This window comes from Fervidicella metallireducens AeB, from assembly GCF_000601455.1.
Classification (GTDB): Bacteria; Bacillota; Clostridia; order Clostridiales; family Caloramatoraceae; genus Fervidicella; species Fervidicella metallireducens.
Genome location: NZ_AZQP01000010.1, coordinates 1 through 57,671, shown reverse-complemented (window position 1 = coordinate 57,671; position 57,671 = coordinate 1). Strand labels below are relative to the sequence as shown.

Genomic DNA, 57,671 nt, shown 5'->3' with positions numbered 1-57,671 from the left:
CTAGGGGATATAATAACTTCTTATCTGATGTTAAAACAAGAGCAGAAACAGGAACTCTTAGAGGCTGTTGACCAGATAGACAGATTAAACAAGCTTCTTGAAATATTATCAAGGGAGATAGATATATTAAAAATAGAGAAGAAGATTGGCTCAAAGGTAAAGAGAAAAATAGATAAAATGCAAAAAGAGTATTATCTAAGAGAGCAACTTAAGGTGATACAGGAAGAATTGGGAGATAGAGATGGTATACAGGCAGAGGTAGAAGAATATAAAAAGAAAATTGACAAGGCAAAATTACCAAAGGAAGCAAAGGAAAAGGCACTTTATGAGATTTCAAGGCTTGAAAAATTAGGTGTTTCAAGTCCTGAGAGTGGTGTTATCAGAACATATTTAGATTGGGTAGTAGATTTGCCCTGGAGTAAGGAAACTAAGGACGTTGATGATATAAATAAAGTTAGTGAAGTTTTAGAAAAAGAACATTTTGGTTTAAAGGATGTAAAGGAAAGAATTCTAGAATATCTGGCTGTTAGAAAGCTAAACAAAAATATGAAGGGCCCAATACTTTGTCTTGTTGGACCTCCTGGAGTAGGAAAAACTTCAATTGCCCGTTCTATTGCTAATGCAATGGGAAGAAAATTTGTAAGAATTTCCTTAGGTGGAGTCAGGGATGAAGCAGAAATAAGAGGTCATAGAAAAACATATATTGGTGCTATACCAGGCAGAATCATCTATGGAATGAAACAGGCAACATCGAAAAATCCTGTGTTTTTAATGGATGAGATAGATAAAATGAGTTCAGATTTTAAGGGTGATCCAGCAGATGCACTTTTGGAGGTTTTAGATGCAGAACAAAACTCAACATTCAGGGATCATTATTTAGAGTTGCCATTTGATTTATCAAAGGTTTTGTTTATAACAACTGCTAATTCGGTTGATACAATTCCAAGGCCATTACTTGACAGAATGGAAATTATTGAGGTATCGGGATATACCGATGAAGAAAAAATAAACATTTGTAAAAACTACTTGATTCCAAGACAAGTCAAGGAAAATGGACTTAAGAAGGACTGTGTTTTATTCTCAGATAAATCAATAAAGGATGTAATAAACCTTTACACTAGAGAATCTGGAGTAAGAAATTTAGAGAGAAAAATAGGTTCAATTTGTAGAAAGGCTGCAATTGAAGTAGCCAAGAATCCAGAGAAAAAAATAAAAATAACCCAACAGAATCTTACAAAATATCTGGGAACACCGAGATACAAATATGAAGAAAAATCTGGAAAAGACCAAATAGGTGTGGTAATGGGTCTGGCATGGACTGCATATGGAGGAGATACACTGCCTGTTGAAGTTGCAGTAATGACAGGTACAGGTAAACTTGAACTGACAGGAAAACTAGGAGATGTAATGAAGGAATCTGCAAGGGCTGGGTACAGCTACGTAAGGGCTTGCAGTAAAATGTATGGAATAGATGAAGAATTTTATAAAAATACAGACATACATATTCATGTTCCAGAGGGTGCAGTACCTAAGGATGGACCTTCAGCAGGTGTTACTATGATAACGGCAATGGTTTCAGCTTTATCTAAAAAGCCTGTAAGAAGTGATATTGCTATGACTGGAGAAATAACATTAACAGGAAGGGTTCTTGCTATAGGTGGTGTTAAGGAGAAGGCTTTAGCAGCCTACAGAGCTGGAATTAATACTATTATACTTCCAGAGGAAAACAGAAAAGACATAGATAAGATACCAGATAATATAAGGAAAAAAATCAAATTTATTTTTGCAGAAAAAGTTGAACAGGTGTTAGAAGTAGCACTTAAGGGGGAAGTATAATGTTAATAAAAAAGGCTGAAATAGCTACAGTTGCAGTTGCACCAGCACAATATCCTAAGGATGGTTTACCAGAGATAGCTTTATGTGGAAGATCGAATGTTGGAAAATCTTCTTTGATAAACACATTGGTAAATAGAAGAGGACTGGCTAGAACCAGTTCAGTACCAGGAAAAACAAGGACAATAAATTTTTTCAACATTAACGATGCACTTTATTTAGTTGACCTTCCAGGATACGGATATGCAAAGGTATCTAAGGAAGAAAAATTAAAGTGGGGTAAAATGATTGAAGATTATTTAAATCATAGAGAGGAACTGAGATTGGTTGTTTTGCTCGTGGATATAAGGCATAATCCAACAGCTGATGATAAAATAATGTATGATTGGATGAAAAATTCTGGCTGTAAAATAGTTGTTGTTGCAACAAAGGCTGATAAATTATCAAAAAATCAGCTATATAAAAATATAGCTATGATAAAGAAGGAGCTTCAGCTAAGCCAGGATGATGTTTTCATTCCTTTTTCCTCAGAAACTAGGCAGGGAAAAGATGAACTATTGGCAGAAATAGAAAAATGCTGTTTATGATATGTATAAGTTTTAAAAATATGGTAAAATAAAGTGTAATGATTATTAATATAACTAGGAGATGAATATGGAAAATAACTTATTAGAATATCTTAAAACAGCATTGATAGTATCGATAATAGGAATACCTATTTGGTTTTCTATGAGAAAATATGCCTTCAGAAATTTAAATAAAACAATGGCATCTGTTTTATTTATAATTTATCTGACAGCCACTGTCTTTACACAAAATTTTATACCCTTTGTTGCAGTGATTATAACCCTGATTTCCATGAATAGAAACAACAGGGAAGATGTTGATTTATATAATTTTAGAAATATAAAGGGACATAAAACAAAAATAGTATTAAATGCACTGCTGTTTAATATTGTTGTAAGATATATAAATGTTGTATTTGTAAACCTGATTCAGCTGCTTGGAATTAAACCCGAGCCCCAAGAGGTGATTAAGGTATTTAATAATAGCAATTGGACTGTGGTGATTATTTTAACTTTTATTACTGTTATATTTGCTCCTGTTGTAGAGGAGTATGTGTTCAGGCATATTTTATATAAGGGATTTTCTAAAAAAATAGGAAAAATATCATCAAGTATATTGACCAGTGCACTGTTTACCTTGGTACATTTTAATTTAGCCGGTACAGTAAGTTTTTTTGCAGTAGGTATCTACAACTGTTATTTATATGAAAAATATGGATACAGGGCGGCAGTGTTAAATCATTTTATTTTCAATTTCGTTCCTACAATACTTATTATATTAGCGAAAATATATGGTGTTAACTTAACATAATGTTAAAAAACCAGGGAAGAATTTTTCTTCCCTGGTTTTTTAAGTAATTAAATAACTCTCAGCATGATTTTATGTGATGAACTTAGGTTATATTAATCCTCATCATTATTTGTGTTATTTGAAGGTTTTTTATTTTGGTTTTGAGGAATAGCATTATCTATAACGGTTTTCAGGCTATACAGATTTATTATTTCATCGATTATTCTGCATCTATTCTCTGGTAAAAAGGATTTTAGAGAATTAAGGATTTCCCTTCGTGGATCGTTATCACTAAGTACATTTCCTTCATATTGTGGTGACAGGTTTAATTGGGATAATAATGATGATATCTGATTTACATCTACACCCTTTAATAGATTTTGTATAGATTGATTATTTGTACCACCTAAGGAATTAAGAGCTTGATTTAAATTATTGTTATTAATCAGGTTAGGTATTGATGAAACATCCATATTGTTTATGGAGTTATCATTGTTATTAGAATCCATTCTATCTTTTCTTCTATGATGATGGTGACCCATTACAATACTCCTTTCATAGATTTATGTATGGGAATGGATTAACCATCCCCACATGCAGCCATTAATAACAACACGTGTAGACTACAAATGTTGGTTATTAATAGCTACATTATTACCTTCCGCATAGAAGGTTTGTTGAACCACAGCCACATCCGCAAATTAAAAGGTATAATGCGATTACAAAGAGTGTGCTGTTGTCGATAGTCTGGTTGTTAGTGTGGAAGCATCCACCTTCAACTGAACCAAGGTTACCATGATCTTTCTTTGTAAATTGAAGGATGATAAGAAGTAATACTAGTAAGTTACAAAAGCTAGCTCCACCAAAGTTTCTTGTTCTACATGACATAATATAACCCCCTTTACCACATTTGTGGTTAATATATTAATTTATGTTCAGCAAGTTGTTACTGATTCATTGTTGTTACATCTGCCGAGTAAGAAGATAAGGGCAATTATCAAAAGTACAAAGAAACCATCATTTCCAAAGAATCCTCCAAATCCGCCATATCCTCCATAGCAGCAATCGTCATAGCAGCAGTGTTTACGATGTTTATGATGTTTAGATGAACAGCAGCAATCATCATAGCAGCCACAGTTCCCAAATCCAAATCCTCCAAATCCACAGTTACCAAATCCAAAGATTATGAAGAGAATTATTAAAAATATAATCAGTTTATTTGATGAGTTACTATCGCTGCCAAATCCTCCACATCCACTTAATAATCCATTTAGATCCATACATCACTCCCTCACTTTCCTATATATTAGTCTAAAATGTCCTGTATCTAATATTAATTTATGACGGAGATGATAAAGTGGTTACAAAATAGAAGGCAGGATTTAATTTTTATTTTAAGTAGACTGTAGGAAAACTGAAAAATTGTAAAAATATTTATACTGAGTTGTACAAATTAATAATTTATGTCATAATCTATTTATACTAGTAACGGGGTGATTTTGGTGAATAAAACTAAGAAACTTATTTTTGATGCATCAATTAAGTCCTTTTCACAAAAAGGTTTCCATAAATCTACTATGGATGAGATAGCAGATATGGCTGGAGTGGCAAAGGGTACTTTGTATTATCATTTTAAAAGTAAAGAAGATATTTTTAAGTTCATAATTGATGAAGGTGTAAAGAGAATAGAAGATGAAATAAATGAAAAGACAAAGAACATGCTTGATCCAGTTAATAAATTACGTGCAGTTTGTGAAATTCAGATGCAGTTAGCAATAAATCATCTAGAATTTTTTAAAACAATGCTTAGTCAACTGTGGGGTGACGAGGAAAGACAGCATCAGCTTCGAAATGTATTATCCAGATATTTTAAACTAATTGAAGGGTTTTTGAAAGAAGCAGCTGATGATGGTTTGATAGCAGATGATAATTTGGAGATAATGGCCTTTAACTTTTTTGGAGTAATGACTTCTACAGTGGTATATAGCTTAATACATAAAGAAAAGGATATAAGCCAATTGACAGAGACACTGTTGGGGTTTGTAATGAGAGGCATCGGGAGATAAATAAAAACCCCTTTTGGGGTTTTTATTTATCTCATGTTGTTATTGTTTTTTGGTTTAAATGTTCTGCAAGCAGTTCCGTCAGCAGAGTTTACAAATCCGTCACCACAGGCATCAACCTTTACGTTTTCAGCAGTACAATAAGTATTTGAGTTGTAAGCACAATTAGTAACTGTGCATTTTAAATTATTCATCATATGATATCCCTCCTTTTATACTCATGCTTATTTTTTACAAAAGAGGGTAAAGATATACTATTAATTTAGGAATTTTAATATAAGAATAGTTATTTCAGGTTATACAGTAATGGAACTAAAATAGGAACCAATGATGATAACAATGCTCCATTTATAAAGGAAATAACAACGGTTTCTTCATCAGTAGCCTCTGCTATAAGTGGAAGAGTAGTATCCATCGAAGTTGCACCAGCAGGAGCAATGGCAGTGATTTTTGTTAATTTATCTGCAAGTAATGATATAGTTAAAACTGCAAAGAGTTCTCTAAAGACATTGGTAAGAAATGCAATAGTACCAGCTTCGGCACCGCATATGTTAGATAGTATTACACCAGACAAACTATACCAACCAAAGCCAGAAGCAATTGAAAGACTAAGGTTTGAAGGCATGTTAAATATAAAACCAGCAATTAAGCCGCCAATTAAACTGCCAAATATTATTGATAATGGAACCAAGAGAACTTTAAAGCCGGTTTTCTTTAATTTATAAAAAACTTCTTTGTTTAGACCTAAATCGATTCCTACTGAGAGTATCAGCAGATTAAGGGCAAAGGATGCAATAGAATCAAGGCTTGAAATAATATTCTCCGGCAGAATAAAATAACCAGATAAAATACCGCATATCAAAGATATCAGAATTATGTACATCATTTTTTCTCATCCCCTCCCATCAATTTAAGACTTACAATGTAAACAATAATAATACTGAAAATACTTGTAAAAACTGCAAATACAATTGATTTTAGTCCTATCTGGCTGAAATTATTGAGAATCCTTTTATTAGAACCAATTGAAGCTCCCATAGAAAATAACAGCAAAACAACCCCTATTTGTTGAAATTTGGAGTTATATTTGATATATTTCTGTGGGATGAAATTTAAAATACCAATAACAACACCCAAAAAAAGACTTACAATGATAAGCCACATAATTAATACCCCCCCTTGTCTATATTATTACATCTTATTACATTCTTTACAATAGGGGGAAATTAAAAGAGGAGAAAATGTTATTGTATAGGGGGATTTGTGTGAAGGGAATAAAGGTTTATTTTACATATAACTGTAATATAATGTGTAATTCCTGTAAATATAAATGTGGTCCACATATAAAAGGTATTATGCCAATAGAAACCTTTAAGCAGGAGGTTTTTAAGGCTTACAACCAGGGGTTCAGTGATTTTATTCAAATAGAAGGGGGAGAGCCATTCCTCCATATTGGCACTGTATTTAAGTATATGAAAAAAATAAATTCTTTAGAATGTAAAAAGTATATCACAACAAACGGATATTGGGGATATATAGACTATTATCTGGACACACTGAATGATTTAAAAAGTCTTGGCCTTAATGAAGTAATTATTGAATATGATTATTTTCATTCTATCTTCATTAACAAAGATATAATTTTAAATGCAATTGAAAAGATTAAAAAGGCTGGGCTGGAAGTTTCAATCCGTTCTGTTGTGGTTTCAAACTCTCTTAAGGAAGATTCAGATATGATAACATTTCAGCTTTTAAAGGATATAAAAAAAGAATTTGGCAGGATAAAAATTAACTTCGAATTACTTTACGATAACAAAAACAATTGGAAGGATATTGAATATAAAGAGATAAAATTTAAATAAGATTGTTTAATTTACATACTTCTTCATTAAATATAGTAAGTTTTTCTATGGAATGTAAGGAACTAATTACATTTGAATATGAAATAAGACACTGTTATAATCAATATATTGTTTTTAAATGGGATGCAGGGGGTATATTATGAAAGGGAGAATAATTAACAAAAATCATGAATATTATGACTCAGTTATTAATGTAGAATTTCTTAACAGTGAATTAATAGCAGGCAGAGTTTCTGATAATGGTGAAATTGTGGCTGCAGAATTCAATGAAGTTGAGTTTATATTTGAAGCAAGATGGGAAGAAAAACTTATAAAAAACAGGGATATACTGAATATAAGAAAACCTAAAGAAGCTTCATATTATATGTATAAAGTGCTGATACAATCTATAGAGGAACATCTAGGTGAGGAAATAGAAAGGGTATCAGTTGTATCCGATAAAAATAGTTCCTCAAGGGATGTATGGATAAAGGATATCAGAATTGTAGTGAATTCCAGGATATTATATATAAGTATGACTGGTGTTAGATATGAAAATGTATTTGATGTAAGAATTAAAGATTTGAATAAGGAAGAATTTATTGAGGAATGTACAGAAAAACTTAATGAAATGACTAATGGATTAAGCAAATATATTAAAAGGATTAATGGACTTAAGCAAACAATCCAGATGCTAAAATATGACAAAATAACAAATAATATTCAAATAACTTCTTAAAAATTTAGAGCCAAATGGCTCTTTTTTCTTTGTATAAAAAAGCCTGAAAAAGCTTAAAATAAGAGCATAAATTCAAATAATCGTCTATAAAGAACCATACAGTAAAAATACGACTAAATTTGACAGAAAATTAAGTTTCAAAAAATTTAGATTTATGATAAAATACAATTGGATTAATCAACTGAGCCATTTAGTCCTTTAGGAGTGATAAAATGAATTTTACGATAGATAGAAAGAGTGGAGTGCCAATTTATATTCAGTTGAAGAATAAAATAATGAGTGAAATCAAAAATGGAAACCTTAAGATTGGCGAAAAGATGCCAACTGAGAGGGAGCTGGCAGAAAAGCTTAATACAAGTAGAAACACAGTAAGTGCTGCGTATAACCTTTTAGAACAGGAAGGTGTATTGGTTTCATATCAGGGGAGAGGAACTTTTGTTGCTGAAGAGGCTAAATCTTGGAAACAGCATAATTTACAGGACAAGCTAATGAAAATAATAGATTTAGGCTTAGAAGAAGCTCTTGAGATGGGCTTAAGCACAAAGGAATATTTGGCACTGGTTCAACTAAGAATAAAGGAAAAGGAAGAAATAATTAAAAAAGTCAATGCAGTGTTTGTGGAATGTAATATTGAACAGGCCAGGGAATTTGCAAAGGAATTAAACAGGAATACTAACTTAAATGTAATTCCTAAGATTATATCTGACTTAGAGGAAAATAACGAAGAAACACAAAAGGCATTACAGCAGGCTCAACTGATAATCGCAACCTTTAATCACGTTAATGAAGTACGACAATTAACATCAGGCAGTGGCAAGGAAGTTTTTGGAGTTGCCATTAATCCAAGTCTTGAAACGATTGTTAAGATAGCAAGATATTCTAAATATACAAAGTTTGGATTTGTGTGTTTATCAAAGGAGTTTCATTTTAAAGTTGAAAATGCTCTAAAATCAGCTGGGATTGAGAACATACATTTCAATGTTACAACAAGCAGGAATTTAGAAGACGTTAAGGCAGTAGTTGATAATTCAGATGTAATAATAGTCTCACCAGGAAGGCGAAAGGAAGTAAAAGAATTAGCTGCTGGCAAAAAAGAGGTAATAAGCTTTGACTATACCCTTGACCAAGGTTCGGTCAAAGCTATAATAAGCAAAATAATAGAAATCAAAAAACATATTTAAATTTTCGGGGGAGGAAAAAACATGAAAAACAAACTAGTTTTAGGAGTAATAGGTGCAGACTGTCATGCAGTTGGAAACAAAATTTTATACCATGCATTTACAGAAGCAGGATTTCAGGTAGAAAACATTGGTGTTTTAAGCTCACAGGAAGACTTCATTAATGCAGCAATAGAAACAAATGCAGATGCAATTATAGTATCATCACTATACGGACATGGAGAAATTGACTGTAGAGGATTAAGAGAAAAGTGTGATGAAGCAGGTCTTAAGGGAATACTTCTATATGCAGGTGGAAATCTGGTTGTTGGTAAACAAGAATGGAGTGATGTTGAAAAGAGATTCTTAGATATGGGATTCAACAGAGCATACCCACCAGGAACATCTCCACAAACAACAATAAATGACTTAAAGAAAGACTTAGGTTGGTAATAAAGCTGGAATAAATTTTGAAGGTGATAAAAATGGATGCCATATTATTAATTGACTTTGGCAGTACCTATACAAAACTTACGGCTGTAGATATTGAAAATGAAGAGATAATAGCAACTGCAAAGGATTTAACAACAGTTGAAAGCGATATAATGATAGGTTTTAATAATGCCTATAAGAAGCTTGAAGAAAAGATGAAGGGCCTTAATGTTAATTTCGTTGATAAGCTGGCATGCTCAAGTGCAGCAGGTGGACTTAAGATGATTGCCATTGGGCTGGTGCCAGAGCTTACGGCAGAGGCAGCAAAAAGGGCAGCACTTGGGGCAGGGGCAAGAATTCTAGGTGTTTACAGCTATGAACTATCAAGGACAGAAATGAAGGAAATTCTTGATAAAAAACCAGACATTATATTATTGGCTGGTGGAACTGACGGTGGAAACAAGGATTGTATAATACACAATGCAAAACTTATTGCAGAGCATATTAAAGATATACCAGTAGTTGTTGCAGGAAATAAAAACGCAAGGGATGAAATAGAGGATATATTTAAGGCTAATGATGTTTTTTATAAGGCTACAGAAAATGTTATGCCAAGACTTAACACAATAAATGTTGAGCCAGCAAGAGAAGTAATCAGAGAAATATTCATGGCAAAAATAGTTGAAGCAAAGGGAATGAAAAATGCTGAAAACTTTATTAGCGGTATACTGATGCCTACACCTGCGGCTGTACTTAAAGCAGCACAGGCACTTGCAGATGGAAGTGATAAAGAAGAGGGTATAGGTGAGCTTGTAATAATAGATATAGGCGGAGCAACAACGGACGTTCATTCAATTGCATCAGGTGAGCCAACAAAACCAGGTGTTACCCTGAGGGGACTTCAGGAACCCTATGCAAAAAGAACCGTTGAAGGTGACCTTGGTATGAGAGTTAGTTCAGCATCTCTTTGGGAAGCAGCGGGAACCAGGAGAATAAAAAAGTTCATTCCAGATACCAAATATGATATAGAAGAGAGATGTAAATATCTGCAGCAAAACGTTAATGTAATTCCACAGACACAAGAAGAAATAGAATTTGATGAAGCCCTTGGAATGACAGCAACTGAGATTGCAATGGAAAGACATGTTGGACAAATTGAGAGTGTTTATACACCAATGGGCATTATTTATTCTCAGGTTGGAAAAGATCTTTTGAATGTTAAATATTTAATTGGAACAGGAGGGGTTCTTGTTCACAGCCCTCATCCTGAAAGAATACTAAAAGCTGGTACATTTGACACAGAAAATCCAAATTTCTTAAAGCCAATTAATCCACAGGTATTAATTGACAGAACTTATATATTATCAGCTATGGGTTTACTTGCCCAGAAATATCCAGATAAGGCAGTAAGGATAATGAAGAAGTATCTTGTGAAAGCATAATAAAAAACAGGAGGAATAACCATGGAATTAAAAAATAAAAAATGGAGCGATGAGCAGTTTTATAAAGTAAGGGAAGAAGTATTAAATCAATGGCCAACTGGAAAGGAAATAGATTTTCAAGAGGCAGCAGATTATTTAAAGAAAGTTCCAGAGCATAAGAACTTTTCATTAAAACTAAAGAAAGCAAAGGAAGAAGGAATAACTCTTGCACAACCAAGAGCGGGTGTTGCTTTAGTTGATGCTCATATCGAACTTCTTACATACCTTCAGGATGAAGGTGGAGCAGACTTACTTCCATCAACAATAGACAGTTATACAAGACAAAACAGATATAATGAATGTGAAGTTGGTATAAAGGAAAGTGAAAAGGCTGGACGTTCATTACTTAACGGTTTCCCAGGAGTTAACCATGGAGTTAAGGGATGTAGAAAGGTATTTGAAGCAGTTAACCTACCACTACAAGCAAGACACGGTACACCAGATGCAAGATTATTAACTGAAATAATTCATGCTTCAGGTTGGACATCAAACGAAGGTGGCGGTATTTCTTACAACATACCATATGCAAAGAGTGTAAGCTTAGAAAAGACAATACTTGATTGGCAATACTGTGACAGAGTAGCTGGTATATATGAAGAAATGGGAATAAAAATAAACAGAGAGCCATTCGGACCTTTAACAGGAACTTTAGTACCACCATGTATATCAAACTCAGTTGCAATAATTGAAGGACTTTTAGCTGCAGAACAAGGAGTAAAGAACATAACTCTTGGATACGGACAATGTGGTAATTTAATACAAGACGTTGCAGCTATAAGAGCACTTGTAGAACAAGCTGAGGAGTACTTCAAAGCTTATGGATACAACGATATCGAACTTACAACAGTATTCCATCAATGGATGGGTGGATTCCCTGCTGATGAATCAAAGGCATTCGGAGTTATATCATGGGGTTCAGCAACAGCTGCATTAGCAGGAGCAACAAAGGTTATTGTTAAAACTCCTCACGAAGCAGTAGGTATACCAACAAAAGAAGCAAATGCAATGGGTATTAAGGCTACAAAGCAGACATTAAACCTATTAAGAGGACAAAGACTTCCAATGTCAAAGGAATTAGAAGCAGAAATAGCTTTAATTAAAGCTGAAACTAAGTGCATACTTGATAAGGTATTTGAAGTTGGTAACGGAGACCTTGCTGTTGGTACAGTTAAAGCATTTGAACAAGGAATACTTGATATACCATTTGCTCCAAGTAAGTTTAACGCTGGTGTAATTCTTCCAGCAAGAGATAACAACGGAGCTGTTAGAATTTTAAATGCTGGTAACATACCATTTACAAAGGACATCTTAGATTTCCATAGATCACTTCTTGAAGAAAGAGGAAGATACGAAGGAAGAGACGTTGCATTCCAAATGGTTGTTGATGATATATTTGCAGTTGGTAAGGGTGTTCTTGTAGGAAGACCAGAAAACAAGTAATAAACAAAAAATAATGCTGGATTGCATAGAAAATATGCAATCCGCCAAACTAAAATAAGTATTGATAAAATAAATGATTAACAAAAGAATGGGGGATAATAAAATGAAGATTATTGACGTTATTTGTTCAGCAGGTAGAACAGGATTTTATTTCGATGACCAAAGAGCAATTAAAAAAGGTGCAGGACATGATGGATTCACATATGTTGGAGAACCTGTTACAGAAGGCTTTACTCAAATAAGACAAGCGGGAGAATCAATATCAGTACTTTTAGTATTAGAGGATGGTCAAGTGGCTCATGGAGATTGTGCTGCAGTTCAATACTCAGGAGCAGGCGGAAGAGACCCATTATTCTTAGCAGCAGACTTTATACCAGTTATTGAAAAAGAAATCGCTCCAAAACTTATAGGAAGAGAAATTACTGGATTTAGAGCATTAGCAGAAGAAATAGATTCAATGATTAGAGAAAACGGACAAAGATTACACACTGCAATCAGATACGGTGTAACTCAGGCTTTACTTGATGCAGCAGCAAAGGCTAAGAAGGTTACAATGGCAGAAATAATAAGAGAAGAATACGATACATGCGTTGAGTTCAAGAGAGTTCCAATCTTCACTCAATCAGGTGACGACAGATACGACAACGTTGACAAGATGATAATAAAGGGAGCTGACGTTCTTCCACACGCATTAATAAACCATGTTGAAACAAAACTTGGAAAGAACGGAGAAATACTTCTAGACTATGTTAAGTGGTTAAGAGAAAGAATAATGAAGCTAAGAACTAGCGAATCATATATGCCAGTTCTACACATAGACGTGTATGGAACAATAGGTTTAGCATTTGACAACGATACAGAAAAGATGGCTAACTACCTTGGAGAACTTGAAAAGGCAGCTGCACCACTTCAATTAAGAATCGAAGGACCAATGGACGTTGAAAACAGAGAAGGACAATGTGCTGCTCTTAAAGCTCTAAGATTGGCTCTAAAAGAAAAAGGAATCAATGTTCAACTAGTTGCTGACGAATGGTGCAACACTTGGGAAGATATAAAGATGTTCGTTGATGAAGGAGCAGCTGACATGATTCAAATCAAGACTCCTGACCTTGGTGGTGTTAACAACATTGCTGAATCAATACTATATTGTAAGAAACACGGTGTAGGAGCATACTGCGGTGGAACATGTAACGAAACAGATAGATCAGCTCAAGTATGTACTAACATCGCTATAGCTTGTGGTGCTGACCAATGTCTAGCAAAACCAGGTATGGGTGTTGACGAAGGATACATGATAGTTAACAATGAAATGAACAGAGTACTTGCACTTATTAATGCAAGAGCAAAAAGAGCATAATAATAAATAGAAATATTTAGTTCTGACAGTTGTAAGTCAGAGGTTGTGGGATAGATGTCAGAGTTAAGCTGCTCTGATATCTTATCTCTGACTTCTGACTTTTTAATGCATAAAAAATACTTTTCCTAAAATGGAGGTTAAAATTATGAAAGAAATACATGTATCAAAGATTACAGAAGCAGTTAAAAAGCTTTGTATAGATGCCAATTACTATTTAACAGATGATATGAGAAAAAGATTTGAAGAGGCTAAGGAAAAAGAAACATTCCCTATAGCTCAGGGAATACTTGATATACTAGTGCAAAATGCAGATATTGCTAAAAATGAAAATATGCCAATGTGTCAGGATACTGGTATGGCAGTAGTATTTGTAGAAATAGGACAGGATGTTCATATTGTAGGTGGAAGTTTAGAAGAAGCAATACATGAGGGTGTAAGACAAGGTTATACAGAAGGATATCTTAGAAAGTCAGTAGTTAATGACCCAATTGAAAGAATAAACACAAAGGATAATACTCCAGCTATAATAAATTACAATGTTGTACCAGGGGATGGGCTTAAGATTACAGTTGCTCCAAAGGGATTTGGAAGTGAAAATATGAGCCAGCTTAAAATGTTAAAACCATCTGATGGGTTAGAGGGTGTTAAGGAATTTGTTCTAAAGGTTGTTAAAGAAGCAGGACCAAATCCTTGTCCTCCAATCGTTGTTGGTGTTGGTATTGGTGGAACATTTGACAAAGCTGCATACTTAGCAAAAAAGGCCCTATTAAGATCCACTGACGAAAGAAATGCTAATCCTTTCTATGCAAACCTTGAAGCTGAATTATTAGAAGCTATAAACAATCTGGGAATCGGACCACAGGGATTTGGTGGAAGAACAACAGCTCTTGCTGTAAATATTGAAACCTTTGCAACTCATATAGCTGGTCTTCCTGTTGCAGTAAACATCAACTGCCATGCTACAAGACATGCAGAAGTGCATTTTTAAACAGATGCAGGAAGTTAGACGTTAGAGGTTAGAAGCGGATAAGATTTTTGATTTGGGAGGATTTATTATGGAAAAGAGAATAACAACTCCATTAACAGATGAAATGTTAAAGGATTTAAAGGCTGGAGACAGCGTATTGATTTCAGGATATATTTATACAGCAAGGGATGCAGCACACAAAAGACTTGTTGAACTTTTAAAGGAAGGAAAAGAACTTCCATTTGACATTAAAGATCAGGTAATTTATTATGTTGGACCAACACCTGCTAAGGAAGGACAGCCAATAGGTTCAGCAGGTCCAACTACTTCATATAGAATGGATGCCTACTCACCAGCTCTTATTGAAGTTGGTTTAAATGGAATGATAGGAAAAGGAAAAAGGGATGCAAGTGTTGTAGAAGCAATGAAAAAACATGGTGCTGTTTATTTTGCTGCCATTGGTGGAGCAGCTGCATTAACTGCTAAATGTGTAAAAAGTGCAGAACTTATTGCATATGAAGACTTAGGAGCAGAAGCAATCAGAAAACTTTATGTTGAGGATTTACCACTTGTAGTTGTTATCGACTCAGAGGGAAATAACTTCTATGAAATTGGACAAAAGGAATATCTTAACAGTACAAAATAACTAATGAAAAAAATACAAAGTAGGTGAGTTTATGAAGATACAAAAACCAGCTAAGGCAGGGACTATGGAATCAAATGATATTTATATAATGGTTCAGCCAAATGATGAAGGTGGGGTTATATTAAACCTCGAGAGTATTGTTATGACTCAATTTGGTAATCAAATTAAAACTGTCATAATGGAAACCCTTAAAGAATTAGGTGTTGAAGATGCAGTAGTTACGGCTAAAGACAGAGGTGCCCTTGATTATACAATAAGGGCTAGAATTGAGACTGCTGTTAAAAGAGGAATGTAAGGAGTGATATATATGGAAAGGCTTAGAAGAACTATGCTTTTTATGCCAGGTAACAATCCAAGCATGCTTCAAAATGCAGGGATACTTGGTGCGGACAGCGTTATTCTTGACTTAGAAGACGCAGTAAGTTTAACGGAAAAGGATTCAGCCAGAATTCTTGTTAGAAATGCAATAAAGAGCGTTAATTTCTATAATTCTGAGGTTGTAGTAAGAATAAATCCCCTAGGTACAGAATTTGGGTATGAAGACTTAGATGTAATTGGGAGGGTTAAGCCAGATGCTATAATGGTTCCAAAGGCAACAGAAGCAGATATTAAATCAGTAAGTGAAAAATTAGATAAAATTGAGGAAGAAGAAGGTTTTGAAAAGGGAAGTATAAAGCTTTTTGCTTTAATAGAGTCAGCCTACGGACTTGAAAACGTATACAGCATCCTTCAATCATCGGATAGAATTATTGGAATGCTTCTTGGTGCAGAAGATTTAACAGCAGACCTTGGAATAAAAAGAACAAGGGAAGGTGAAGAAATATTCTATGCCAGAAGCAGGGTTGCAACTGCATGTAAAGCCTGTAAGGTGGCTGCAATAGACACACCTTTTGCTGATATGGAAGATATGGAAGGATTCATAAAGGATATAACAAGGGCTAAATCACTTGGTATGACTGGAAAAGCAGCTATTAATCCTAGACAGATAGATACTATCCATGGAGTATATGCTCCTACTGAAGCTGAAATCAGATATGCACAGAGGGTAATGGAGGCTCAGGAAGAGGCTAAAAGAGAAGGTAAGGGTGTATTTTCATTAGATGGAAAGATGGTTGATGCACCAATAATAGCAAGGGCACAGACTACATTAAACACAGCAAGACTAGCAGGTTTAATATAAAACTACTCTGTAGTGTTTACAAAGGGAGTGAAGAACATGAAAAACATTTTAGGAAGAGAAATTCCTGAATTTGTTGAAGGATACGGTAAAGTTAAGCCATTTGGCGGTGCCTTCAATAATTTAGGTGAAGTTACGAAAAAAGAAGTCAGGGTAAAAAGTGCAGTGCCTGGTGAAACAAAGGTACTTTCAACAATAAGGGAAGCAATTGAAAAATGTAATCTTAAAGATGGAGCAACAATTTCATTCCATCACCATTTAAGAAACGGGGATTATGTTTTAAACATGGTTTTAGAGGAAGTTGCAAAGATGGGGTTAAAGGATATAAAGGTTGCAGCAAGTTCAATATTCCCTGTTCATGCACCAATGGTTGAGCTGATGAAAAGTGGTGTTATAACTGGAGTATATGCAAATTATATGTCTGGTCCAGTTGCTGAGGCAATATCAAAGGGATTACTTAAAAATCCAGCAGTTATGCATACTCACGGTGGAAGAGCAAGAGCAATCGAATCTGGTGATTTACACATCGATGTAGCTTTTATTGCAGCGCCAACAGCTGACACATATGGAAACATTAATGGTGTTGAAGGAAAAGCAGCATGTGGAACCTTAGGATACGCTATTCCAGATGCAATGTATGCAGATAGGGTTGTTGCTGTAACTGATAATCTAGTTCCTTATCCAGCATGCCCAATAGATATACAACAGGAATATGTAGATTACGTAGTAGCTGTTGAATCAATTGGTGATCCAAAGGGAATAGTATCAGGTACAACAAGAATAACCAAGGATCCAGTTGGACTTAAGATAGCTAAAATGACTTCACAGGTTATTGAGGCATCAGGTCTTTTAAAAGATGGTTTTTCCTTCCAAACAGGAGCGGGAGGAACTTCCCTTGCAGTTGCAGCTTATGTTAAAGAACTTATGAAGAAAAAGGGAATCCAAGGCAGTTTTGCAGCAGGTGGTGTAACTGGATATATTGTAGAGATGTTTGAAGAAGGATTGTTCAGATCCATATTTGACGTACAATGTTTTGATTTAAAGGCAATTGAATCTTATAAGAATAATAAGGCTCATCAGGGAATGTCTGCTTCAATGTATGGAAATCCACACAATAGAGGAGCAGTTGTAAATAATCTGGATGTAATGATACTTGGAGCTACTGAGATAGACGTTGATTTTAATGTAAACGTTACAACAGGTTCAAATGGTGTAATAATGGGTGGTTCAGGAGGTCACAGTGATACAGCGGCTGGAGCAAAACTTGCTATTATAGTTACACAGCTTGTTAAGGGAAGACTTCCAATAGTTGTAGATAAATGTACAACGGTTACAACTCCTGGAGAATCCATAGACGTAATTGTAACTGAAAGAGGAATTGCAGTAAACCCAAGAAGAACAGACCTGATTGAAAAATTAAAGACAACAAATTTACCTGTTATGACAATTGAGGAACTTAAAAAGATAGCAGAGGATATGACAGGAAAACCAGAAAAAATCCAACTGGATGATGAGATAGTTGCAATTGTTGAATATAGAGACGGTACAGTAATTGATGTAGTTAAGAAAGTTAAATAAATAAAAAAATAAAAAGACTGCATAGAAAACGTGACTCTAATTATGAAGTTTTCTGTGCAGTCTTATGTCCCGTATAACGATTGTATTGTATTATACTTACAATTCTGAAAAATAGTTAGTATTGAATTTTTTAATTATTTGAAATAAAATTTAAATGGGTGATTTTATGAACAATTTGTTAATAGAAAGAATAAATTTAAATAGCCCTCAGAAAAAAGAGGTTGAGGAATTTTTATTTAAATTCGATTTGTTACTTGATAAAGATGTAGAAAACACTATAGTTGCAAGGAATAATAACAGGATTGTGGGGACATGCTCCAGTTCAGGAAGTATACTTAAGTGTTTTGCAGTTGATAGTGAAATTCAGGGTGAAGGTATATCATCAAAGTTAATAACTGAAATTTCTAACATCCTCTTTGATAGAGGAATTTATGAAACATTTATATATACAAAACCGAAGAATAAGAGGATATTTGAGGGTCTAGGATATAAAAGTGTTCATGAAACATCTGAAGTCCTTCTTTTAGAAGGAGGAATGGCTAATGTTAAGTCATATGTAAACAACATGTTTGTGAAAAGCGGACTTGATAATAGAAAAAAATCTGGGATTGTAATGAATTGCAATCCATTTACAGAGGGGCACAGATATCTTATAGAAAGGGCTGCTTCAGAGAGTGAACAGGTAGTTGTGTTTATTGTGGAAGAAAATCGTTCACTATTTCCTTTTAAAACCAGGCTGGAGCTTGTAGAAAAAGGAGTTGCAGATTTAAAGAATGTTTGTGTTATACCTGGGGGAAAATATATAATATCTTCAGCAACATTTCCTTCTTATTTTTTAAGACAAGAGGATGAAAGGCTCATGGCATATACTAAGCTTGATGCAGGTATTTTTGGAAAATATATAGCACCTGCCTTTAATATTGAGAAAAGGTATGTTGGAACAGAGCCCTATTGCAGAGTTACAGGACAGTACAACTCAGCACTTATGGAAGTATTACCCCAATATGGAGTTGAAGTTAAGCTTATAGAGCGTTTCCAAAGGGAGGGAAGGGCTATAAGTGCTTCTGAAGTTAGAAATATAATAAGAAATGGAACTTTAGAGGAGTTAAAGGACCTGGTACCTGAAACCACATATGATTTCCTTATTTCAAAGGAAGCAGAGGAAATAATTGAAAAAATAAAAAGGAGCGATACACCACATTGATGGATAGAATTTTAATGGATAGAGAAAATAGATATAACACAATTTTAGAATTAATAGAGAAGTATAATCTGCCTGTTGTATGTGGAAAGCTGAACTATCCTGGTATAGAGAAAAATACAAAACATTCAGAACTTGCTTTTGATGTTTTATTGTCGCTTTTAAATTCAGAATATAGAACATTTTCAATTCATTCCAAAATGTTAAAAGGTTTTGATGGAAGCAGTGTTATCTTTGTTGTTGATATGGAGCCAAAGGTTGCAAAAGAGATTGCAATGTCTATTGAGAATGGACATGAACTTGGAAGATTATTTGACATAGATATATATACAAAGGGCGGGGAATCTTTAGGAAGAGAAAAATTAAATTTAAGTTCAAGAAAATGCCTTATCTGTAATGAAGATGCAAGGATATGCATGAGACTAAATAGACATGACATTGAAGAAATAATTAATGCAGCCAACACATTGATAGAAAGTTTTGGAGAAAAAAATGGGAATTAAGTATTGTGATGAAATCATGGAAAAAATAAATAATGGTTTTTGCATTTCCCCTGACGCTTTTAAAATTGGAGAAGCTGCTATCCTTGGTATGCTCTACGAGGTCAGTTCAAGCCCATCACCAGGGTTGATATCTCCTTATTCCAGCGGTTCACACAGTGATATGAACTTCTATACATTTTTAAACAGTACATCTTCAATTGCCCATGCAATGTATATCTGTGCTCAGATTGGCATCGATTATGAAGATGAAATATTAGAAAAGATACGAAGTGTGGGGCTCTGGGCAGAAAAGAATATGTTAAGAGCAACCGATGGAATCAATACACAAAGAGGACTTTTATTTTTAGCAGGTGTTACTGCAGCAGCTGCTGGTATGTGTATAAGGAATAGATATAGAGTTACCCGCTTTAATATATCTAAAATGGCTTCAATTATTTGTTATGGTCTAGTAGAGAGAGAACTAAAAACATTAAGCAACAGTAAAAAGTTAACTAATGGAGAAAGATTATTTTTAGAGTATGGCCTGACAGGTGTAAGGGGGGAAATAGAGAAAGGACTTCCTTCAATAATTGAGGTTGGACTACCATGTTATGAGGAGGCTATAAGTTTTGGACTTTCAACCCCTAAAGCTTTAAGCCATAGTTTAATAGGACTTATGACAGTAGTAGAAGATACTACCGTTGTGAATAGATGTGGAATTGAAGGACTCAATAAAATGAGGGAGATGGCAATTAAAGCCCTTAAACTTGGGGGAATGAAAACACTTGAGGGTGAAGGGTATATAAATAAAATGGAAGATGTATTTGTAGCACATAATATAAGCCCAGGTGGTGCTGCAGATTTGCTTGCCGTAACAGTTATGATACACGAGTTGGAGAAACATTTTAGAAAGGATGAATGAAATTGAAAAAGCTACTTGAAGCAATTGTTGAAAGAAACAGACACTGGACAAGCCAAGGGGAAGTGGCAAGCTATATCCCAGAATTAAGTAAAGCTAATAGAGATGCTTTGGGAATTTGCGTTGTTACTTTAGATGGTGAAGAATATTCTGCAGGAGATTATGAAACTAAATTTACTATGCAGAGTGTGTCAAAGATAGTAACTTTAATGTTAGCTATTTTAGACAATGGTAAAGAAAATGTATTTTCAAAGGTTGGAATGGAGCCAACATCAAGTTCATTTAACTCAATAGTAAATTTAGAAACAAAAAATCTTAACAAGCCCTTAAATCCAATGATAAACTCTGGAGCAATTGCCACTACGGCATTGATTGCAGGAGAAACACCTGAGGAAAAAGTAGAAAGAATTTTAAAGTTTACAAGAAGAATATCTGGCAACCCAGATATATATATCAATGAAGATGTGTATAGATCAGAAAAGGAAACAGGACATAGAAACAGGTCTTTGGCATATTTTATGAAGAGTACTGGGGTAATTGAAGGTAATGTTGAGGAATCACTTGATGTGTATTTTAAACAATGTTCAATGGAGGTTACAGCTAGAGATTTAGCAAGGATAGGTGCACTTCTTGCTAATGATGGAATACTTCCTTGGACTGGAGAAAAAATTATTCCAAGGGAAGTTGCAAGAATAGTAAAAACCATCATGGTTACCTGTGGTTTATATGATGCTTCAGGAAAATTTGCGGTTCATATAGGTATACCTTCAAAAAGTGGAGTTGGAGGAGGAATACTTTCAGCAGTTCCAGGAAGGATGGGAATAGGAGTGGTAGGTCCTGCCCTTGATGCAAAAGGAAATAGTATTGCAGGAGTTAAGGTTTTAGAGGATTTATCAAGGGAAATGGATTTAAGCATATTCTAATTGTTATTCATTAATGTTTTAATTAAGGGTGGGCTATAGGTGCAGTAAATCTGATGGGATTTTACGCTTTATAGCCCATAGTTTGTTAATAAAGCTATGTATTATAGAAAATTATGAATAATTCCATAAGTTTCATTTGTTTAAAAAATTGAGAAAACAGGAAAAAACAAAAATAAGAACAAGATATATCGGTATAGATAAAAATATTGAGAAATATTAACTATCTGCTGATTATGCAAAATTTTGCAAATAATGGAATATTGTAATATAATATAAATAGTGCAGGTATAGCTCAATGGCAGAGCACCGGCTTCCCAAGCCGGCTATGCGGGTTCGATTCCCGTTACCTGCTCCATTTTTTTGTCAAAAATAGATAAACAGGAAAATTAATTTACAAATGCCACTATTTTTTTACAAATGTAATAAATTTTCCTTGAAAGCTTTGTAGAAAAAAATTAAAATATATCATAGAGTGACTAATTAATAAATATCAGAATTGTAATTATATCGAGGTGGCTATGAGATTAATAAGCATGAATAAAGCAAAAAATGGGGATATTTTAGGTCAGAGCATATTAGGAGTTGACGGCTGCATTCTTCTTAGGGAAGGCGTTGCTTTAACAGATAATTATATAAAAAAACTTAAACAGTTAGGTGTTCTCTATATCTACATAAAAGATAATAATTTAGATGATATAGAGCCAGAGGATCCTAAGTTTGTAGAGGTTAAAAGTCAGGCAGTAAAGTCATTATCAAACGTAATGGCAAAACTTCAATATAGCAATACCCTTGAAATAAAAAATACAATAGCTGCAATAAAAGAAATCATCGAATATTTAATAGAAAACAAGGGAATAAATTCCACATATTTGCTGGAGTTAAAAACCTTTGACAATTACACTTATGTACACTCACTTAACACAAGTGTTCTTGCTTTATTTTATGGGGTACAGCTTTCTTTTTCAAAACCAATGCTTATGGATTTAGGGCTTGGGGCTCTTTTGCATGATATAGGTAAAACTAAGATACCTGTGGATATATTAAACAAAAAAGGCAGACTTACAGATGAAGAATTTGCAATTATGAAAAAGCACAGTGAGTATGGTTATGAGCTTATAAAAGATATGGCAGGAGTAAACCAAAGAGTAAAGGATATAATACTTGAGCACCATGAAAGAATAGATGGCGGTGGTTATCCAAGAGGGCTGAAGGGAGAAAAAATATCGAAGTACGCAAGGATAGTTTGTATTAGTGATGTTTATGATGCAATAATAAGCGACAGGGTATATAGAAAGGGATTTCCGGCAAATGAAGCTTATGAATTTATATTAGGAGGTTCCGGGACTTATTTTGATTTTGAATTAGTAAATATATTTAAGAATAATTTTTCAATTTATCCATTAGGTTCATGTGTAAAACTTTCAAATAACTTTGAAGGATTCGTAGTTAAGCACAATAAAGGATTCCCTGATAAACCTGTGGTAAGAATAATTTATGATGATAAAGGTAATGTGATAACACCAGTTGAGGTAAATTTAGTTGAAAAGCTTGATATTAGAATAGAAACGATAATAATATAAATAAAAAAATCGGCAGTATTGCCGATTTTTTAAGTTATAGAGTCCTTAATGTTTTTTATTATATCATCCATAAAATCATTAAACTGAAGATTTGAAACACCAGGGATGTACAAACCGTGCTTGTTTAATGGAATCAGGTATTTGGTACATTCAGCACTGAATATAGCCTCTGCCATGTTTGGCGTCAGCTCACCTAACATACTGTTGGGGCATACTATTCCAATAGGACCAATAATACAGTTAAGTTTGACATTTTTGCAGCAGTAGCAAATAGCACTTTCACCACTTGCACCTTCACTTGCACCAGCTTTAACCATGTTTGCAGTTGCATATGCATTAGTTCCCAAGGCTAATATTTCAACATCATTACCAAGGGTTTTTCTTATTTTTTCTATAATAAATTTTCCTAATCCTCCACCTTGTCCATCAATAACTGCTACCTTCATCTTATGCCTCCCAAAGAAAATACTTACACAAATAATAATATCACATTGTTCAAAATAAATCTAATGAATAGTAATTGAAACAGAGTATCAAATAGAAAAATTCATTGGATTATACCCTTTAAAAGTATTTGTTTTCTATATTTAGTTAAGATAAAATTTAATTATGAACTTTTATTAGGGGGAATATTATGGATTTAGAGAGATTTTTGGAATTCAGGACTAAAATTAGAGATAATGTTTCAAAAGTAATCGTTGGTAAAAATGAAATCATTGATCTTTTAACAGTTGGGTTAATAAGCGGTGGGCACATTTTGTTAGAGGATGTACCAGGTGTTGGTAAAACAATGCTTATAAAAGCTTTTTCAAAGACAATTGGATGTAGTTTCAAAAGAATTCAGTTTACACCAGATTTACTTCCATCAGATTTAACAGGAATAAACTTTTATAATCAAAAGAGTCTGGAGTTTGAGTTTAAAGAAGGACCTTTATTTTCGAATATAATCCTTGCAGATGAAATAAACAGAGCAACCCCAAGGACACAGTCAAGTCTTTTAGAAGCCATGGAGGAAAAACAGATAACAGTTGACGGAGTAACAAGAAAGTTATCAGAGCCATTTATGGTATTAGCCACACAAAATCCAGTAGAGTCATATGGAACATTTCCACTTCCTGAGGCACAGCTTGACAGATTTTTAATGCGAATTAATATGGGTTACCCAAAACGACTAGAAGAAATCGAAATAATAAATCGATATAAGGAAGAGAATCCTTTAGATACACTTGAATGTGTAATCACAAGGGGTGAGATAGAGTTTGTAAAGAATAATTATCAAAGAGTAAATATACATAATGATGTTATGAATTATTTAATGGATATTATTGAAGCAACAAGGAATGATGAAAGAATACAGCTAGGTGCAAGTCCAAGGGCAACTATTGCACTATTCAGGCATCTCAGGTTTTGGCAGCTATAAGTGGAAGGGATTATATTATACCAGAGGATATAAAGATGATGTCACCCTATATTTTAAATCATAGATTAATTTATAAAGGACTAAATAGAGGAAATGAACCTTATGACGTAATTAAAAATATAGTGAATTCTATTACAGTACCAATTGAAGAAGTATAAGAGGTGCTGCCAATGTTATATTTTATTATTTTTATGTTATTAAGTGGTATAATACTTAATGCTCTATCAGAAAAATATGCATTCAAAAACGTAACGTTTAAAAGAGAAATATCTAAAAAAATAATTGAGATAGGAGAAGAACTTGAAATAAAAATTAGTGTTTCAAATAAAAAATTACTTCCAATAACTTTTCTTCAAATCATACAAAACTTACCTCAAAATAGTAATTTAAAAGAAAAACACATAAATATTGACAACGAGAAAAGCTGGAGGGAAATTACAACATCGGTACTGCCCTATCAAAGGGTAAACCGTGTATATAAGGATTCTTATGATAAAAGGGGAGTAGTAAATCTCAGAGATGTTACTTTAAAGATAGGAGATTTATTGGGATTAAAGGTTTTTACTAAAAATATAGATTTTTTTCAACAGATAGTTGTACTTCCTAAAACCATTGATATTCAGGAAACTATTGTTCCCTATGGAGATTATTATGGGGAGATATCAGTTAAAAGATGGATAATTGATGATCCTGTTTTAATTGTAGGAATTAAGGAATATACAGGCTTTGAACCACAAAAGGACATTCACTGGCCATTATCATTAAAACATGGCTCTTTAATGGTAAAAAAGTACGACTATACAACAGATAACAAAGTCATGATAATACTTAATATTGAAACAGACAAACCATTCCATACCAACATTGATGCAGAAAAAATAGAAAAGGCTATCTCAATAGTCAGGGCTGTTGCTGAAGAATTAGAAAAAACAGGCATTCCATACGGGTTGCTTTCAAATACTTTTCTTATCTTCAATGGAGAGAGTAAAAGTATCATTAAATCAGGATGGGGTGGAAATCATTTAATTTCCTTATTAGAGGCATTAGGAAGAATGAATTATGGTATAGAATGTGGCTTCGAAGAAACACTTAAAAAGATGTTAAGTGATAGGACAAACGTTGGTACTTATATTTTGGTTACGCCAAAAGTATTAAAAGAATATATTTCAGATATTAATAAGTTAAAAAAGCAATGTGAGAGATTAGTTCTAATATCATTAGATGATACAAACCTGCAGCTTTTAGATAATGATATCTTAACCTTTGTAGAGAGAGGTGAAGATAAGTTATGGATTTAATTTTTATAAGGATAATAAATAGGTTGTCCATAGTTTTTTCCTTAATTGGCTTACTGATGGCTAATGTAAATATGTCCGTTTTTGATAGTTTTATATTGTTTTTATGGACATCTTCAATTGCTATGTTAACTTATTACTTAAAGAATAAAAATGACAAATATAAAATTATACCAATACTTATAATGTATTTGCCCATGATTAATGCAAAATCATTTATAGATGGTGCATATGTCTTTTCAATAATTACAGCAACAGTTATAACGATTGTTAAGATGGACGGGGAGATAACTTATTATGAGTATTTAGATGAATTTTCAAAGGGTAAAAGAGTTTTTATTGGCTTATTCATAGTTTCATTGCTAATGATGTCAATTGAAGTTTTTAATAAAAAAGTGGCATTATTTGCTATCATTTATTTTATAACATCAGTACTTCTTCTACGGGTTTTAAGATATAAAGAACATACAAAAGATTATAGAGGATTTAATAGAAAAAATATCATATATGCTGCCTTAGTATCATTGGTCTCCTTTATACTTTCCTTTGATAGGGTACGGGAAGCCATTTTTAAATTAATAAGTACAATTACAAAATGTGCAGCTGAAGTTTTTTGGCTGGCCTTTGGTTGGTTTTTCAAATTTATTATTTACATATTATTGAAACCTTTTGAGTATCTAAAAAATATAGTAGAGGAAGACGCAAAAAAGAAACAGTTAATTAATAATTTACTTAAAAACAATAAAGAACAAATCCATAAAAAAACAGTTATGGAAAATAATCCTGAATTTTTGCAATTAATCTATAAAACAATAATTTTTCTTGTGACTTTGTTAATTATATTATTTGTTTTAAATAGGATTTTCAATAATAGGAAGGCTAAGAAAATTAAAAATACAGATTATGAAGAAACAAGAGAATTTATTGTAGATGAAAAAAACAAAGAAAGGATTAGTTTAACTAAACTCCTTAAGAAACTGAAACCAGGAACCTATAGAGAACAAATAAGGCTAATATACAAAAAATATATACTAAAAACTAAGAAATTAGGAATAATTATAGAAAAAAACGACACAACCTTAGATATAAATGCAAAAGCAGAAGGATTATATGAAAAAAAGTTAATTGAGTATTTAAGGGAAACTTATATTAAGGTGAGATACAGCAGTTATAAACCAGATAAGGAAACAAGGGATAATTTTATATCAGTATTTAAAAAATTAAGCAAAGTCAGAGAAAAGTGATTTACCAGTTTATTAGCTTTAAATTCGATTCTTTATAAAACACAAGAGGAGGAAATTTATGGGGATATTATTCATAATAAATCCCGTTGCAGGTAAAGGGAAAGCTGAAAAAATAGTTCCTATCATACAAGAGATTTGTGAGAAATGCAATATTGATTATAAAATATTACATACAACTAAACCTAAGGAAGGTACAGAGCTGGCAAAATGGGGAACAGAAAATGGTTATGAAAGAATAATATCAGTTGGCGGTGATGGCACGTTAAATGAAGTTATGAATGGAGTTGTAGGTTCACAGTCAGCCATTGGAGTTATACCAGGAGGTTCAGGTAACGATTTTATTAAATCAATAAATAGCGAGAAAGATTTAGAAAGGATTATATTGGATAACATTTATGGAGAAATAAACCATATTGATTTAGGTAAGTGTAATGGAAGATATTTTATTAATGTAGCCAGTGGAGGGATGGATGCAGAAGTTTTAATAAATACTCATAGAGCTAAAAGAATATTTTCGGGAAGCATGGCTTATTTAGTTGGACTAATTAATACGATTTTTACTTATAGATTCAAAAGGGTAAAGGTAAAAATAGATGATCTGCTATTAGAAGATGAGCTTACATTAACGGCAGTTGCCAATGGTAGATATTATGGAGGGGGTATGCTGCCAGCGCCTATGGCAGATTTAAGGGATGGGTATTTTGATATTTGTTTTATAAAAAAGGTATCAAAAACCAAAATGCTTAGACTTTTTCCAAAGTTTATCAAGGGTGAGCATGAGAAAATTAAAGAAGTATTTTTTTATAAGGGGAAACATGTGGAATTGTCCTCTGATGAAGAGATTGCAGTAAATATTGACGGAGAATTAGAACTATCAAAAAGAATAGAATTTGAAATTATACCCAAGGCTTTAAGTGTAATTACAAAGATAAAATAAAACTGGCAGCCATATCATAAGTTATAAGTGATATGGCTGCCAGTTTTTGAATAAGATTTAATAGATAATTTTTTTAGGAGGACTGTTGTGGAAAAAATTTTAGTGCTGGCTTTTATGACAGAGACATTATGGGAAACATTAAAAATGATAAAATCCTCAAAGGGGATAAATATTGACAGAATCGGTGCTATGATTTTAGGAATTCTTATAGCCATTGCAGCAAATATGGATATATTTAAGCTAATCGAAATACCCCTTGGAATTAGCTATTTAGGAAGTATTTTAACAGGACTTTTAATAAGTCGAGGCGCAAATTTCTTACATGATATTTTAGGAAATATAAGTAGTATGTATCAAGCACGAAAATAAAAGCTGGCAGCTATATCATAAGTTATAAGTGATATAGCTGCCAGTTTTAATGAAAAACGGATTAAATCTAAGATAGAATAATGCTATTTTATTAATTTAACAGGATACGGTTTATATTAGAAAAAAATAGAATAAATTGAATTTGTGGAAATTATTAGTCGGTATTAAAATTAGTTTATTGTAAAATCAAAGTTAAGGGGGGATGAGATTTTGGATAAGGAAATGCAGGAAATTTTGAAGAACATTATACACATAGATAAAAGTGCAGTTAATTTACGGAGAAATCTAGAAGAACAGATAGAGGAGAAAAAAAACAACATCAATAAAGAGATTGAGGATTTAAGAAAAGAAATAATTGAAGAACAGGTTATAAGGGCAAAAGAGAATGAAGCTAAAGAAATAGAAAGGGTAAAAATGGAATCCCAAAGGCTCATTAGTGATGCAGAGAAATCTTGTTCTCAAATGGAAGCAAGCTTTAATTTGAATAAAAAAAGGCTGGCAGAAGAAATATTTAAAAATATAGTTCACAGCTAACTTATTTAAGCAGGTGATAATATGGATCAAAATACCATGTATGCTGCAGTAAACACTAAAATCGCATCTATGTTTGGCAAACTTTTAGATGATGAGGATTATAGGAATTTACTTTCCCTGAAGAACTCACAGGAAATTGCCCAATATCTAAAGGTAAATACTTATTATGGTGAGTTTTTAAAAGATAAAGATCCCTTGAAAATGCACAGAGGTGATATTGAAAGACTTTTAAAGGAATCACTGGTTGTTTATATGGATAAGTTGATTAATTATTTTCATGGAGAATATAGAAGCTTTTTAAAGAGCTTTTATATGAAATATGAAATATATGACTTAAAAAGGGTAGCTAGAATTATTCATATAGATAAGGACTTTGACAATATAAAGGAAAGTCTTGTTTTTGCCGGCAAATATAAATATATAGATATAGATAGAATAATTAAGGCAAAGAGTATAATGGAGCTTATTCAGGCATTGGAGGGAACCTATTATTATCCTTATCTAAAAAATCTAATTGATGGGAATACAAAGGAAAACCTTTATAGACTGGAAATGACTCTAGATAAAATATACTTCATCGTGCTAGGGGAAAAACTCAAAAAACTAAATAAAAAGGATCAAAGAGTTTTTATTAATTTGTATGGAAACTATATCGATATGCTCAACATCCAGTGGATTTACAGGGGTAAAGAATACTATAGCTTATCATCAGAAGAAATATTTAATTATACCGTTGATAGAGGAAACAGATTTAACTATAAAAGTATAAAGGAGTTCTGTTATGCAAAGGATGTAGGAGAATTTATTGAGAAGATTAGAAATACATCCTATGGTTTTATGTTTAAAGAGAATAAAAATGAAGACATTTTCATGGAAAGAAGAATGAATAGGTTTATGTATTTTAAATTAAAGGGAGCTAAGCAGAAACTGAATTTAGATATATCAATGCTGCTGGCATACCTGGAGCTTAAGGAGTTTGAAATAAGGGACATAATCACTATAACAGAAGGTGTAAGGTATAAATTGGATGGTGAAGAAATAAAAAAATATTTAATAAAAGCCATATAGATTGAGGTGATTTTATGGCAGTTGAAAAGATGGAAATGATAAATATTATCGGTCATATGAGTGATATAGATGAGATATCAAAGAAAATTATCTTATCATCATCAATTCACATGGTAAATTCCATGAGTGAAATTGAGCAAAGTCACTTTCCAATACTTCAGGCTAAGGACGATGTAGGTGCATTAGTGGATTTTAATTACATTAAGCAATATGCAAGTGAAAAAAATTTAGGAGAGATTGAAAAGAAGATTGAGGCTCTGTTGGAAATTTTTGAGGTAAGAAAAAGGTTTAATAGGACATATTTAAAGGAGAATTATGACTTTAAAAGGGATATAGCGGATATAGAATGGTTATATAGCACGGTAAAGGATACCCATACAAGGTTAAAGGACTTAAAGGAGGAGGAAATCCAAATTACAGAATTAGAGAAATACATCTCATATCTTAAAGATTTAGATATGGACTTAGAGGATATTTTCAGCATGAAATATATATATGTAAAGCTTGGAAAGATAACGAAATACAACATGGATAAGTTAAAGAAAAACTATGAAAACATTCCTGCTGTTGTTTTAAAACTTTTCAGTGATAATGACACTGTCGTAGTGATGATGCTGGTTCCACATAATGTGGAAATAGAAGTTGATAGGGTATTAAAATCATTAAACTTTGATGAATTTAACTTAAAAATTAAGCTTAAGGGTACTCCAGTTCAGTGTATTGAAAAATTAAGCATTAGAAAAAGACAGATAAAAAGCGAGATGGATTATCTTAAGACTAAGCTTTTAGACCTAAAGAGTGAAAATTTGGATAAAATTGAGCGATATTATTCTCGTCTGGTTATGGAATACAAAATAGAAGAACTTAAGAGCTATATGGCTGTAACAAAAGAATTCTTCTATATGACAGGATGGGTTCCTAAATACAGGAAGAAAACCCTTAGTGAATGTTTTAAACACTTTGATGAAAGGATTATCGTAATATATAAAGAGATAAATGAAATCAGGGAAGGAATTTCTCCCCCAACATGCCTTAGAAATGGTTATTTGTTAAGGCCTTTTGAATCTGTAGTTAAGATGTATGGAATTCCTTCATATGGTGAAATTGACCCAACTTCCTTTGTTGGCATTAGTTATATGCTTCTCTTTGGAGCAATGTTTGGGGATGTTGGTCAGGGACTTGTTTTATTTCTTTTAGGTGAACTTTTGAGTAAAAAGAAAAGCAGACCTAATCTTGGTGGAGTAGTTGCAAGACTTGGATTAAGTTCAACTTTCTTTGGTTTTATATACGGAAGTATATTCGGATTTGAGGATATATTAAAAACCTATATAGTTCGTCCAATGGTGAGTATAAATCTTATGCTTATTTCTGCGGTAGCACTTGGTACCATATTTTTGACAATCGGGTTTATATATAATCTCGTTAACAGTTATAGAAACAGGGATATAGAAAATGGTATTTTCAGCAGAAATGGACTTTCAGGTTTAGTTTTTTATTGGACACTTATTTATCTGGTTCTAGCAAAGGTAAAAGGTTGGACACCTATAATACCTGTTGGAGGATTAGTGTTAATTCTTATATTCCTTTTAGGTTTAATGCTTTTTAAAGAACCAATAACAAACATTATAAGGGGAGTAAGACCTCTTTATAATGAAACAAAAACAGACTATTATATCGAAGGAGGATTTGGAGTATTAGAAACCCTTCTTAGTATGTTCAGCAACACTGTATCATTTATAAGAGTTGGGGCATTTGCCATTAACCATGTTGGTTTATTTATTGCCTTTGAAACACTTTCAGAAATGATGACAAGCAGTGTGGGAAGCGCTCTTGTTTTAATAATCGGCAATATAATAATTATAGGTCTTGAGGGTTTAATAGTTTTTATACAAGGACTTAGGCTTGAATATTATGAACTTTTCAGTAAATACTTCAGTGGAATAGGATATGATTATGAACCATTAAAATTATAATTGGGGGGATAAAAATGTATATATTTTTAATTTTAGCGATTACAATTGTTGTTTTAACAGTAACTCAAGGAATAATTAAGTTTTACAAAGGGGAAATTTGTGAAAAAGGCAGGATAAAAAAGGTATTAAGAATTAATATGTATTCATTTATACCTGTACTTACAGGACTAATAATAACTCTTATACCACAGGCAGCCCATGCAGCAGTTACAGGCAGTGAATCAGGTTCAGGTCTTGGATTTATTGCAGCTGGATTAAGTACAGGATTGGCAGCCATTGGTGCAGGATACGCAGTTGGTGCAGTGGGATCATCGGCACTTGGAGCAGTATCAGAGGATCCTAAGATATTAGGTAAAACTTTGATATTTGTTGGTCTTGCTGAGGGTATTGCCATTTACGGCCTTATAATCTCAATTATGATACTTGGAAGACTTTAGGGTGAATTTAAATGAGAATTTATTTAATAAGTGATAACAGGGATACCCTTGTGGGAATGAGAATAGCAGGAATAAAAGGAACTCTTGCTGAAAGTGCAGATGAAGCAGAAAAGCTTATTGATAACCTGCTTAAGGATAAGGAAATTGGGATTATTCTTATAACTGAAAGACTAGGGAGGGAAATAAAAAATAAAATAAGCCATATAAAGGAAAAAATGGTTTACCCTCTTATTATTGAAGTTCCAGACAGACATGGCAGTATCAAAGATGAAGATTATATAACTGGATATGTTAAGGATTCCATAGGTATCAAGTTTTGAGGTGATTTTATGATAACCATTGATGAGAAATTAAATCTTTTTACAAAAATAGTTTATGATCTTGTTGAAAAGGAAAATAGGATAACTATAGAAAAATATAATAAAGAATTTGGAAGTTTAATAGAAGAGAAAAGACAGGAATTTACAAGGGAAGCCCAGGAAATCTTAAGTAAAAGGAAAAAGAATTTGGAAAAAGAAAAACTTCAAATAGTTTCAAAGGCAAGGATACAACAAAAGAAAATTCTTTTAGAAAAAAGAAAAGAGCTGCTAGAAAAAATGATTATTGAAGTTGAAGATATTGCAAGGGAATTTGTAAAAAGCCAGAAATATAAAGACATGTTCATCAAAGAATTAAAAAGTGCATTCAATGAGGTATGTGGCAGTGATGAGTTTATAATTTGCCTCACAGAAAAGGATGCAAAAGATTTTGAAAGAGAGATAAGTGACATTTTCAGTGGTAAAAAGGTAAGTGTCCTCAGGGATAATGATATAATAGGAGGATTTGTTTTAACTGACAGAGATAAAAACATAAAGTTTGATTTATCTTTTTTAAGCAGGATTTCAAATTCCAGGAATTTAATTGGCGAAAAATTATTAGACTTATTACATTAGGTGGTGGTTATATGGCTGAGGGGGTTGTAAAGTATATTAATGGTCCTGTTATAAGAGCTGATAAAATGGACAAATTTAAAATGAGGGAAATGGTAACCGTCGGTCCAAAAAGATTAATAGGAGAAGTCATTTCATTGGATGGTCAGATTGGAACAATTCAAATATATGAAGAAACAACAGGATTAAAGGTTGGAGATAAGGTTGAATCCACAGGGATGCCCTTATCTGTTAAATTAGGACCAGGGATTGTTGGAAATATTTTTGATGGTATACAAAGACCTTTAAATTACATCTTCAATAAATCAGGTGGCTATATCAGTGAGGGTATAGGATTAGCTTCCATTGATCTGAATAAGGAATGGGAGGTTGAAATTATTATAAAAAATGGTGATGAGGTAGAATCAGGTATGTTTTTTGGCAAGGTTAAAGAGACACCACTTGTCAACCATTATTTGATGGTTCCAAATGGAATCAGAGGAAAGGTTATAGATTTAAAGCCAAGGGGCATGTATAACATGGAAGAGACGCTCTTAAAGATAGATGACGGAAAGGAAATTCATGAAATAAAAATGTATCAGGAATGGCCAGTTAGAAGCCCAAGACCTGTTAATAAGAGAATGCCAATTGAAAAACCACTAGTCACAGGACAGAGGGTTGTAGACACATTCTTTCCAATAGCAAAGGGAGGTACTGCAGCAATCCCAGGAGGATTTGGTACTGGAAAGACAATGACACAGCATCAGCTTGCAAAGTGGAGTGATGCAGATATAATCGTATATATTGGTTGTGGTGAGCGAGGAAATGAAATGACAGAGGTACTTGAGGACTTTCCAAAACTTGTTGACCCCAAATCAAATCTTCCATTAATGAACAGGACTATATTAATTGCCAATACGTCAAATATGCCTGTTGCAGCAAGGGAAGCTTCCATTTACACAGGCATTACAATAGCAGAATATTTCAGAGATATGGGATATCATGTTGCAGTAATGGCGGATTCAACGTCGAGATGGGCTGAAGCGCTTCGTGAAATTTCTGGAAGGCTTGAGGAAATGCCTGCAGAGGAGGGATATCCTGCATATCTTCCTTCAAGACTTGCAGAGTTTTATGAAAGGGCAGGATATGTAGATACACTGAGTAAAAAAGAGGGTTCAGTTACCATAATAGGTGCTGTATCTCCCGCTGGAGGAGATTTTTCAGAGCCTGTAACACAAAATACAAAACGTTTTGTAAGTGCTTTTCTTGGTCTTGATAAGAAATTAGCCTATGCAAGACATTATCCAGCTATTAATTGGTTATCAAGTTACAGTGGTTATCTTGCAACATTAGATGGCTGGTATAGAGAAAATGTTGATGAGGATATGATGAAACTAAGGGGAGAGATGTTGAAAATTCTTCAGGAGGAAAGTAAGCTTCTGGAAATTGTCAAACTTGTAGGTGAAGACGTTTTGCCGGATGAACAAAGATTAATTCTTGAAATAGCTAAAGTTATAAAGATTGGATATCTTCAGCAGAATGCTTACCACAAGGAAGATACTTATGTTCCATTAGATAAGCAGAATAGAATGCTTAAAGTCATCAATGAATTATATATAAATTCAAGGGAAGCAGTAAAATTAGGAGTACCTATTTCCAAGCTTCGTGGAAGCGAGGTTTTTAAAGACGTTATAAAGATGAAATACAGTATACCCAATGAATATAAAGATGAATTTAAGGACTTGGAAGAAAAAATTAATGACTATTTTATTAGTCTGAAAAAGGCTTATGAAGGGTGATAACTATGATTAAGGAATATTTGGAACTCCAGAAAATAGAGGGACCTTTGATTGTATTATCAGGAGTTGAAAATGCATCCTATGATGAAATTGTAGAGATAAAATGTGGAGAGCAGATAAAACATGGAAAGGTTGTACAGATTTATGAAGATAAAGCTGTTGTGCAGGTTTTTGAAAATACAGCAGGCTTGTCAGTAAAAGATATATCTGTTAAATTTACAGGTAAGCCTTTGGAGATAAGCTTATCTAAAGAAATAATGGGAAGGGTATTTAATGGTATTGGAGAACCAATTGATGATGGTGGAGATATTTACAGTAAAATAAAGCGTGATGTAAATGGAAGACCAATTAATCCAGTAGCAAGAAAATATCCAAGGGATTATATTCAAACTGGTATATCGGCAATCGATTTTTTAACAACATTGATAAGGGGGCAGAAACTTCCTGTTTTCTCAGGAAATGGACTTCCTCACAATAATTTAGCTGCCCAGATAGTTAAACAGGCAAAGATTTCAAGTAGTCAAAACAGTGACTTTGCAATTGTTTTTGCGGCTATGGGTGTCAAGCATGATGATGCCCACTACTTCTTAAGGATATTTGAAGAGTCAGGTGTACTTGACAGGGTAGTAATGTTTTTAAATCTTGCAGATGACCCAGTTGTGGAAAGGATTATTACCCCAAGGTGTGCCTTAACTGCAGCAGAATATCTTGCCTTTGAGGAAAATATGCATATTCTGGTTGTTATGACGGATATGACAAGTTATTGTGAAGCTTTAAGGGAAATTTCATCAGCAAGGGAGGAAGTCCCAGGAAGAAAGGGATATCCGGGATATCTGTATTCGGATTTAGCAAGCCTTTATGAAAGGGCAGGGATGATGGAGGGAGCCAGTGGTTCAATAACCCAGATACCAATATTGACTATGCCAAATGATGATATTACCCATCCTATACCTGATTTAACAGGTTATATAACAGAAGGACAGATTGTACTGAATAGGGACATTTATCAAAGAAACATATATCCACCTATAAATATTTTACCTTCATTATCAAGGCTCATGAAGGACGGTATAGGAGAAGGATATACAAGAGAAGACCACCCGGATATTGCAAACCAAATGTTTTCCTGCTATTCAAAGGTACAGGAGGTTATTGCCCTTGCACAGGTTATTGGGGAGGATGAGCTTTCAGATATCGATAAAAAATATTTGGAATTTGGAAGGGAGTTTGAGTATAGATTTTTAAATCAAGGTTTTGATGAAAACAGGGATATAGAGGAAACACTAAATTTAGCCTGGGAGGTTTTATCCATCCTTCCTCAGGGAGAATTAGACAGAATTGCCCCAGAAATGTTGAAAAAATATTACAGGGGGTGATTAAATGGATATAAACATAGCCCCTACTAAGGCAAATTTAATGGCTGCAAAGGCTACCCTGGAATTTTCCCAAAGAGGATATGAACTTTTAGATAAAAAAAGAAACGTATTGATAAGGGAAATGATGGGGCTCTTAGATAGAGCTAAGGAAATACAGAATAAGATTAACACAACTTTTAAAGAAGCCTATGAGGCTCTTATGATGGCAAACATGACCATGGGGATTGCAAGTGTTGAAGATATTGCATGGTCTCTTCCGGAAAATGGACATTTTGATATTCTATATAAAAGCGTTATGGGGGTTGAAATACCTAAGATAAAATATAAAAAATATGAAGCAGTTCCCAGTTATAGTTTTTATCAGACAAATGCCTCGATGGATGTGGCATTTAAAAGATTTTGGGAGATTAAATTCTTAATTATAGAATTAGCCGAGGTTGAGAATTCAGTATATAAACTTGCAGTTGAAATCAAAAAAACACAGAAAAGGGCAAATGCAATGCAGAATATACAGATACCAAAGTATAGCGAAATGGTAAAATATATTCAAGATTCACTGGAAGAAAAGGATAGGGAAGATTTTTTCAGACTTAAAGTTGTAAAGAAAAAACGTATAAAGAAAAAAATGGTGAAGGCATAATTTGTTCACGGCAACACGCTGATGAATATAGTAAATTAACCCATAAGTCTATAATCAATATATTGATTTAGATTTATGGGTTTTTTGTAAATAAAACATTTATAAGGTTTAAGATGTAAATAAATGAGAATAATATATAAAAATATATAGATTCAATAAAAGGGGTTGTCCTTATGAGTAATTCTCCTGATAAGGAAATAATGGGAATAGAAAAGTTGAGTGAGTTAGATGCAGATATTGTTTACTATAACGGCCTTCAGTGTTTTGTAAAATTCAATATAGAAGGTTATGAAATAAGTTATGGATATAATATAAATGCTAAAAATAAATTTTATCTGCAGAGGATAAAACCCTACCCCATGCCTGCAGGGGTTTTTGATGATGTAAACGATGTTATAAACGTTATTAAGATTGATATTGATTTATTTAAAAATGCAGTTAAAAGCGGTAAATTGGAGAAGTTTATCAACATCAGTACGGAGATTTTAAATGTAGTAAGAAATTTTGAAGATTTATTTTTGTACTACAATGTAAGTCCAGAAATCTTTAACGAGTTGAATCAGATAATTGGAATTTTAAAGGAAAAAATTTTAACTGGTGCAAGAGAAAGCAAAAGAGTATATACAGAGAATGAGCCCAAAACGATATAAAGGATGGTCTTCCATCCTTTATATACTTTCAGGCAATATAATTCATGACTTTTTTATATATCTTTTAAAAGTATTATTGTAATCAGTCCAATCATCATTTTTAACGTCTCTTTGGATAGCCAGATAGAATCCATTAAGTTCAGCACTTGTTTTATCAGCATTATGAATAACCAATGCTTCTAAGGTCATGGGAAGAACAGGAGAACCTGTTTCCAATGAACCATGGTGGGATAGTATACAGTGCTGAAGTTCAAGTTTAACGTCTTCAGGGAATTTATTAATTTGTGAAGTATATTTTTCTATTATCTGTGTCCCGATATTTATATGTCCTAATAGTCTTCCAAGGGTTGTGTATTTATTTTCTGGGAAATTTGATAACTCAACAATTTTTCCTATATCATGAAGTAAAGCACCTGCAACTGCCATATCGTAATCGATATAGTTATAAATTTTACAAAGCTGTATAACGGTTTCAGCAACTTCTATGGTGTGCTGTGCCAGTCCACCAGTATATGCGTGATGTATTTCTACACCGGCAGCTTTTTTATAAAAAGCTTCTTTGATATCTGGTGAGGAAAATATATTATTTAGCAATTGATTAAGATATTCATTTTTTATTGTTCCTATTATTTCCGCAAGCCTCTTAGCTAACTTATCCTCTTCAAGGCTGCAGGAAGGAGTGATTTTTTCAAGCAAATCACTTGATGGGTTTGAAATGTGAAGGATTTTATCAATGTGAATCTGTAAATTACCTTTAAATTCTCTGACAACACCCCAGATGTTAACAACAGACCCTGGTATGATTTCTTCTGATACACCTATATTACTATTCCAAATCTTTGCATCATAGTTTTTAATACCGTAACTTATTTGAAGGCTATAATACTCTTTACCATTTTGATTGATTTTTTTTGAAATCTGTCTTACAATGACTGGTTGATTCTCTATTCTATCGTTTGTTTTTAAGTTTAGCATAAAATCACCTCATAAAAATAATACCATACTATATTATACATAAATTAGGAATTTAATGCACGTTGATTTAGACATATTTCCCCTTGAAAAAATTACGAAAGGTAGTATAATATATTTTGAAGATTATCTGGGTGTGGCGCAGTTGGTAGCGTACTAGAATGGGGTTCTAGGGGCCGCGAGTTCAAGTCTCGCCACTCAGACCATAAAAGGGGCTGTCACATTAGCATTTGAAAACCGCTAATGTAACAGCCTTATTTTACGATTTTTAAATAATCTTTTATATCAAATACATCTTCCTCAGTTTTATGAAGTTTATGTTTGACAAACTTTACGTCTTTTGAAAGTGCAGCAAAACTATTTTTACTTTCAGTACGGAATTCAGTAAGATCAGCAGTCTGATTGTAAACAGCAGTAACCTTTTCTTTAATTTCTGTTATATCTGATTGAATAAGAGCCTGAGAATTTTCAACAGCAGCATGTCTTTTATCTAGATTATCAACGGTAGTTGAGAGATTATCAACAGTACTCATAATATTATTAACATTATTGGTTAATTGAGTTAGCATTTGTAATATTTTTTCTTCATTGTTCAAGATATAAACTCTCCTTTTAAAATTAGAACTGTATCTATGATCAAACACCTTATAAAGTTTATATATATAATATAAAAGAAAATTTAATTAAGTTCAAGAAAAATAAACAAACGTATAGAATTATATTCAAATAATGAAATAATACTAATGTAAAAATTATAAAGGCTTATATTAGTGTTTTTTTATTGTATATTGATCTGACTTTTGGCAGATACTTATGTTGGGGTGATTTATGTGGAAGAAAAAAGTTTCAACAGATATATGAATGGTAGAGATTTGACTCAGGATAAAAACACAGAGGTAGTTAATCCGGATTTTGTAAATCCAATATCCATACTGCCAGAAGACAAATTCATACAGATGAACTATGAAGAATCATCGAGGGTTACTTTTCCTAAAGAATTAGAAAGATATTCTGCAATTGGAGGAATTGGACCTGCACTGATGACTATGGGAAAAAGAATTGACTTTGACGAGAATTTTAAAAAATTATAAGTAATTTAGCTGATATAAAACAGATTAGAGCAGGGAGGTATGAAAATGACAGAGAATAAAAGGCATAAAGCTGCCAACAGGGAAAATAAACGTAATGACATGAATAGACCAAAGGATATAAAAAATAATAAACAAACGCCAAAAAGGTATGAAGATTTTGAGGGAAACAAAATAGAATAAAAAATTAAATACAATATTCTGTAAATTCACAAGATTATACTTCCAATTGTTCAGTATTTATATTATAATTAAATTAATCTCCGCTATGGGTGGAAAGACGTTCCATGTTTATATGGGCGTTTTTCTTTTTTTTGTGTAATTTTCGGGATAGAAGTGAATTATAAAATATTGTTGGTGGGAAAATAACCATATAAATTAATTATTATTGAAAAGATTAAAGTTAGATAGTATAATATACCCATATAGTATAAGGAGGGAAAGACATGGAAATTAAGATCACAGAAAGTGCTGTTGAATTTCTAAAGCAAAAACTTTCTGAAGAAAATGAGAAGTCTGGAGTCAGAATTTATATTGCAGGAATTGGCTGAGGCGGCCCAAGTTTTGGATTGTCTCTGGATGAGGCAAAGGATACAGATAACGTTTATGAGGTTGAAGGTTTAAAGATTTTATTTGATAAAGAGCTTTCAGCATATACCAAGGGATTCCAGATAGATTATAGAAGCTCTATCTTTGGAAAGAGACTGGTAGTAGATCCATTATATAGTAGAGGATGTTCTTGTTAAATTAAAAATTTACATGACTAAAGCTATTAAAAGAAAATTTTATTTAAAATCCTAAGTAATTTAAATCCGTAATCTAATGGTTAACTGTAATCTACAGGAATTTAGCTTCATTAGGTTTACGGATTTTTCTATATCACCTATTTTTGCAATTTTCACCTGCAAATGATGTATGGCAAAATCAGAAATGAGTGGGAATACTAAATAAAGGTTGACTACAAAGGATATTATATATAATAATAAGTTGATGAACCTTTAACAAAATTTGAAGGTAGGTGTAAAAATGAAGGAAATAGTTATAACCTCTAATGAAGCAGGACAAAGATTTGATAAATTTTTAAGGAAATACCTTAAAGATATGCCTTAAGTGGAATATATAAGGCGATTAGAAAAAAAGAAATAACTGTAAATTCTAAAAAAGCAAGTGAAAAGTATGTATTAAACGAAGGGGATATAGTTAAATTTAACATAAAAATTGATGATGTCACAAAGACGAAGGATTTGGATTTTTTGAATATTGAATATAATTTTCAGATAGCATATGAAGATGAAAATATCCTTGTAGTGGAAAAAGCCTCTGATGTGTTAGTGCACCCAGATGAAGGTAAAGAATATACATTAACAGATCAGGTTATGGCATATTTGTATGATAAACTTGAGTATGATCCCAATAATGAAAAGACCTTTGCTCCATCTCCATGTAACAGACTTGATAGAAATACGGAAGGTCTTGTGATATTTGCAAAAAATTATGAAAGCCTTAGAGCAGTTAATCAGTGTATAAGAGAAGGAAATTTAGAAAAGTATTATACCACTATAGTAAAGGGAAGAATTCAGGACGGTACATACAGGGCATATATATATAAGGACCATAGAACAAATAAAGTAAGGGTTTTTGAAAACAAGGTAAGGGATAGCAAGGAAATAATCACAAGGGTAATAAATAATGAAAGTATAGGAATCTTTTCACATATAGACATAGAGCTGATAACCGGAAGAAGCCATCAAATAAGGGCACACCTTGCTGAAATGGGTAATCCTATATTAGGTGATCCAAAATATGGAGATAAAAAGGCTAACAGTTTTTTTGTCAATAAATATGGGCTGGAAAATCAGCTTCTAGTTGCATATAAGCTTGTGTTTAAAAAATGTCCAGAAAAAATAAAATATCTGGAAAATAAAACAATTACAATGCCCCTGCCTTCTCAGTTTAAAAAAATAAAAAAGGATTTATTTAAAATATAAAAGAATCGGACCAGTCTCCGATTCTTTTATTTTAACTAAACTAAATACATTATTAGAGCTATTACAATACCTGAGTATATTAAATCCATTAAACAATAGCCCATGATATCCCTTGCACCTAGTTTTGCAAGACCAAGGATAGGAAGTGCCCAGAATGGCTGTATCATGTTTGTCCAAGCGTCTCCCCAGGCTAAAGCCATAGCAGCTTTACCAAGTGGAACTCCCAATTTTTGAGCTGCATCCATAACTATAGGACCCTGAGCTGCCCATTGACCTCCTCCAGAAGGAATGAATAGATTTACAAGTCCTGCACTTAAAAATGTGTAAACTGGAAATGATCTGATAGAAGAAACATTAACGAACCAGTTTGCAATATTTGCAGCAAGTCCAGAATCAACCATTATTCCCATTATACCTCCATAGAATGGAAATTGAAGTGCTATACCACCGGCACCTTTAATGGAATTTTCAATGGCTTTTACGTAATTTAATGGAGTTTTATGTAACAAAATACCAGTGAATAAAAAAATCATATTTATTGAATCAAGGGATAAGCTTCCGCCATTTATAAAATATTTAATAATATAGGCGAAGCCTAAAATGGATATAATTAATGACATAAACATGCTATTTTCTAACTTCTGTGCAGCTGTTGGAATTTTAATAATTTGGGTTTCTGCTGAAGCTGCTAATTCGCCATCTTCCTCTGGTATAAATTCAATAACGTCCTCTTTTTTGGGCATCATAAACATGTTTATAAGAGGTAGTGTAAGTATTAAAATTATTGAAATAGTTAAGTTAGTAGATGAGAAAAGCGTTTGACTTACAGGTATTGCAGGAAAAGTTACTCCCTTTAAGCCTCCGTTTGCCTCAACAACCTTTAATGGAATTGAACCTGATAAACCACCGTGCCAAACAAGGAAACCTGAATATGCACTGGCAATTAATAGTCTGTAATCGAGACCTCTTACTTGTCTAGCTAATTCCTTTGCTAATAGTGCTCCTATAACGAGACCAAATCCCCAATTTAACCAGCAGCATATAGCTGAAACAAATGTAACAAGTAAAATAGCTTGGACTGGAGTTTTTGCAATTGAAGCGATTTTTTTAAGTAGATTTTTGAAAATACTTGCCTGAGCCAATGCATGTCCAGTTATTAAAACAAGTATCATTTGCATTGAAAAGCTTAGCAGTCCCCAAAAACCTTTTCCCCAGAATCCAACAAGATCTAATGGAGCTTTTCCGGTATTAATAAGGGCAAGAAGGAAAACTATAATTGTTAAAAAAATAGCAAATATGAATGCGTCAGGAAGATACTTTTCCACAAGATTAACGCATCCTCTGGTTAATTTTTTAAACATATTAACACCCCCAATTTAATTTTATCAGATAATTACAAATATACAAATAATTGATTTAAAAGGAAAAATAAGATTTATAAAGAAAATAGAAAAAATCTACAAATAAAGATTGTATTTAAGAAAATTATGGATTTTTCAGTAATATAATATACAAAGAAATTTCGGAGTTGATGATATGCAAAATAAGGAATTCTATAAAAAGATAGGTTCTTTAATTGTGATAATTTTGGTAGGTGTAATGGGGGTTAACTATTGGTATAATATTGGTTTATCCTATTATGAAAAAGAAACTATTAGTAGCATGAAGATTAATGCTGATGTAAAAAACATAACTTCAATAGAGTATCAGGAAATCAGAGAGAGCTATGGATATGGAGATGGTAAAGAGGTGATAAAGAAAAACATAGTTTATGCATACCCAGATAAACTGAGAATTGAAAGTGTTGGGGAATACAAGTTAACGGAAATTTATAACAACGATAGATTTTTCAGCTATGATGAAAGTAAAAAGCGTATTGTGATTAAGGAATGTTTTCCGCCAGATAAACCATACATAACAGAAATTGAAAGTAAGATGTCTAAAATACTGAATAGTGGTGAATATGAGTTCTTTGGGTATGAGGAGAAGGACAATAAAAGAATTGAAGTAATAGGCATTAAAACCAAAATGGATGGACATAACTATATGCATAAATTATGGATAACAGATGTAGAAGAACTTGTTTTACCACTAAAGGAAGAATATTTTATCGATAATACCGTTGTATCCAAAACAACCTATGTTTACTACAAGATAAATAAACCAATAAATCCAGCTATGTTCAGCATTTCTTCTCTTCCAGATGCAGAAATAGTTTATGATGGAGTTATCACGAAATTTGTGGATAGTTATAAAGAGGCACAGAAATATCTTAAATTTAAGCTGATATTGACCGATAAGATTCCTGATGGATTTATACCATCAGAAATAGCTGTAATCCCTCCAGTATCAAATCCATATTTTTATTGCATTTATTTTAAAAACGGATATAGAATATATTTAACTGAAAAAATAGTGGATGATAAAATAATAGGAAATGGTTACCTTGGAAAGGTACCATGTCAGGTTAATAAATTTAAAGAAAAAATAACTTTAAGATGGTATCAAAATGGAGTTTTTATAACATTACAAGGTGATGAAGCTGTATTAAAGGATGTCATCTATTTTGCAGAGCAGCTTTCAGGAGGAAAATTTACTGACTAAAGTCTATAATACTGTTGAGAAGGAGAAGAAGAATGCAAAACAAAATAACACACAAGATAAAGAAAGAACAGGCAGGAGTAAAGGTTGTAAACTTTTTGAAGTTTGAACTTAACATGTCAACAAGGTTGACACGCAAGCTAGTATTAGGTGGATATGTTACAGTTAATGGGAAAAAAGCAAAGAACTCCACAGAGCTACAGGAAGGGGATGTAATTGATATAATTTTAGAAACTCAGGATTCCCAGGATATAGAACCTGAGGATATTCCAGTTGAGATAGTATATGAGGATATGGATTTACTAATTGTTAACAAACCCCCTTTTATGGTTGTACATCCCACTAAGGGACATCCAAATGGCACACTTGCAAATGCAGTTATGCATTACTTTAGAAAAACCAGCCAAAACTGTATTGTAAGACTTATAAACAGGCTAGATAGAGATACATCAGGGCTTGTTGTAATCGCTAAAAGTCAATTTGCTCATCAAGCTATGGCTAAAAAATTAGATTCAAATTCTATTGAAAAATATTATATTGCTGTTGTAGAAGGAATGATGACAGGCAGTGGTACCATAGATTTACCTATTGATAGACCATCACCAGATTCAATAAAAAGAGAGGTAATGGATAACGGACAGAAGGCAGTGACACATTATCAGGTACTTTCTTCATCAGAGGAAATGTCTAAGGTATTAATACGCCTTGAAACTGGAAGAACACACCAGATAAGGGTGCATCTAAGTCATATTGGACATCCAATAATAGGAGATACTCTTTACGGTGCAGCCAGTGATAAAATAGGCAGACAGGCACTTCATGCTTACAAATTAAAATTTAAAGACCTCAGGGATGAAAGAGAAATAGAGGTTGTAGCTGATATACCTGAAGATATAAAAAATTTGATGGAAAATATCGATAAATAGTAGAAAAAAATTCATTAATATATGTTGTGAATATTAAAAATTATTCATATAATAAGTGTATAAGGGAGGTGCAGGTTAGCTCGTTGAGAAAAAGTGGCCAAGGCCGCTAGCGCTTGCACTTCTTTTGTTTTTTTATGTTGGTTAATGATATTAAAATAAGAACTTTTGAAGTCACTTTATGTAGTGGTTTCAAAAGTTCTTTTTTAATAAGTTCATCAGAAATAGAAAATTGATATACATTATATACTACTTTTTTCTTTTGATAGTTTATAAAGTGGGAAATATAAAAAGGCAAACAATAAATAAGATAAAATAATTATTATACCAGTGTTGAAAACATTTATTAATAAATATTTGTTAATTAAATATACTACAACAGAAGAAAGAGCTGGAAGTAATATGGCTGAAAACAATTGAAGCTTAACATTACAGTTTTTAAAAATGATTGTATAGTTTAAAAAAATACCAACAATACTGCTTATCACAAAATTGATAGCATACCCGTATATGCTAACTTTTGGTATGCCTAGCAAAATATACAGCAGTACCAAATCACAGGAGGAAATGATTATGGAATTTATCAAAAGTCGGGTTTGCTTTCCAAGTCCATTAAGTAAAGCAAAAGAAATCAGTTCTATATATACCAGTGGAATTCCTGGAGATAACATCTTAATTAAATCGCCTACTGTAGAGTCCCTAAAGAAAAGCTGACCGACTTCATGGGGGATTGCTAATAGCAGGGCACTGGTAGAAAAACCCGCAATTGCTGCTGTACGTACAGCTATATTTATTCTATGATTAATTATATAGCTTTTTTTAAATGATACTGCCTCTGATATAGAAGGAATAAGTATTACATTTAGAGAATTAACAATGATTGCTGGGAAAAAAACAATATTCAGAGCCATTCCTTGAAGCTTACCAAATAAAGAAAGAGCATTTTCATATGATATTCCTGAGGAGCTTAGTCTTCTTGGTATCATAACAGCTATTACAGTACTGAAAATAGTTGTTAAAATTCCATTTAAAGCAAGGGGTAAAGCAAGTTTTAAAACATTAAATACAAGTTGAACGCCATTATCTGATTTCCCTGAACCAGGGTTTCTCTTTACATAGCTTCTATAACAGAAATAAAATAATATACAGCTTAAAAACTCACCGCAGCTTAGAGATAGGACAGCAGAGGCTGCGGATAGCCCTAAATTCATATCCGATATTACCCTCACTAATAAGTACATTACAGTAATCCTGCATATCTTTTCAGCTATATCTATAATGGCAGGTTCAGTTACCTTTTGTAAACCATAATATACTCCCTTGTATACTGATGAAATAGAAACTATTATAAGGGCAGGACAAAATGCTAAGATGCTATATAATGTTCTCTCATCAGCTATTATATTAAAAGCTATAAATTTTGAAATCAAAATTAATACAGCTGTAAATAAAATTGACCAGATAAATTCAAAGATACAGGTTACGAATACAGTTTTGTATAGCTCGTTGAATTTTCCAAGTGCTTTTTTTTCAGCAGCTATTTTGGATACAGATATAGTAATTCCGCCGCTGGTAATAAAAAGACACATATTGTATAAAGGCATTACTAACTGATATATTCCTACTCCTTTAGGTCCAATCTCTCTGGATAAAATTATTGAGAAAACAAAGGTTAAAATACCTGTAATTATGTTGGAAATGGTTAAGAGCACAGTTTTTTCAAAAAATGCGGAGCGTTTCATAAATCACCCTGTAAAATTTGTTCTTATAATTAATATGGGTTTACAAACAATACTATGCAAAAAAAATTCTCTCAAAGAAAAACAGCAACCGAAATTTCGGCTGCTGTTAATGCAACAAATCTGAATTTTTCCAATTTACAGTTTTACTCAGTGAGCAATAGCCTGTACGAATTAGATATTCACGTACCTTGTGATAATAATCTACCCTTGCACTTGATATTTTATTTTCCTGTAGCAACTTAATATCATTGCAGGAAAGTTTTATTATCGCATAGCCGTAAATATCAGTGGCTTTTTGAATATCAAATTCAAAGAGGAGTGTGTTATCATTTATCTGATAATCAGTGTATGTCTTAGTTTTGGTAGTTCCATTGCTAAACAGATGTGTGACCTCAAGAGAGGCATCCTTTACAATCCAGCCATCTGGTAAAGATACGTTTATTATATCTTCAAGGGTCCAAAAAGGATCTGTATTCCAATTAAACTCAACATAAAGCCTGATCTCAGGCACATTTTTAATTTCATCGATTTCAATTGCTGTTATATTTAAAAGCAGTTCTTCATCCTTTAACGTACCCATTTTGCTTAAATCTTTAATTAAGGTATCTTTAGCAGATGTCTTTACCGTATCAGCTGACCTGTTGTTTTTGTTTTGTGAATAACAGGGTAGCTTTGGATATGCAAAGAAAAATATCAGAAGCAATGGAATGATTTTCTTAATACTCATATAAAGACCCTCGCTTTATCTTTATATTTTTCATTCCACTGTTATTATGACATAAAATACAGAAAATTACAATAATTACATGGAATAATTACATAAAATATATAATAAAATTTTTGAAATAATTAACAGTTAAAAAAATAATATTGTTTTATTTCTTATATTTTATAATGTTATTGTAATTATATATATTTTCTAATAAAATACAATTATATATATTTTAGCGGAGTATTGAGTAGGGTAATTAAATAAGCTGGATTATTGTAGTGTAAGCTGCGTAAAATAAAATTCTATAAAGGGAGTGATATCATGCCATACTCAACAGAAGTAGATAGAAAATGGCAAAAGAAGTGGGAAGAAACGAAATTATATAAATTTAACCCACAAAATATCGATAAAAAACTTTATTGTCTAGAAATGTTTTCATATCCATCAGGAGCTAAGCTGCATTTAGGACATTGGTATAATTATGGTCTAAGTGATACTTGGGCAAGAATGAAAAGAATGCAGGGATTTGAGATATTCCAGCCTATGGGATTTGATGCCTTTGGACTTCCAGCAGAGAACTATGCAATTAAAACTGGAGTTCATCCACAGGATTCTACATATCAAAATATTGAAACCATGGAGAGACAACTTAGAGAAATGGGAGCCATGTTTGAGTGGGATCATGAAGTTATAACATGTTCACCAGAATACTATAAATGGACTCAGTGGATTTTTCTTGAGCTATACAAATCAGGACTGGCATATAGGAAGGAGGCTCCAGTAAACTGGTGCCCAAGCTGCCAGACAGTTCTTGCAAATGAACAGGTTGTAGATGGCGCATGTGAAAGATGTGGAACTGAAGTAACTAAGAAAAACCTTACTCAATGGTTCTTTAAAATAACAGAATATGCTCAGGAACTTTTAGATAAATTAGAGGAATTAGATTGGCCGGAAAAAACTAAAAAAATACAGACAAATTGGATTGGAAGAAGCGAAGGAGCAGAAATAGAGTTTAAAATTGAGAATAAAGATTTAAGCTTCAGGGTATTTACAACCCGTGCCGACACATTACTTGGTGTGACATATGTAGTACTGGCACCAGAAAATGAATTGGTTGATAAGATAACTACTGATGAAAATAGAAAGGCAGTAGAAGAATATAAGGAGTTTGCAAAAAAACAAACAGAGATAGATAGACTTTCAACAACAAGAGAAAAAACAGGCGTCTTTACCGGAGCATATGCTATACATCCAATAACAGGTGAAAAGGTTCCAGTATGGATTGCAGACTATGTACTTGCAACATATGGAACAGGATGTGTAATGGCTGTTCCAGCACATGATGAAAGGGATTTTGAATTTGCAACTAAATATAATCTTCCAATAAAAAGAGTTATAAAGGGAGAGGAAGGACAAGTAGATGAACTTCCATACACAGAGTATGGAATTCTTGTAAACAGTGGAGAATTCGATGGAATGTCTTCAGCTGATGCAAGGGTTAACATAGTAAAGAAACTGGAAGGTGAAAGTAAGGGAGAACTGAAAGTTAATTACAGATTAAGGGATTGGCTTGTATCAAGACAAAGATATTGGGGAGCACCAATACCAGTTATTCATTGTGAACATTGTGGAATAGTTCCTGTTCCTGAAAAGGATCTTCCTGTGTTACTTCCATATGATGTTGAATTTTCACCAGATGGAGAATCACCACTTAAAAAACATGAAGGCTTCATGAATACAACGTGTCCAAAATGTGGAGCTAAGGCATTAAGGGATCCAGATACATTGGATACATTTGTATGTTCATCATGGTATTATTTAAGATATCCAGATAATAAAAACAATGAAAAAGCATTTGATACAGAATGGATAAACAAGATGCTTCCTGTTGATAAATATATAGGTGGACCAGAACATGCTGCAATGCATCTTCTATATGCAAGATTTATAACAAAGGCACTTAGAGATGCAGGACATTTGAGTTTTGATGAACCATTTAAATCCTTAGTTCATCAAGGAATAATCCTAGGTCCTGATGGAAATAGAATGAGTAAATCAAAGGGAAATATAGTATCACCAGATGAATATATTGCAGAATATGGCTCAGACGTGTTTAGATTATATCTTGCCTTTGGATTTGCCTATACAGAGGGTGGTCCATGGAGTGATGATGGTATAAAGGCAATAGATAGATTTGTTGGTAGAGTAGAAAGAATAGTGGATAGGGTGATAGAATTAAGAAAAGAAAGTTCCACTGATGAGATAAGAAAAGATGAAAAGGAATTGAATTATGCACGTCACTATGCTATAAAGGCAGTAAGTGAAGATACAGAAAAATTCCAATTTAATACATCAGTATCAAGAATGATGGAATTAGTAAATGCCCTATATAAATATGATCAGGAAACGGAGCTTAAGAATGTTAAATACATGGAAGGCATAATTGCTGATCTTTTAAGGCTTCTAGCACCATTTGCGCCACATCTTTCTGAGGAATTATGGGAAAGACTTGGCTATAGCTACTCAATATTTAATGAAAGCTGGCCAGCTTTTGATGAGGCAGCTTTAGTTAAGGATATAGTTGAAATGGCAGTTCAGATTAATGGTAAAGTAAGAGGTAAGGTTGAAGTACCATCAACAGCAGATGAAAAAGAGATAGAAAAGATTGCACTTGAAGATAAAAAAGTAAAAGAATATATAAATGGCAAGGAGATAAAAAAGGTTATAGTTATTAAGGGAAGAATAATAAATATTGTTGTTAAATAATCAGATGTTTTTTAAAGGTATCACATTTAAATAGTGATGCCTTTTGTTTATTTTAAGCAATAAAATGAAATATATGGAAATAAAATGGAGGCTGGTATATAATAAATATATAATATTAAAGAAAGGGGAAACAGTATTTTGAATAATGTTTTTAATAACTTTAAGTGGGGATTTTTAATGATAATGTTAGATTTTAGAATAGCTGGTTTTGACCTGCTGCCGGATTTTATAGGCTATATCATATTTTTTAATTCTTTAGGTTATCTAGTATCTCAAAGTGAATTCTTCGATAAGGCAAAAAATTTATCAATCGCAATGATAGTATTTTCCCTATTTACATTTTATCAAAAGACCAATAATATGGGGAATAATTATAATTTTGGTAACCCTGTAATATTTGTAATTGGATTAATAGCCTTAATTGTAGATTTGATTTTAGTGTACAATATTTTCCAGGGAATAAACCAAATGGCTTCAGTTCAAAACAAAGATTATTTGATTAATGAATCAGATGAATGTTGGAGGTATTATTTAATATTATGTTTCCTGCCCCTTATTGCTATAATTTTAATGTTTATACCAGTAGTTTTAGTTTTATTTTTAATATGCCTGATTGCTTTTGCTATTTATGTGATTTATAAAATATTTAAGTTTATGGGTAAATGTTCAGAAGAATTATCTATGTATTAAAAGTCCTGAAAATCAGGACTTTTTTCTTTATTGTTGATTTGAAATGAAAAATAATTTCATATTGACATCATAATTTAAAAGGGTATATACTGTATATATAGTATATATACAGTATATACTATATATACAGTATATAGGCAGAGGAGATTTATATGAGGATAATAATTTCTAACTTATCACAGGAACCAATATATGAACAGATAGTCAAGCAAATAAAAAATTCAATTTTAAAGGGGGAAATTACTGAGGGAGATTCGTTACCTTCAATACGAAGTCTGGCCCAGGAGCTACAGATTAGTGTTATAACTACTAAGAGAGCTTACGAAGAACTTGAGAGAGAAGGGTTTATAGTAACAGTTCCAGGTAAAGGCTCATATGTTTCCGGTCAAAATAATGGCCTAATAAAGGAAAAAAGGATAAAGATGATTGAAGACAAACTTTCTGAAGTAGTTTTAGAGAGTAAGGTTATTGGGCTAAGTCTTTCTGAATTAGAAGAAATGTTAAAACTGATTTATGAGGAGGTATAAAAAATGGATAACATCATGGAAATTAAGAATTTGTGTAAAAGTTATAGGGAATTTAAACTGAAAAATGTAAACTTCACCCTTGAAAAAGGCTATATAATGGGCTTTATTGGCCCCAATGGTGCGGGAAAAAGTACAACAATTAAGCTTATTATGAATCTAGTAAAAAAGGACGCAGGTGAAATAAAAATATTTGGAATGGATAATTTAAAGTATGAAAAACAGGTTAAAGAAAAAATAGGTTTCGTATATGATGAAAACTATTATTATGAAGAATTGACGGTTAATGAAATGAAAAGGATAATAGCCCCTTTTTACAAAAATTGGGATAACAAAACCTTCGAAAGATATATGAATCTATTTGATTTAAATCCTAAGAAAAAAATAAAAGAGCTTTCAAAGGGAATGAAAATGAAGTTCTCTTTAGCTGTTGCATTATCACATAAGGCAGAACTTATTATAATGGATGAGCCAACATCAGGCTTGGATCCAGTTTTCAGGAGTGAAATACTTGAAATACTTCAGTCTGTTATGCAAGATGAAAAAATGGGTGTATTTTTCTCAACTCATATAACAACAGATTTAGAAAAAATAGCAGATTATATAACCTTTATAAATAATGGAGAAATAATCTTTTCCAAGCCAAAGGACGAAATAATAGAAACATATGCCATTGTAAAGGGAGGAAGAGAGCTTTTAGATAGAGACACGAGAAAAGAGTTTTTAGGAATAAGGGAGAATAGCTATGGTTTTGAAGCTCTTACGGATAAACCAGAGAAAATGAAAAAGATTTTCAGGGATAATATTTTAATTGAAAAGCCAACCCTTGAAGAAATAATGATTTATACAGTAAGGAGTGGGGTTAATGCTTAACTTGATACTTAAAGATATTTTAATACAAAAGAAAAGCCTATTTATAGGATTTGTATATAGTTTATTTGTATTTTTAATTTTTAAAACCAATACCTTTCCACAGGAAAATGGAAAGTTTATATTTGGTGCTGTAAGTATTGCGTATATTTTTGCAACATACAGTATTGAATATGATGAAAAAAATAACTGTCATTGGATACTAAACAGCTTACCACTGCGTAGAAAGGAGATTGTACTAGCAAAATATATATCCTTGGTGATTTACAACGTAATTGGAATTTCTATGATGCTGATTACAGGAAGGATATTAAGCATAATAGGATTTAACTTGGGTAACTACGTGGTAGACTTAAAAAGCATTCTATATGTTTTCCAATCCACGTTTTTAGCATTCTCTTTTTTTTATCCCATATATTTCAAAATAAGCTATTCAAAGACAAGATATATTAATACCATTGTATACCTTACTGTAGTTTTTTTACCATCTTTTTTTGATTTTTTATTTAAGAATATGGAAGGCATCAGTAACCTGAAATTTTTGTTTGAAATGACACTTAATAAATGGGATATTACTCAGCAATCAATGTTACTTGCTTTCATAATTGCTTTTACGGTGATATCAGTTTTTATTTCAATTAGAAACTATTCAGAGAAAAATTTTTAATATTGTTGGGGGGAGAGAAATTGTTAAACCTTGTAATGAAAGATATTTTAATACAAAAGAAAAATTTAATTAGTATTTTAATAGTGGCACTTATTTTCGTTCCATCTTTCGGAAACAGCATGGGAATACAGCAGGCAGCTATAATGGGGTGTATAATATGTACATTTCAATTTATATCACATTCCTGTGGATATGATGATAAAAATAAAAGTGAGTTAGTGTTAAATAGTCTGCCAATTAGAAGGCATCAAATAGTAACTGCAAAGTATCTTTCCAGTCTAATATTTTCAGTTGCAACATTTTTCCTTTCAATAGGATTATTGTATATATTTAAAAATATGGGATTTATAAATGATGATTTTTATTTCCAAAAAGAATATATAATAACAGTGTTTATATCAATTTCAATCATGATATCTATTTTCTTCCCGGTATATTTTAAACTAGGATATTTAAAATCAAGACTTATTATATTCATTGTATTTTTTGGGATAGGAACTATCCCAACTGCAATAATTGCATTATTAAAGAGAATATATACTCAGCAGCAATTTGAAGAAATTGCAATAAAATTAATAAGTTTCTTAAACAGAACTCCAGATTTCATACTTGCATCTGTTTCCCTGCTGGTGATAGCTTTATTTATATATATATCGTTGTGTATATCAATATCATTTTATAAAAAGAGAGATTTTTAAATGTCAACAAACTGGATAAACATATAAAATGATTTTAAAATAGCCCCATGAATGGACTTCAAAGGTTTGAATCCTTCATGAGGCTAAACTAAAACCAATTTTTAAGCAGATTAATTACTTAAGGTTTTCTGGATTTAGACATTCAAGTTCTGGAATAACGAAAAGACCATCTTTTCTTATTAAAACATCGTCAAAATAGATTTCTCCTCCACCGAACTCTGGAGTCTGAATAAATACTAAATCCCAGTGAACAGCTGATTTATTTCCATTGAAAGCATCATCATATGAACTTCCAGGAGTAAAGTGTATTGAACCTGCTATTTTCTCATCGAATAGTGTATCTTTCATTGGCTTTGTTATATATGGGTTTACGCCTATTGCAAACTCACCTACGTATCTTGCACCTTCATCTGTATCAAATACCTTGTTAATTCTTTCAGTATCGTTTGCAGTAGCATTAATGATTTTTCCATCTTTAAACTCAAGTCTGATGTTTTCAAATGTAAATCCTTGGTATACAGCAGGAGTATTATATGTAATATATCCATTTACTGAGTCTTTAACAGGTGCTGTATAAACTTCACCATCAGGAATATTCATCTTACCATCACATTTTACTGTATCTATTCCTTTGATGGAGAAAGTAAGGTCTGTACCAACACCAGTGATTCTAACTTTGTCAGTTTTATTCATTAATTCAACAAGTGAATCCATAGCCCTTGACATCTTTGAATAATCAAGGTTACATACGTTGAAATAATAATCCTCAAAGGCTTCTGTACTTGTATTAGCAAGCTGAGCCATTGAAGGTGAAGGATATCTTAAAACAACCCACTTAGTTTTAGGAACTCTGATTTTACCATGAACATCATTCCAAAAATATTTAAAGTAAAGCTCCATTTTTTCACTTGGAACATCTGATGTTTCAGAAGCATTGTCCCCTGAACGAATTCCAATATATGCATCCATGTCATTCATTCTTTCAGCTTCATATTTTGCCATCATCTTCATCTGCTCTTCAGTAGCACCCATAAGAAGAGCTCTGTCAACGGACTTATCCTTTATTGTAACAAATGGAATTCCACCTGCAAGATAAGTTTCTTTCACTAATTCCTTTACAAGAGGTGTTTCAAGTCCTATTGTTTCAATTAAAACTTTTTCACCAGGTTTAATTCTGCATGAATAGTTAATTAAATTTTTAGCTAAAACACTTATTCTTGGATCAATCATTTTTATGTACCCCCTCAGTGTAATTTTAAAGCACATACATTATATCATTTTATTATTGTGTTTATCTAATAATTTTTATTCATATGACGAATATTTTACAAACATATGGGCATATTAGATAATATAGTACTTAGTTATGTACTGAATTAAGGATTTATATTATTACAAAAAATTATTTGTTTTTTTATAAAAATTATTTGATATTACCCCTTTACATTTTGTCGAAATATAGCTAAAATAGTAAAGTGTTATTGATTACGTAAGGTTTTTTAACATATAATTATCTTGTGGCAGCCACCTTTCAGGTGGCCTTTTTTTTATGAAAATAAACAAATGCAAGTGTCATTCTTTGTGTTTTTGCCATGGATAATTGATGAAATTATGATTAAAATAATTTTAAAATAATTTTTAGAGGATGATAATATGAGTTTTATTGAAAATTCTTATTCAATGATTTTCAGAAAGATGTTATGGGCAATTAATCCTATTAAGAAGAAAATAATCAAAACAGAGTGTGAGGTCCACAAATTTATCAATAATCAATCCCTGGATATATTAAAGAATGATAAATATTTACTGGCATATAATTTCCTTTCCAGCTATATTGAGGATATTAATAAGGGTGTCGTCTGGGCTGATCAGGATTTTAAAAGCAGTAACCATTTCTACAATCCAGATGAGGAAAAGGGGCTTTATGGCTGCAGTAATGCAAAAAAAGAATGTATTAACTATTATACAAAAGCTTTAAGCAAATATAATTCAGGAGATATAAAAAAAGCTATGTTTTATTTTGGAGCTGCATGTCACTTGGTACAGGATATGACTGTTCCACAGCATGTGAATGTCAAGCTTCTGAATCATCACAGAAAATATGAACTATGGGTTATTAAGGCATATAAACATCATGAAGCATTCAAGGTAATTAACGATGGGATATATTTAGAGTCAATTCCACAGTATATAGATTTAAACAGCAAAAAAGCCATTGAAGCCTATGGGAAAAACGCAGCAGAAAAAAACATACATACAAGATTTTATAACATAACATTGGCTACACTTTCACAGGCTCAAAAAACAACAGCAGGTATGTTTTTGAAATTTTATAAGGATATAAAAAAATAGATGAAAAACAAAAAAACAAACAATAGGATAGAAAAAACTTTAATGTGCTAGTAAAAGGATATATAATCAACTAGAGGTGATTTTATGTCGAAAGTTACATGGAAACCAGGAACAATGTTATATCCTGTCCCTGCTGTTATGGTTTCATCTAAATATGAAGACAAAGAAAATATAATTACAGTTTCATGGGCAGGTACAATTTGTACTAATCCCCCAATGGTATCTATTTCATTAAGGCCTGAAAGATATTCCTACGAATTAATAAAAAAATCTGGTGAGTTTGTAATAAATGTTCCAGGAAAAGACCTTGCCTTTGCTGCAGATTTCTGTGGAGTTAAATCAGGCAGAGAGGTTAATAAGTTTGAAAAATTAAAACTTCAAAGAGAACTCTCCAGTATAGTAGCTGTCCCAATTATAAAAGAAGCTCCCCTTGCAATAGAATGCAGGGTAAAGGAAATAATTGAACTTGGAAGCCACCATATGTTTATAGCAGATGTAGTTGCTGTAAATGTGGAAGAAAAGCTTATAGATGAAAAGGGAAAACTTCACTTAGATAAGGCTGATTTGATCTGCTATAATCATGGACAATATTGTGTAGCTTCAAAACCATTAGGAAAGTTTGGTTTCTCAGTAGAAAAAAGAAAAAGAAAAAAGAAGTAATTCCTGCTTTTTGCAGGAATTTAATTTTATTTAAAGAAATAATATTCATATAGCTATGGGTGGGGTGGTAAGGTGAAGAAAATAAATATCAATTTAAGTGATATAAAACTTGAAGGAAATGTTCTAGAGGTTGCCCAAAGTGGAAATAATGTAATATCAAAACTGATAGAAAAAAACAGTACTGAAGGTCTGGATAATAAAATAGATAAGGATTATATTCTGTGGAATAGAAAGAGTTTAGATAATAAAAACGATAAATATGATATTGTATGTGCTTTTTTTTCATTTAATAGGGTACCCAAGATATGGCTTAAAAGACTTTTTAAAGATATAGGATTGATGTTAAAAAATAATGGAAAAATATTTATATGGGATGTTTATTTTCCAAGGATTAAATTTCAAAATAAACTATGTATACGAGTAAAGATTGGGGAAAATGATTTTGAGGAGTTAGATTTTAAATTATACTATAATCCCTTTACATCAAAATTTAATGACGTGGTTTTAAATCTTGAAAAGAATGGCTACAAAATAATTAACAGCAGTATTTGTGGGAATATATATTACATAGAAGGAGAAAAAATTCAGGAGGGATG

Annotated in this window: 62 protein-coding genes, 2 tRNA genes and 2 pseudogenes (1 of these 66 running past the window's edge); 53 read left to right on the top strand and 13 right to left on the bottom strand. The window is 32.5% G+C overall.

Going from position 1 to position 57,671, the window contains the following annotated elements:
* The 3 genes from lon to Q428_RS04800 all read left to right on the top strand — a co-directional run.
* On the top strand, positions 1-1,836 hold the 3' portion of the coding sequence (gene lon, locus Q428_RS04810; RefSeq protein ID WP_035378720.1) for an endopeptidase La. It extends 486 nt beyond the left edge of the window; the window shows 1,836 of its 2,322 coding nt (coding positions 487-2,322); its start codon lies beyond the left edge, outside the window; the stop codon is at positions 1,834-1,836.
* Positions 1,836-2,420 carry a ribosome biogenesis GTP-binding protein YihA/YsxC gene (gene yihA, locus Q428_RS04805; protein ID WP_035378718.1) on the top strand — a complete coding sequence of 195 codons (585 nt, stop codon included), beginning with the start codon at positions 1,836-1,838 and terminating at the stop codon, positions 2,418-2,420. Before lon ends, yihA begins: the two co-directional genes overlap by 1 nt.
* A gap of 67 nt (positions 2,421-2,487) precedes the next feature.
* Positions 2,488-3,210 carry a CPBP family intramembrane glutamic endopeptidase gene (locus tag Q428_RS04800; protein ID WP_035378716.1) on the top strand — a complete coding sequence of 241 codons (723 nt, stop codon included), beginning with the start codon at positions 2,488-2,490 and terminating at the stop codon, positions 3,208-3,210.
* A gap of 92 nt (positions 3,211-3,302) precedes the next feature.
* Here Q428_RS04800 and Q428_RS04795 read toward each other — a convergent pair whose 3' ends face one another.
* The 3 genes from Q428_RS04795 to Q428_RS04785 form a co-directional block, all read right to left on the bottom strand.
* Complete coding sequence (locus Q428_RS04795) at positions 3,303-3,731, bottom strand: hypothetical protein (RefSeq protein WP_035378713.1); 429 nt, start codon at positions 3,729-3,731, stop codon at positions 3,303-3,305.
* A gap of 112 nt (positions 3,732-3,843) precedes the next feature.
* Positions 3,844-4,077: a hypothetical protein gene (locus Q428_RS04790; protein WP_035378711.1), complete on the bottom strand. Its 234-nt coding sequence runs from the start codon at positions 4,075-4,077 to the stop codon at positions 3,844-3,846.
* 47 nt (positions 4,078-4,124) lie between these two features.
* On the bottom strand, positions 4,125-4,469 hold the full coding sequence (locus Q428_RS04785) for a hypothetical protein (RefSeq protein WP_035378709.1): 345 nt from the start codon (positions 4,467-4,469) through the stop codon (positions 4,125-4,127).
* Positions 4,470-4,691: 222 nt separating this feature from the next.
* Between Q428_RS04785 and Q428_RS04780 the strand changes: the two genes are divergently transcribed.
* Positions 4,692-5,255, top strand: a complete 564-nt coding sequence (locus tag Q428_RS04780; RefSeq protein ID WP_035378707.1) for a TetR/AcrR family transcriptional regulator — start codon at positions 4,692-4,694, stop codon at positions 5,253-5,255.
* 26 nt (positions 5,256-5,281) lie between these two features.
* On the opposite strand, the gene Q428_RS14805 is transcribed toward Q428_RS04780, so the two are convergent.
* The 3 genes from Q428_RS14805 to Q428_RS04770 form a co-directional block, all read right to left on the bottom strand.
* Positions 5,282-5,449, bottom strand: coding sequence for a DUF1540 domain-containing protein (locus Q428_RS14805; RefSeq protein ID WP_242847769.1), 168 nt, complete (start codon positions 5,447-5,449; stop codon positions 5,282-5,284).
* An 89-nt stretch (positions 5,450-5,538) separates the two neighbouring features.
* The gene (locus Q428_RS04775; RefSeq protein WP_035378705.1) at positions 5,539-6,138 is read right to left on the bottom strand and encodes a LysO family transporter; all 600 of its coding nucleotides are present in this window, start codon (positions 6,136-6,138) and stop codon (positions 5,539-5,541) included.
* Positions 6,135-6,416, bottom strand: a complete 282-nt coding sequence (locus Q428_RS04770; RefSeq protein ID WP_035378704.1) for a LysO family transporter — start codon at positions 6,414-6,416, stop codon at positions 6,135-6,137. Before Q428_RS04770 ends, Q428_RS04775 begins: the two co-directional genes overlap by 4 nt.
* Positions 6,417-6,517: 101 nt before the next feature.
* On the opposite strand from Q428_RS04770, the gene Q428_RS04765 reads away from it, so the two are divergent.
* The 18 genes from Q428_RS04765 to Q428_RS04680 all read left to right on the top strand — a co-directional run bounded on the left by Q428_RS04765 (position 6,518) and on the right by Q428_RS04680 (position 23,172).
* Positions 6,518-7,114, top strand: a complete 597-nt coding sequence (locus tag Q428_RS04765) for a radical SAM protein (protein ID WP_035378702.1) — start codon at positions 6,518-6,520, stop codon at positions 7,112-7,114.
* Positions 7,115-7,253: 139 nt separating this feature from the next.
* Positions 7,254-7,832 (top strand): hypothetical protein, encoded by a 579-nt coding sequence (locus tag Q428_RS04760; RefSeq protein WP_035378700.1) that lies wholly within the window; start codon positions 7,254-7,256, stop codon positions 7,830-7,832.
* A 212-nt stretch (positions 7,833-8,044) separates the two neighbouring features.
* The gene (locus Q428_RS04755) at positions 8,045-9,013 is read left to right on the top strand and encodes a GntR family transcriptional regulator (protein ID WP_035378698.1); all 969 of its coding nucleotides are present in this window, start codon (positions 8,045-8,047) and stop codon (positions 9,011-9,013) included.
* A 21-nt stretch (positions 9,014-9,034) separates the two neighbouring features.
* A complete protein-coding gene (glmS, locus tag Q428_RS04750) occupies positions 9,035-9,442 on the top strand; it encodes a methylaspartate mutase subunit S (RefSeq protein ID WP_035378697.1) in 408 nt (135 codons plus the stop codon).
* A 32-nt stretch (positions 9,443-9,474) separates the two neighbouring features.
* On the top strand, positions 9,475-10,863 hold the full coding sequence (glmL, locus tag Q428_RS04745) for a methylaspartate mutase accessory protein GlmL (RefSeq protein WP_035378695.1): 1,389 nt from the start codon (positions 9,475-9,477) through the stop codon (positions 10,861-10,863).
* A gap of 21 nt (positions 10,864-10,884) precedes the next feature.
* Positions 10,885-12,342 (top strand): methylaspartate mutase subunit E, encoded by a 1,458-nt coding sequence (locus Q428_RS04740; RefSeq protein ID WP_035378693.1) that lies wholly within the window; start codon positions 10,885-10,887, stop codon positions 12,340-12,342.
* Between the two features lie 103 nt (positions 12,343-12,445).
* Positions 12,446-13,699, top strand: a complete 1,254-nt coding sequence (locus tag Q428_RS04735) for a methylaspartate ammonia-lyase (RefSeq protein WP_035378690.1) — start codon at positions 12,446-12,448, stop codon at positions 13,697-13,699.
* Between the two features lie 145 nt (positions 13,700-13,844).
* Positions 13,845-14,687: a fumarate hydratase gene (locus Q428_RS04730; RefSeq protein WP_035378689.1), complete on the top strand. Its 843-nt coding sequence runs from the start codon at positions 13,845-13,847 to the stop codon at positions 14,685-14,687.
* Positions 14,688-14,754: 67 nt separating this feature from the next.
* Positions 14,755-15,312, top strand: coding sequence for a Fe-S-containing hydro-lyase (locus Q428_RS04725; protein WP_035378687.1), 558 nt, complete (start codon positions 14,755-14,757; stop codon positions 15,310-15,312).
* Positions 15,313-15,343: 31 nt separating this feature from the next.
* On the top strand, positions 15,344-15,607 hold the full coding sequence (gene citD / locus Q428_RS04720) for a citrate lyase acyl carrier protein (RefSeq protein ID WP_035378685.1): 264 nt from the start codon (positions 15,344-15,346) through the stop codon (positions 15,605-15,607).
* A gap of 12 nt (positions 15,608-15,619) precedes the next feature.
* A complete protein-coding gene (locus Q428_RS04715; RefSeq protein WP_035378683.1) occupies positions 15,620-16,492 on the top strand; it encodes an HpcH/HpaI aldolase/citrate lyase family protein in 873 nt (290 codons plus the stop codon).
* A gap of 36 nt (positions 16,493-16,528) precedes the next feature.
* Positions 16,529-18,067 (top strand): citrate lyase subunit alpha, encoded by a 1,539-nt coding sequence (citF, locus tag Q428_RS04710; RefSeq protein ID WP_035378680.1) that lies wholly within the window; start codon positions 16,529-16,531, stop codon positions 18,065-18,067.
* 166 nt (positions 18,068-18,233) lie between these two features.
* A complete protein-coding gene (citC, locus tag Q428_RS04705; RefSeq protein WP_035378679.1) occupies positions 18,234-19,271 on the top strand; it encodes a [citrate (pro-3S)-lyase] ligase in 1,038 nt (345 codons plus the stop codon).
* A complete protein-coding gene (gene citX / locus Q428_RS04700; RefSeq protein WP_035378677.1) occupies positions 19,271-19,771 on the top strand; it encodes a citrate lyase holo-[acyl-carrier protein] synthase in 501 nt (166 codons plus the stop codon). The genes citC and citX overlap by 1 nt, the downstream gene beginning before the upstream one ends.
* Positions 19,761-20,672: a triphosphoribosyl-dephospho-CoA synthase gene (locus tag Q428_RS04695; RefSeq protein WP_051514934.1), complete on the top strand. Its 912-nt coding sequence runs from the start codon at positions 19,761-19,763 to the stop codon at positions 20,670-20,672. The genes citX and Q428_RS04695 overlap by 11 nt, the downstream gene beginning before the upstream one ends.
* Positions 20,673-20,674: 2 nt before the next feature.
* Complete coding sequence (glsA, locus tag Q428_RS04690) at positions 20,675-21,592, top strand: glutaminase A (RefSeq protein ID WP_035378675.1); 918 nt, start codon at positions 20,675-20,677, stop codon at positions 21,590-21,592.
* A gap of 281 nt (positions 21,593-21,873) precedes the next feature.
* A tRNA-Gly gene (locus Q428_RS04685) sits at positions 21,874-21,947 on the top strand.
* A 163-nt stretch (positions 21,948-22,110) separates the two neighbouring features.
* Positions 22,111-23,172 (top strand): HD-GYP domain-containing protein, encoded by a 1,062-nt coding sequence (locus Q428_RS04680; RefSeq protein ID WP_035378673.1) that lies wholly within the window; start codon positions 22,111-22,113, stop codon positions 23,170-23,172.
* 29 nt (positions 23,173-23,201) lie between these two features.
* Here the strand turns inward: Q428_RS04680 and Q428_RS04675 are convergent, their stop codons facing one another.
* A complete protein-coding gene (locus Q428_RS04675) occupies positions 23,202-23,618 on the bottom strand; it encodes a DUF3842 family protein (protein ID WP_035378671.1) in 417 nt (138 codons plus the stop codon).
* A gap of 188 nt (positions 23,619-23,806) precedes the next feature.
* On the opposite strand from Q428_RS04675, the pseudogene Q428_RS04670 reads away from it, so the two are divergent.
* The 15 genes and pseudogenes from Q428_RS04670 to Q428_RS04600 all read left to right on the top strand — a co-directional run bounded on the left by Q428_RS04670 (position 23,807) and on the right by Q428_RS04600 (position 37,822).
* Positions 23,807-24,750 (top strand): annotated as a pseudogene (locus Q428_RS04670) (AAA family ATPase).
* A 12-nt stretch (positions 24,751-24,762) separates the two neighbouring features.
* Positions 24,763-25,890 (top strand): DUF58 domain-containing protein, encoded by a 1,128-nt coding sequence (locus Q428_RS04665; protein WP_035378670.1) that lies wholly within the window; start codon positions 24,763-24,765, stop codon positions 25,888-25,890.
* On the top strand, positions 25,881-27,131 hold the full coding sequence (locus Q428_RS04660; protein WP_035378668.1) for a hypothetical protein: 1,251 nt from the start codon (positions 25,881-25,883) through the stop codon (positions 27,129-27,131). Before Q428_RS04665 ends, Q428_RS04660 begins: the two co-directional genes overlap by 10 nt.
* Positions 27,132-27,189: 58 nt before the next feature.
* Positions 27,190-28,068, top strand: a complete 879-nt coding sequence (locus tag Q428_RS04655) for a diacylglycerol/lipid kinase family protein (protein ID WP_035378667.1) — start codon at positions 27,190-27,192, stop codon at positions 28,066-28,068.
* An 87-nt stretch (positions 28,069-28,155) separates the two neighbouring features.
* Positions 28,156-28,437, top strand: coding sequence for a hypothetical protein (locus Q428_RS04650; RefSeq protein ID WP_051514933.1), 282 nt, complete (start codon positions 28,156-28,158; stop codon positions 28,435-28,437).
* 210 nt (positions 28,438-28,647) lie between these two features.
* Positions 28,648-28,971, top strand: a complete 324-nt coding sequence (locus Q428_RS04645) for a hypothetical protein (RefSeq protein WP_035378665.1) — start codon at positions 28,648-28,650, stop codon at positions 28,969-28,971.
* Positions 28,972-28,992: 21 nt separating this feature from the next.
* Positions 28,993-30,039 (top strand): V-type ATPase subunit, encoded by a 1,047-nt coding sequence (locus Q428_RS04640; protein ID WP_035378663.1) that lies wholly within the window; start codon positions 28,993-28,995, stop codon positions 30,037-30,039.
* 14 nt (positions 30,040-30,053) lie between these two features.
* On the top strand, positions 30,054-32,012 hold the full coding sequence (locus Q428_RS04635; protein ID WP_035378661.1) for a V-type ATP synthase subunit I: 1,959 nt from the start codon (positions 30,054-30,056) through the stop codon (positions 32,010-32,012).
* A 14-nt stretch (positions 32,013-32,026) separates the two neighbouring features.
* The gene (locus Q428_RS04630) at positions 32,027-32,449 is read left to right on the top strand and encodes an ATP synthase subunit C (RefSeq protein WP_035378659.1); all 423 of its coding nucleotides are present in this window, start codon (positions 32,027-32,029) and stop codon (positions 32,447-32,449) included.
* A gap of 11 nt (positions 32,450-32,460) precedes the next feature.
* Positions 32,461-32,769: a V-type ATP synthase subunit F gene (locus Q428_RS04625; RefSeq protein WP_035378657.1), complete on the top strand. Its 309-nt coding sequence runs from the start codon at positions 32,461-32,463 to the stop codon at positions 32,767-32,769.
* A 9-nt stretch (positions 32,770-32,778) separates the two neighbouring features.
* The gene (locus Q428_RS04620) at positions 32,779-33,381 is read left to right on the top strand and encodes a V-type ATP synthase subunit E (RefSeq protein WP_035378656.1); all 603 of its coding nucleotides are present in this window, start codon (positions 32,779-32,781) and stop codon (positions 33,379-33,381) included.
* Positions 33,382-33,392: 11 nt separating this feature from the next.
* Positions 33,393-35,156 (top strand): V-type ATP synthase subunit A, encoded by a 1,764-nt coding sequence (locus tag Q428_RS04615; protein ID WP_035378655.1) that lies wholly within the window; start codon positions 33,393-33,395, stop codon positions 35,154-35,156.
* A 5-nt stretch (positions 35,157-35,161) separates the two neighbouring features.
* Positions 35,162-36,532 (top strand): V-type ATP synthase subunit B, encoded by a 1,371-nt coding sequence (locus Q428_RS04610; protein ID WP_035378653.1) that lies wholly within the window; start codon positions 35,162-35,164, stop codon positions 36,530-36,532.
* A gap of 4 nt (positions 36,533-36,536) precedes the next feature.
* Positions 36,537-37,172 carry a V-type ATP synthase subunit D gene (locus Q428_RS04605; RefSeq protein WP_035378651.1) on the top strand — a complete coding sequence of 212 codons (636 nt, stop codon included), beginning with the start codon at positions 36,537-36,539 and terminating at the stop codon, positions 37,170-37,172.
* Between the two features lie 173 nt (positions 37,173-37,345).
* The gene (locus Q428_RS04600; RefSeq protein WP_051514930.1) at positions 37,346-37,822 is read left to right on the top strand and encodes a hypothetical protein; all 477 of its coding nucleotides are present in this window, start codon (positions 37,346-37,348) and stop codon (positions 37,820-37,822) included.
* Between the two features lie 42 nt (positions 37,823-37,864).
* Here Q428_RS04600 and Q428_RS04595 read toward each other — a convergent pair whose 3' ends face one another.
* Entirely contained in the window at positions 37,865-38,797 is a 933-nt protein-coding gene (locus Q428_RS04595; RefSeq protein ID WP_035378649.1) for a 3'-5' exoribonuclease YhaM family protein, read from the bottom strand.
* Positions 38,798-38,924: 127 nt separating this feature from the next.
* Between Q428_RS04595 and Q428_RS04590 the strand changes: the two genes are divergently transcribed.
* Positions 38,925-39,000: transfer RNA gene (locus Q428_RS04590), tRNA-Pro, on the top strand.
* A gap of 48 nt (positions 39,001-39,048) precedes the next feature.
* Here the strand turns inward: Q428_RS04590 and Q428_RS04585 are convergent.
* Positions 39,049-39,390 (bottom strand): hypothetical protein, encoded by a 342-nt coding sequence (locus tag Q428_RS04585; protein WP_035378647.1) that lies wholly within the window; start codon positions 39,388-39,390, stop codon positions 39,049-39,051.
* 234 nt (positions 39,391-39,624) lie between these two features.
* On the opposite strand from Q428_RS04585, the gene Q428_RS04580 reads away from it, so the two are divergent.
* From Q428_RS04580 to Q428_RS04575, 4 genes and pseudogenes are all read left to right on the top strand, one after another.
* Positions 39,625-39,885 (top strand): hypothetical protein, encoded by a 261-nt coding sequence (locus Q428_RS04580; RefSeq protein ID WP_035378645.1) that lies wholly within the window; start codon positions 39,625-39,627, stop codon positions 39,883-39,885.
* A 45-nt stretch (positions 39,886-39,930) separates the two neighbouring features.
* Positions 39,931-40,065: a hypothetical protein gene (locus Q428_RS16295; RefSeq protein ID WP_278244868.1), complete on the top strand. Its 135-nt coding sequence runs from the start codon at positions 39,931-39,933 to the stop codon at positions 40,063-40,065.
* A gap of 263 nt (positions 40,066-40,328) precedes the next feature.
* Complete coding sequence (locus Q428_RS16510) at positions 40,329-40,628, top strand: iron-sulfur cluster biosynthesis family protein (protein WP_332925429.1); 300 nt, start codon at positions 40,329-40,331, stop codon at positions 40,626-40,628.
* Between the two features lie 280 nt (positions 40,629-40,908).
* Positions 40,909-41,870, top strand: a pseudogene (locus Q428_RS04575) (RluA family pseudouridine synthase).
* Between the two features lie 35 nt (positions 41,871-41,905).
* Here Q428_RS04575 and Q428_RS04570 read toward each other — a convergent pair.
* The gene (locus Q428_RS04570; protein WP_035378643.1) at positions 41,906-43,231 is read right to left on the bottom strand and encodes a short-chain fatty acid transporter; all 1,326 of its coding nucleotides are present in this window, start codon (positions 43,229-43,231) and stop codon (positions 41,906-41,908) included.
* A 175-nt stretch (positions 43,232-43,406) separates the two neighbouring features.
* On the opposite strand from Q428_RS04570, the gene Q428_RS04565 reads away from it, so the two are divergent.
* Positions 43,407-44,474 carry a hypothetical protein gene (locus Q428_RS04565; protein WP_035378640.1) on the top strand — a complete coding sequence of 356 codons (1,068 nt, stop codon included), beginning with the start codon at positions 43,407-43,409 and terminating at the stop codon, positions 44,472-44,474.
* 32 nt (positions 44,475-44,506) lie between these two features.
* Positions 44,507-45,397 (top strand): RluA family pseudouridine synthase, encoded by an 891-nt coding sequence (locus tag Q428_RS04560; protein ID WP_035378638.1) that lies wholly within the window; start codon positions 44,507-44,509, stop codon positions 45,395-45,397.
* Between the two features lie 239 nt (positions 45,398-45,636).
* Here Q428_RS04560 and spoVB read toward each other — a convergent pair whose 3' ends face one another.
* Both spoVB and Q428_RS04550 read right to left on the bottom strand, forming a co-directional pair.
* A complete protein-coding gene (spoVB, locus tag Q428_RS04555) occupies positions 45,637-47,136 on the bottom strand; it encodes a stage V sporulation protein B (protein ID WP_035378636.1) in 1,500 nt (499 codons plus the stop codon).
* Between the two features lie 106 nt (positions 47,137-47,242).
* Positions 47,243-47,863 carry a hypothetical protein gene (locus Q428_RS04550; protein ID WP_035378635.1) on the bottom strand — a complete coding sequence of 207 codons (621 nt, stop codon included), beginning with the start codon at positions 47,861-47,863 and terminating at the stop codon, positions 47,243-47,245.
* Between the two features lie 303 nt (positions 47,864-48,166).
* Between Q428_RS04550 and leuS the strand changes: the two genes are divergently transcribed.
* From leuS to Q428_RS04520, 6 genes are all read left to right on the top strand, one after another.
* Positions 48,167-50,614, top strand: a complete 2,448-nt coding sequence (gene leuS, locus Q428_RS04545) for a leucine--tRNA ligase (protein WP_201769249.1) — start codon at positions 48,167-48,169, stop codon at positions 50,612-50,614.
* A gap of 177 nt (positions 50,615-50,791) precedes the next feature.
* On the top strand, positions 50,792-51,304 hold the full coding sequence (locus Q428_RS04540; RefSeq protein WP_152539065.1) for a hypothetical protein: 513 nt from the start codon (positions 50,792-50,794) through the stop codon (positions 51,302-51,304).
* 152 nt (positions 51,305-51,456) lie between these two features.
* Entirely contained in the window at positions 51,457-51,831 is a 375-nt protein-coding gene (locus tag Q428_RS04535; RefSeq protein ID WP_035378625.1) for a GntR family transcriptional regulator, read from the top strand.
* A gap of 3 nt (positions 51,832-51,834) precedes the next feature.
* Entirely contained in the window at positions 51,835-52,701 is an 867-nt protein-coding gene (locus tag Q428_RS04530; protein ID WP_035378623.1) for an ABC transporter ATP-binding protein, read from the top strand.
* A complete protein-coding gene (locus Q428_RS04525) occupies positions 52,694-53,365 on the top strand; it encodes an ABC-2 transporter permease (protein WP_035378621.1) in 672 nt (223 codons plus the stop codon). Before Q428_RS04530 ends, Q428_RS04525 begins: the two co-directional genes overlap by 8 nt.
* 20 nt (positions 53,366-53,385) lie before the next feature.
* Complete coding sequence (locus Q428_RS04520) at positions 53,386-54,063, top strand: ABC-2 transporter permease (protein ID WP_051514928.1); 678 nt, start codon at positions 53,386-53,388, stop codon at positions 54,061-54,063.
* 114 nt (positions 54,064-54,177) lie between these two features.
* Here Q428_RS04520 and Q428_RS04515 read toward each other — a convergent pair whose 3' ends face one another.
* Positions 54,178-55,293, bottom strand: coding sequence for an aminopeptidase (locus Q428_RS04515; protein WP_035378619.1), 1,116 nt, complete (start codon positions 55,291-55,293; stop codon positions 54,178-54,180).
* A 423-nt stretch (positions 55,294-55,716) separates the two neighbouring features.
* Between Q428_RS04515 and Q428_RS04510 the strand changes: the two genes are divergently transcribed.
* From Q428_RS04510 to Q428_RS04500, 3 genes are all read left to right on the top strand, one after another.
* The gene (locus tag Q428_RS04510) at positions 55,717-56,415 is read left to right on the top strand and encodes a zinc dependent phospholipase C family protein (protein WP_035378617.1); all 699 of its coding nucleotides are present in this window, start codon (positions 55,717-55,719) and stop codon (positions 56,413-56,415) included.
* Between the two features lie 84 nt (positions 56,416-56,499).
* Entirely contained in the window at positions 56,500-57,075 is a 576-nt protein-coding gene (locus tag Q428_RS04505; RefSeq protein ID WP_035378616.1) for a flavin reductase family protein, read from the top strand.
* A gap of 72 nt (positions 57,076-57,147) precedes the next feature.
* Positions 57,148-57,671, top strand: a 524-nt coding sequence (locus tag Q428_RS04500; RefSeq protein ID WP_035378615.1) for a hypothetical protein, incomplete at its 3' end; no start/stop codon positions are given.

What these genes read in the sequence shown, in the direction of transcription:
- yihA (WP_035378718.1), top strand. Translation starts at nt 1,836, where the DNA reads ATGTTAATAAAAAAGGCTGAAATAGCTACAGTTGCAGTTGCACCAGCA.
- Q428_RS04800 (WP_035378716.1), top strand. Translation starts at nt 2,488, where the DNA reads ATGGAAAATAACTTATTAGAATATCTTAAAACAGCATTGATAGTATCG.
- Q428_RS04795 (WP_035378713.1), bottom strand. Translation starts at nt 3,731, where the DNA reads ATGGGTCACCATCATCATAGAAGAAAAGATAGAATGGATTCTAATAAC.
- Q428_RS04790 (WP_035378711.1), bottom strand. Translation starts at nt 4,077, where the DNA reads ATGTCATGTAGAACAAGAAACTTTGGTGGAGCTAGCTTTTGTAACTTA.
- Q428_RS04785 (WP_035378709.1), bottom strand. Translation starts at nt 4,469, where the DNA reads ATGGATCTAAATGGATTATTAAGTGGATGTGGAGGATTTGGCAGCGAT.
- Q428_RS14805 (WP_242847769.1), bottom strand. Translation starts at nt 5,449, where the DNA reads ATGATGAATAATTTAAAATGCACAGTTACTAATTGTGCTTACAACTCA.
- Q428_RS04775 (WP_035378705.1), bottom strand. Translation starts at nt 6,138, where the DNA reads ATGATGTACATAATTCTGATATCTTTGATATGCGGTATTTTATCTGGT.
- Q428_RS04770 (WP_035378704.1), bottom strand. Translation starts at nt 6,416, where the DNA reads ATGTGGCTTATCATTGTAAGTCTTTTTTTGGGTGTTGTTATTGGTATT.
- Q428_RS04760 (WP_035378700.1), top strand. Translation starts at nt 7,254, where the DNA reads ATGAAAGGGAGAATAATTAACAAAAATCATGAATATTATGACTCAGTT.
- Q428_RS04755 (WP_035378698.1), top strand. Translation starts at nt 8,045, where the DNA reads ATGAATTTTACGATAGATAGAAAGAGTGGAGTGCCAATTTATATTCAG.
- glmS (WP_035378697.1), top strand. Translation starts at nt 9,035, where the DNA reads ATGAAAAACAAACTAGTTTTAGGAGTAATAGGTGCAGACTGTCATGCA.
- glmL (WP_035378695.1), top strand. Translation starts at nt 9,475, where the DNA reads ATGGATGCCATATTATTAATTGACTTTGGCAGTACCTATACAAAACTT.
- Q428_RS04740 (WP_035378693.1), top strand. Translation starts at nt 10,885, where the DNA reads ATGGAATTAAAAAATAAAAAATGGAGCGATGAGCAGTTTTATAAAGTA.
- Q428_RS04735 (WP_035378690.1), top strand. Translation starts at nt 12,446, where the DNA reads ATGAAGATTATTGACGTTATTTGTTCAGCAGGTAGAACAGGATTTTAT.
- Q428_RS04730 (WP_035378689.1), top strand. Translation starts at nt 13,845, where the DNA reads ATGAAAGAAATACATGTATCAAAGATTACAGAAGCAGTTAAAAAGCTT.
- Q428_RS04725 (WP_035378687.1), top strand. Translation starts at nt 14,755, where the DNA reads ATGGAAAAGAGAATAACAACTCCATTAACAGATGAAATGTTAAAGGAT.
- citD (WP_035378685.1), top strand. Translation starts at nt 15,344, where the DNA reads ATGAAGATACAAAAACCAGCTAAGGCAGGGACTATGGAATCAAATGAT.
- Q428_RS04715 (WP_035378683.1), top strand. Translation starts at nt 15,620, where the DNA reads ATGGAAAGGCTTAGAAGAACTATGCTTTTTATGCCAGGTAACAATCCA.
- citF (WP_035378680.1), top strand. Translation starts at nt 16,529, where the DNA reads ATGAAAAACATTTTAGGAAGAGAAATTCCTGAATTTGTTGAAGGATAC.
- citC (WP_035378679.1), top strand. Translation starts at nt 18,234, where the DNA reads ATGAACAATTTGTTAATAGAAAGAATAAATTTAAATAGCCCTCAGAAA.
- citX (WP_035378677.1), top strand. Translation starts at nt 19,271, where the DNA reads ATGGATAGAATTTTAATGGATAGAGAAAATAGATATAACACAATTTTA.
- Q428_RS04695 (WP_051514934.1), top strand. Translation starts at nt 19,761, where the DNA reads ATGGGAATTAAGTATTGTGATGAAATCATGGAAAAAATAAATAATGGT.
- Q428_RS04680 (WP_035378673.1), top strand. Translation starts at nt 22,111, where the DNA reads ATGAGATTAATAAGCATGAATAAAGCAAAAAATGGGGATATTTTAGGT.
- Q428_RS04675 (WP_035378671.1), bottom strand. Translation starts at nt 23,618, where the DNA reads ATGAAGGTAGCAGTTATTGATGGACAAGGTGGAGGATTAGGAAAATTT.
- Q428_RS04665 (WP_035378670.1), top strand. Translation starts at nt 24,763, where the DNA reads ATGTTATATTTTATTATTTTTATGTTATTAAGTGGTATAATACTTAAT.
- Q428_RS04660 (WP_035378668.1), top strand. Translation starts at nt 25,881, where the DNA reads ATGGATTTAATTTTTATAAGGATAATAAATAGGTTGTCCATAGTTTTT.
- Q428_RS04655 (WP_035378667.1), top strand. Translation starts at nt 27,190, where the DNA reads ATGGGGATATTATTCATAATAAATCCCGTTGCAGGTAAAGGGAAAGCT.
- Q428_RS04640 (WP_035378663.1), top strand. Translation starts at nt 28,993, where the DNA reads ATGGATCAAAATACCATGTATGCTGCAGTAAACACTAAAATCGCATCT.
- Q428_RS04635 (WP_035378661.1), top strand. Translation starts at nt 30,054, where the DNA reads ATGGCAGTTGAAAAGATGGAAATGATAAATATTATCGGTCATATGAGT.
- Q428_RS04630 (WP_035378659.1), top strand. Translation starts at nt 32,027, where the DNA reads ATGTATATATTTTTAATTTTAGCGATTACAATTGTTGTTTTAACAGTA.
- Q428_RS04625 (WP_035378657.1), top strand. Translation starts at nt 32,461, where the DNA reads ATGAGAATTTATTTAATAAGTGATAACAGGGATACCCTTGTGGGAATG.
- Q428_RS04620 (WP_035378656.1), top strand. Translation starts at nt 32,779, where the DNA reads ATGATAACCATTGATGAGAAATTAAATCTTTTTACAAAAATAGTTTAT.
- Q428_RS04615 (WP_035378655.1), top strand. Translation starts at nt 33,393, where the DNA reads ATGGCTGAGGGGGTTGTAAAGTATATTAATGGTCCTGTTATAAGAGCT.
- Q428_RS04610 (WP_035378653.1), top strand. Translation starts at nt 35,162, where the DNA reads ATGATTAAGGAATATTTGGAACTCCAGAAAATAGAGGGACCTTTGATT.
- Q428_RS04605 (WP_035378651.1), top strand. Translation starts at nt 36,537, where the DNA reads ATGGATATAAACATAGCCCCTACTAAGGCAAATTTAATGGCTGCAAAG.
- Q428_RS04600 (WP_051514930.1), top strand. Translation starts at nt 37,346, where the DNA reads ATGAGTAATTCTCCTGATAAGGAAATAATGGGAATAGAAAAGTTGAGT.
- Q428_RS04595 (WP_035378649.1), bottom strand. Translation starts at nt 38,797, where the DNA reads ATGCTAAACTTAAAAACAAACGATAGAATAGAGAATCAACCAGTCATT.
- Q428_RS16295 (WP_278244868.1), top strand. Translation starts at nt 39,931, where the DNA reads ATGACAGAGAATAAAAGGCATAAAGCTGCCAACAGGGAAAATAAACGT.
- Q428_RS04570 (WP_035378643.1), bottom strand. Translation starts at nt 43,231, where the DNA reads ATGTTTAAAAAATTAACCAGAGGATGCGTTAATCTTGTGGAAAAGTAT.
- Q428_RS04565 (WP_035378640.1), top strand. Translation starts at nt 43,407, where the DNA reads ATGCAAAATAAGGAATTCTATAAAAAGATAGGTTCTTTAATTGTGATA.
- Q428_RS04560 (WP_035378638.1), top strand. Translation starts at nt 44,507, where the DNA reads ATGCAAAACAAAATAACACACAAGATAAAGAAAGAACAGGCAGGAGTA.
- spoVB (WP_035378636.1), bottom strand. Translation starts at nt 47,136, where the DNA reads ATGAAACGCTCCGCATTTTTTGAAAAAACTGTGCTCTTAACCATTTCC.
- Q428_RS04550 (WP_035378635.1), bottom strand. Translation starts at nt 47,863, where the DNA reads ATGAGTATTAAGAAAATCATTCCATTGCTTCTGATATTTTTCTTTGCA.
- Q428_RS04540 (WP_152539065.1), top strand. Translation starts at nt 50,792, where the DNA reads ATGATAATGTTAGATTTTAGAATAGCTGGTTTTGACCTGCTGCCGGAT.
- Q428_RS04535 (WP_035378625.1), top strand. Translation starts at nt 51,457, where the DNA reads ATGAGGATAATAATTTCTAACTTATCACAGGAACCAATATATGAACAG.
- Q428_RS04530 (WP_035378623.1), top strand. Translation starts at nt 51,835, where the DNA reads ATGGATAACATCATGGAAATTAAGAATTTGTGTAAAAGTTATAGGGAA.
- Q428_RS04525 (WP_035378621.1), top strand. Translation starts at nt 52,694, where the DNA reads ATGCTTAACTTGATACTTAAAGATATTTTAATACAAAAGAAAAGCCTA.
- Q428_RS04515 (WP_035378619.1), bottom strand. Translation starts at nt 55,293, where the DNA reads ATGATTGATCCAAGAATAAGTGTTTTAGCTAAAAATTTAATTAACTAT.
- Q428_RS04510 (WP_035378617.1), top strand. Translation starts at nt 55,717, where the DNA reads ATGAGTTTTATTGAAAATTCTTATTCAATGATTTTCAGAAAGATGTTA.
- Q428_RS04505 (WP_035378616.1), top strand. Translation starts at nt 56,500, where the DNA reads ATGTCGAAAGTTACATGGAAACCAGGAACAATGTTATATCCTGTCCCT.